Origin of the sequence: Labrenzia sp. 011 (assembly GCF_003075075.1) — a bacterium.
Classification (GTDB): Bacteria; Pseudomonadota; Alphaproteobacteria; order Rhizobiales; family Stappiaceae; genus Roseibium.
In genome coordinates this window covers 172,238-229,908 of record NZ_QCYM01000003.1, presented here as the reverse complement: position 1 = coordinate 229,908, position 57,671 = coordinate 172,238, and the positions used below count along the sequence as shown (strand labels likewise).

The following is a 57,671-nucleotide window of genomic DNA, read 5'->3' as shown; positions in this document are numbered from 1 at the left end:
GCCACTGCCATCTCGATTTTCCCGATTTCGACGGCGAGCGCGCCGAATTGATCGAACGTGCCGGACAGGCAGGTGTCGACCTGATGGTGACAATCTGCACGCATATCCGCAAATTCGATCAGGTTCGCGCCATCGCGGAGGAATATCCGCAGGTCTATTGTTCCGTGGGGACCCACCCCCACAACGCGGAAGCCGAACGCGGCATACCGGCAGAAGAGATCATCCGCCTGGCGGCCCATCCCAAGGTGGTGGCCATCGGCGAGGCCGGTCTCGACTATTTCTATGACAAGGCGCCGAGAGACGCCCAGGCCGAAGGGCTGCGCATCCACATCGACGCGGCCCGTCAGACCGGGCTGCCGCTCGTCATCCATTCCCGCGATGCCGACGAGGACATGGCAGCTATCCTGCGCGAGGAAATGGGGAAGGGGGCCTTTCCCGCCCTTCTGCACTGCTTTTCCTCCGGCCGTAACCTGGCCATGATCGGTATCGAACTGGGGCTGTATGTCTCCTTTTCCGGCATCCTGACCTTCAAAAGGTCCGAAGAGCTGCGTGACATAGCCCGTGATCTTCCCGCCGACAGGCTTCTGGTGGAAACCGACGCGCCCTATCTGGCGCCTCAGCCCAGGCGCGGCAAACGCAACGAGCCTGCCTATACGGCGATGACAGCAGCCGTTCTGGCGCAGACACGCGGCGTTCCGGAGGAGGAAATTGCCCGGCAGACGACGGAAAATTTCTTCCGCCTGTTCCGCAAGGTGCCGCAATCGGCCCGCCAGCCACAGGTCTCCGACCAATGAGCCTTGTTCTGACGATCCTGGGCTGCGGATCCTCCGGCGGGGTGCCGCGCATCGGCAACGACTGGGGCGATTGCGATCCCGCAGAGCCGAAGAACAGGCGCTCCCGCTGTGCGCTTCTTGTGGAAAAGCATGGGGAAAACGGGTGTACAACCGTGTTGATAGACTCCGGTCCGGACATTCGCGAGCAGCTGCTTGAAGCGCAGGTCGGGCATCTGGATGCAGTTCTCTATACGCATGAACATGCCGATCATCTGCACGGCATAGACGATCTGCGCGCCTTCATGGTTCGCAGTGGAAGGAAAATGCCTGTCTACATGGACGCGTCGACCTATGAGCGCGCCTATCAGGCTTTCACATATTGTTTCAGAACGCCGCAAGGGTCGAATTATCCGCCGACCCTCGACCATCATCTCATCGAACCCGGCACCCCCTTTGTCATTCATGGCGCAGGCGGTGCGCTGACCTTTCAGCCCGTTGCCGTCACCCATGGCGACATCGACGCCCTCGGCTTCCGGGTCGGCAGTGCCGCCTATATTCCCGATGCATCGGATATTCCGGTTGCGAGTGTCAAGGCATTGAAAAGACTTGATGTTCTGATCCTCGACTGCCTGCGCCGGCGGCCACATCCCAGCCATTTCTGCCTTGAGGACGCCCTTGAGTGGTCTTCAAGACTGGCCCCCCGAAAGGCCGTCCTGACCAATCTTCACAACGACCTTGACTACGGAACCCTTTGTCGGGAGTTGCCGGAAAACATCGAACCTGCCCATGACGGCATGCGCATCGTTGTCCCGGAATCCTCCGCAGCATCGGCATCTGAAGCCTGAGGCGAACAGGCTCTTGCCGGACAAACCCCGCTACAAGATCCCGACCGAAGACAGGCTGACAAGATCGGCCGTTCATTACCTGGAGCGCTATGCCTCGTCGGCGGCCAACCTGCGCAAGGTGTTGGAGCGCAAGGTCCTGAAGGCCTGCATGGCGCACGAGCGGGATCCGGGCGAATTTTCGGCTCTGATCGATGCCGTTGTGGAAAAATGCTGCCAAAGCGGTCTGGTGAACGATCTGGCTTACGCGGAAACGAAGACCGCCGGCCTGAGACGCCGCGGCGGATCGCGGCGCAAGATCGAGGCGAAACTGAGCGCCAAGGGAGTCGACCGGGACATCATCCGGACTGTCCTGAACAATGATGGCCAGGACGATCTGAGCGCCGCGTTCATTTTCGCAAGACGTCGTCGGCTCGGTCCGTTTCGCACCGACGACAAGGACCGCCGCGACAAGGACATGGCCGCGCTCTGCCGCGCCGGGTTTTCCTACGACGTCGCTCGGCGGGTCATCGAGGCCACGAAGGAAGACCTTAGGGCCCATGAAGCCAGAACCTGAAGATGCGAGCCGAAACGGACGCTGCACACATCCAGAGGATTGCCGGAGGGCGCGGCACCGGACAAACCACTGATCCCGCACCTCAATCGCCTACATAAAAATGTTCCATAATATTGATTATGCGAAATTGATATGCGCGAGGAGCACCAGCCTGTCACCATCGGTCGGCCTTCACGAAACCATCTCTCTTCCCTCAATGACAAGATGATTGTGAGGTCCGACCAGGACCGATGATGCTCAGCGAGCGTGACTTGACGCATGAAAAGCCGAACCTGCGACCCAGCGATGCACTTCAGACACAGGGTTTCATATCGGTGCGACGGCCTTCATGATCACGGACTGAACTGTCCGGATCCGTGCCGGCAAGACACGTTCCTTGCGCTGGACGATCCAGAGGTCGTGTTGCACCTGCCGGGCAAGCTGCGCCACCGCCAGTCGGTCGCGTTGCGCACAAGCCGCAATTCCGCTCCACGGCAGGATCGTATAGCCCAGCCCGCATGCGACCGGTTCGGCAATCTGTCCGATCTGATTGACGTAGCTTCTGAGCCGCAACAGCTCAGCCGCCCGGTATGCGTCCGGTAAATTCAATCCAAGCAGTTCATCCGCAAAGGCGAAGCCATCGGGATGCGCGATGAAGCCGCGATCCTGAAGGCCGGAAAAATCCGGCGACAGATCCGCGTCCGATGGAAGCACGAGACAAAGCCTTTGACGCCCGGCCAGCACATCCTCGAGCCTGGAATGAGCCGGTGCGTGATTGACGATCCCCAGATCAAAGGTCCCGCCGGCGACTCGGTATCGTTTCACACAGCTACGAACTGACCTATTCCGCCGGCGCCTATGGTGGCGGGAACGAGGACGCCTGAATCCTCCTCCCAAGGGCCGGAAGCTTCCGCAGCCCCCTGGTGCCTTCAGCTGCCATCTCGCGCAAGGGCGTAGCGGCCGCTGTCCGGCACCGGAGGGAGGAGAAGATTGTTCGCCCCTGCCCTCCAGACACCTATCACGCAAACTCACATGCCGCAGGCACGCGACATGATCGGCTCGTCGAGCTGATCCTCGTTTGCGCGGTTGGTTCCTCTACGTCGGCGACGCGAATGCGGTCAGCTGCCGCATCCTCTTGAAACACGGCATTCGAAATCCCATCTTATTTGCGTCACTGATATTATATCTGTGATTTCAATATCTTAACACCTTCGACAACCATCATCTGTTTGGGGAACCGGGCCGATGCTGAACACGACCTGCAGAACAAGGACTTCTTCTCGACTTCATTCATCTTTCCTCCCGCCTGAAGATGCATGGCCGCAGCCGTTTGACGGCAGGTCAGGCCGGAGGGGGCGGCAATGAGCAACCAGTCCCTTCCCCCTTCCGTGAACCATGTCGCCCTCATCGGGAATTTTCCTCCGCGCCAGTGCGGCATCGCGACCTTCACCGCCGACCTTCATGCAGCTTTGAAATCCGCAAAACCCTCTGCGCATCTCAGCGTGGTGGCGATGACCGATCCGGGCCAGTCGTATGCCTATCCCGGGGACGTGGGCTATGAAATTGCCCAGAACGACCCGGATGCCTATGTCGCCGCCGCCGGACACATCGATGCCCTGAATCCGGATGTCGTGTCGATTCAGCACGAATTCGGCATTTACGGCGGTGCCTCGGGTGAACTGCTCCTCAAGCTCGTCGAACGCCTGCGGGCGCCCATCGTAACGACGCTGCACACGGTTCTGACCGACCCGACCCCGGCCGAACGCCGGGTCATGAATGCCCTGGCCCGCCATTCAAGTCGACTTGTCGTCATGACGGACATGGCCCGTGCGATCCTTACCGATACCTGGAAAATTCCGACAGACAAGATCGCCGTCATCCCGCATGGCATTCCGGATCTGCCTTTCCTCGATCCGGCCTTCCAGAAACATCACTTTGGCCTGGACGGCAGCAAGGTCGCGTTGACGTTCGGGCTCCTGTCACCGAACAAGGGCATCGAGAACATGATCGCCGCCCTGCCCGCACTGGTGAAGGCCCATCCCGATCTGGTCTATGTGGTTCTCGGCGCAACCCATCCGCATCTGATCGCCCGGGAGGGGGAAGCCTACCGGCAGAGCCTGCAGGACAAGGCCCGCGCTCTGGGTGTCACGGACCACGTGCGCTTCATCAACGAATATGTCGATACGCTGACGCTGCAGGCCTGGCTTTCGGCAGCCGACATCTATGTGACACCCTATCTGAATGAAGCGCAGATCACCTCCGGCACACTGTCCTATGCGGTCGGACTGGGAAAAGCCGTCGTCTCGACCCCTTACTGGCATGCCCAGGAACTGCTGGCGAACGATACGGGGGCGCTGGTTCCCTTCGCGGATCCGGCGGCGCTGGCGGAAACGATCGCCGCCCTTCTGGACAATCACGCGCGCCGCGACCGGCTGCGCAGCCGGGCCTATGACGCCGGCCGGGCAATGATCTGGCCGGTCGTCGCAAAATCCTATTTCGACCTGTTCGCACAAGCCAGGGCGGACGCCAGCCCATCGGGCACAGTGCACGCATTTCCGCAGGGCAAACTGGCGCCCCCCTCATCGACACTGGCGGCTGTCGACCGCATGACCGATGGCTGCGGCATGCTCCAGCACAGCCGCTCGTCCATTGCCGACCGGCGCCATGGCTACTGTCTGGACGACAATGCACGGGCCCTGATGCTGGCCGTCGGTCTGAAGTCGGAGGACATCGAGGCCGAATGCGCCGCCAGGATCATCGACACCTGTGCCGCCTTCGTCGAATACGCTTGGGACGAAAAACGCTCCGTATTCCGGAACTTCATGGACTACCAGCGCAGCTGGCTGGAAAAGGAAGGCTCGCAGGACAGCCACGGCCGGGCGCTGTGGTCGCTGGGACGCGTTGCCGCCGATACGGACGATCACGGCGTCAGGGTCTGGGCAACCACCCTAGCCGATCAGGTCATTCCGGCCAGCGAAAGGCTTGACGCGCCCCGGGCCATGGCTTTTTCCGTGCTCGGGCTGACAAGCTATCTGACGGTCTATCCCGGGCACAGGCCCGCACAGCGCCTGCTGCAGAGCTTTGCCAACCGTCTGCACGACATGCTCATTCGGGAACGCCGTGGCGGATGGGACTGGTTCGAGCCGGATCTTTCCTACGACAATGCACGTCTGCCCGAAGCCCTGATCCGGGCCGGCAGCCAGCTTTCCCGCACGGAAATGGTTTCTGACGGTCTTGCCGCCCTGACCTGGCTGGCGGATGTGCAGACGAGCGAGAACCACGAGTTCCGGCCGGTGGGGACCGAAAGCTTCGGCATCGCCTACAAGCGCCCCCGCCCCTTCGACCAGCAGCCTCTCGAAGCCTGGGCCATGATCGACGCCTGTTCGGCCGCCTATGCGGTTTCCCCGGACCCTGCATGGCCGCTTCGCGCCGAGGCGGCTTTCAACTGGTACCTGGGACGCAACGATCTCGGTCTGCGCCTCGCGACGGCAACACAGGGCTGCTATGACGGACTGCAGGTCGATCGCGTCAATCTCAACCAGGGTGCCGAATCGATCCTGTCCTTCCAGCTTGCTGCCCTTTCCCTGCGCCAGCTGCAAGCTGCGGTGCGCGCACAGGCTGAACAGACAGGCATGACGAGGGCGGGCTAATGTCTCTGGTAAACACCCTGCCCCTGCAGTTGCATGCGAATGCCAACCGCGTCGTGGTCCGGCACTTTCAGAGCGCGCCCGGTCCCCGGGCGCTCAGTCCCGCCTCCGAGGCACGGGCCCGGCGGATCGTGGCAACCGTTCGGGAGATGGACAACCGTACGATCCAGGCCGAACTGGCGCTCGTGCTCGCCGACTTCGAGAGCCGGCACCGCGAAGTCCGTCGCTTTTTCGAGGACCGCTATGAAGGAATTGCGCGGGATCTGGACCTCGCTGAACCGTTGCGCGATGTCGAGCGCGCCCTGATCGGTGCCTATTTCTGCCACGAGTATTCCTTCGAAGCCGCCGCACTGATGAACCCCAGCGTGGTGCCCCACCCGGACCAGACGGGTCTGGCTGACGGCGAACTGCGCTTCCTCCTGTCCCTCAGGGCGGTGGGAGAAGGGCATATCTCCTCCATCACGTTCCGCGAAGGCGTCTTCACCGCGCAGGGCGACATGCGGCTCGATCCCCAGAGTCGTTTTGCCGTCGCCGCCGTACCGCGCAACTGCGATGACGGGCGCGTCGATCTGATCCGGGAAGGCGACAAATGCCTCAGCGAACTGGTGCTGTTTCCCGTCACCGCCGCCCAACGCAATGGTCTGGAGGATTTGCGCCTCGTCCAATTCAGGGAAGACGACGGCGATATGACCTATTACGGCACCTACACCGCCTATAGCGGCGACACGATCGCTTCGGAGATGCTGATCACCCGTGATTTCAGCCGCTTCGAACTGCGTCCGCTGTCCGGTCCGGCAGCCCGCAACAAGGGCATGGCCCTGTTCCCGAGACGGGTCGACGGTGCGTATGTCATGGTTGCCCGCCAGGACAACGAAAACCTCTTCCTGCTGCGCTCGAACGACCTTTTCCATTGGGAAGAAGGCGCGAAGCTCGCAGCCCCCCTCTTTCCCTGGGAACTTGTTCAGATCGGAAATTGCGGCTCGCCGATCGAAGTGGATGAAGGCTGGCTCGTGCTCACCCATGGCGTGGGGCCGATGCGCAAATACGCCATCGGCGCCATGCTCCTGGACAAGGAGGATCCCTCCCGCGTTCTGGGCCGTTCGCGCGTGCCGCTCCTGTCGCCTTCCGACGAGGAGCGGGAGGGCTATGTCCCCAATGTGGTCTATACCTGTGGCGGCCTGGTTCATGCCGGAAGACTGCTTTTGCCTTACGGCATCGCCGACAGTTCCGTGGCCTTCGCCACGGTGGACCTGAACGACCTGCTTGCCACGCTCGGCTGAATGCAATGAAAGATCTTGTCGCTCCGGGCGAAAGACCGCTGCCGGCCCGCCAATTCCGCGACGGCAGCGATGGCAACAGAAGACGCTGAGGGAGGTCCGATGCGCATTGCCATGCTCGCTCCCATCGCGTGGCGCACGCCGCCGCGCCATTATGGTCCGTGGGAGCTGGTCACCCATCTGCTGACTGAGGAACTGGTCCGGCTCGGCCTTGATGTCACCCTGTTCGCCACCCTCGACAGCCTGACATCGGCCAGACTCGACGGCGTCGTGCCTGCGCCCTACTCCGAGGATCCGGCCATAGACGCCAAGGTATGGGAATACCGTCATCTGGCCCATCTGTTTGAACAGGCGGAAAACTTCGACATCATCCATAACCAGGCGGACTTTCCGGCCCATGCCTTTTCCCGCCTGGTGGACACGCCGCTCGTCACAACGATCCACGGATTTTCTTCCCCCAAAATCCTGCCGATGTACAAGCCTTTCGAGGACCGGGTGCATTATGTGGCCATAAGTGACGCCGATCGCCATCCGGACCTGCGCTATGCGGCCACCATCCATCACGGCATCCGGATCGAGGACTTTCCCCATGATCCCGTCGGCAGTGAGGATCTGCTGTATTTCGGTCGTATCCATCCCGACAAGGGAACGAAGGAGGCCATCAGCGTTGCGCGGATGGCCGGCCGCGCGCTGCATGTCTACGGCATCGTTCAGGACCGGGAGTATTTCGAACGCCATATCGAACCGGAGATCGATGGCAGAGCGGTTGTCTGGCACGGTCCGGCGGGCGGCGCGGTGCGTCTTGCCGCGCTGGGCAGAGCCAGAGCGCTTCTGCACCTCATCAATTTCGAGGAACCCTTCGGACTGTCCGTGGTCGAGGCGATGGCCTGCGGCACGCCCGTGATCGCCACCCGGCGCGGCTCCATGCCCGAAGTCATCGACGATGGCCGCACCGGTTTTATCGTCGACGATCCGCACGAAGCCGTCGCGGCACTGGAAAGGATCGACGAGATAGACCGCAGGGTGCCGCGCGAATGGGTCAAGCGCAGGTTTTCCGCCCGCCGCATGGCACGGGACTATGCGGCGCTCTACCAACGAATTGTCCGCAACCGGCTTATCGCGCGTTGATGCAGCCATAGCCCTGGAAAATTTGCGTTTCGTTTGATGCCGATCAATCGTTTGCTGCGGCGCAGGTATAATATCCTTGAAGTGGATCACACGGCGCTGAGCCGTAGCGTCCGACTGCCCAACGGCCAACCTGTTCGAAGCCAAAGCAATCTTCGCGTTTGCTGCCGGAGTGAATCGTGACAAACACCGTTCCTGCCAAGACATCCACATCCGTTCCGTCCACCACCGGACGACATCTTCCGGCTATGCTTGCGGAGTTGGGCGACCCTGACGACCGGATTTTCGTGATTGCCGACCGCTTCCATCATGCCGCTGTGGCTTCCATGACGCTGGGTATTTCGCCGATCAGTCTGCTGCAGGCCTGGCAGGACTGGATGCTGCATCTGGCCATTTCTCCGGGCAAGCAGCAGCAGATCCTGCGACAACTGGGCCGCAAGCAGACCCGGCTCGCCAAATACCTCCTGGACTGCACCCTGACGGGCGACAAGACCGAGTGCTGCGTTCACCCGACGCCACAGGACCACCGTTTCAAGTCGCCTGCCTGGGAAAAATTCCCCTTCAATCTCTATGCGCAATCGTTCCTGATGACGGAACAATGGTGGCATGAGGCCACCACGGGCGTAAGCGGAGTCACCGCCCAGCATGAAAGGCTGGTCGAATTCTACGCCCGGCAGATGCTGGACATGTTTTCGCCCGGCAATTTCGCGCTCACCAATCCGGATGTCATCCAGGCGACGATCCGGGAAGGTGGCGCCAATTTCCTCCGCGGTTTCGGCTATATGGTCAGCGATATCATGAAAGCCGCTCAGGTCAGGGAGGAAGACACCGGTTTCTCTCCCGGCACCAACGTCGCGATCACGCCCGGTGAAGTGGTCTATCGCAACGACCTCATCGAGCTCATTCAATATGCGCCCACCACGGACAAGGTTCAGGCGGAACCGCTGCTGATCGTACCCGCCTGGATCATGAAATATTACATTCTCGACCTGTCGCCGGAAAATTCCCTCGTGCGTTATCTGGTCTCCCAGGGCTTCACGGTGTTCTGCATCTCCTGGATCAATCCGGACGAGCGTCACCGGGACTTCAGCCTGGAAGACTATTTGGAACGGGGCATCATGGATTCGCTCGACGCGGTCGAGACGATCACCGGAAGCAAAAAGATCCATGCCACCGGCTATTGTCTGGGCGGAACACTACTGGCCATGGCCGCCGCGGCGATGGCGCGCGATGGCGACGACCGGCTCCAGACCCAGACCATGCTCGCCGCCCAGGTCGATTTCGACGAACCTGGCGAACTTGGTCTGTTCATCGACGAGAGCCAGCTTTCCTTCATCGAGGACGTGATGTGGCTGAAAGGCTATCTCGACCAGTGGCAGATGGCCGGCGCCTTCCAGATGCTGCGGTCGCAGGATCTGATCTGGTCACGGATGGTCCTGGAATACATGCTCGGTCAGCGCCCCGGCACCAGTGACCTCATGGCCTGGAATGCGGATGCCACCCGCATGCCCTACCGCATGCATGCGGATTACCTGCGCCAGCTCTATCTCAACAACGATTTATCCCAGGGACGCTACAAGGTTCGCGGAAAGGATGTTCATCTTGAGGATATCCATGTTCCCGTCTTTGCCGTCGGCACCACGACCGACCATGTCGCGCCCTGGAAATCGGTATTCAAACTGGTGCATCTGTTCGATACGGACGTGGACTTCATCCTGACCTCCGGCGGTCATAATGCGGGCATCGTTTCCGAACCCGGTCATCCGCGCCGCAGCTATCGCAAGCTGTTCTACAAACACGGCGGCCCGCACCCGAACGCCCAGGACTGGTCGGAGCGGGCGAAGGTCGAAGAAGGCTCCTGGTGGCCGCAATGGTGCGACTGGCTGAAACGGCATTCGTCCGGAACCGTTCAGGCGCGCAGCGTCGGCAATCCGGAACTCGGTTATCCGCCACTGTGCAGCGCTCCAGGCACCTATGTGAAATTGAAATGAAGAGCCAAGCCAAGTCTTCTGCCGCCGGTTTCCCGGGCCGCATTCAGCCTTCCAGCTGCCGCTCGCGCAGAACGATGAACAGGCCGCTCAATATGATGACGGCGGCTCCGATATAGGTTGCCATGTCGGGTATCTCGTCCCAGATCAGCCAGCCGAACAATGACGCCCAGATAAGGGCGCTGTAGTCGAACGGTGCCACCACCGCCGCCGGTGCAAACCGGAAGGCCTGTGTCATCATGGTGATGCCCGCGGTGCCGAACAGGGCAATCGCGACAAACAGCCAGGCATCCTCAAGCCTGAGATCAACCCAGACAAACGGAACCAGCAGAGCGCTGAGCAGCCCCCCTGCCCCAACGAGATAGACCATCAGCGTCCACACGCTTTCGCGCGGATCAACCCAGCGTGCACTGATCATCAGGAAGGCATACAGGACCGCCGTCGCGACCGGAAACAGCGAGGCCGCCTGGAAGGTTCCGCTTCCCGGCCGCACGACGATCAGGACACCGAGAAACCCGACCAGAACGGCAAGCCAGCGTCGCCATCCGACCTGTTCGCGCAGCAGGAGAGCGGACAGCGCGGTCACGAAAATCGGCGCGGCGAAAATAAGCGCCGTCGCCTCGGCCAGTTCCAGAAGACTCAAACCGGTAAAGAAAAGTGTCGCCGCGCCAAGCCAGATACATCCGCGTAGAAGATGCGCTGCCGGCCGGTGGGACTGCAGCGCCGCCGCCCCGCCCATCTTCAGCGCGATCAGGATCGCGATGGGCAAGGCGATCGCATTGCGCACGAAAAGGATCTGCAGCGGATGATATCCCGCCGTCAATGTCTTGGCGATGGCGTCGTTGACACACAGACAGGCAACACCGACACACATCAGCAAGATACCGGTGGTCGTCTGGGTGCGCTCGCTTGCGGAGGCTGAAATCATGGGGCTCTTTCCGGGACATCCCGCCTTTCAAATCAGACGCCGGAAGAATGCGCTGACACTTCAAATTTGTTCAACCGTCCGCCAGTCGGGTGGGCCGAGCAGGCGGTTGAACAAGAATGTACATGCACCAAATCACCAGCCCGGGCGTGCTACAAGCCAACTCCACCGCTTTTCTGTTCGCAAACATTAGGTGATGGGCCGAGGTGTAGACCATGAGGCTCGCGGGGCCATCGACGGCGCTAACTCGCGGGCTTGGACCAACTCGCACACCAGTGGGTTCAGAGAAGTTTCTGAAGGTCTGGGCCTGGATCAGGGTTATGCGCGCGCTAGGCGCGTCAAGCTGACCGGCAAGACAAACAGGGAGCGGGTTACGCGGTCCCCACGTGAACGGGCTTCCGCCTGTCGCTTCAGTCCAGGGTGTGAACTCGGAAGCTTTACGCCGCCCTCAATCGGACATCTGTCCGGACCGGCCACGCATCTTCTTGATCTGCCCGCGCTGCTTCTTGGAGTCCAGCCGCCGCTTCTTGGATCCCAGGGTGGGTCTGGTGGCCTTGCGCGGCTTCGGTCGTTCCGAGGCCTTGCGCAGCAGGTCCAGCAGCCTCTCGAGGGCGTCCTCCCTGTTGCGCTCGCGTGTCCTATATCTGTCGGCCTGAAGAAGAATTTCCCCATTCAGCGTCAGACGGCTCCCGGCGAGCTTGGCCGCGCGAGACTTGAGGTCCGCCGGCAAGGTTTCGTTGCCTTCCAGATTGAACCGCAGCTGAACGGCGGTGGACACCTTGTTGACATTCTGGCCACCGGGCCCCGAAGCCCTGACAAATTCTTCCGAAAGATCGTCCCTTGAAATATACAGATGTCCCGTCACCGGAATGCGGGAAGAGGCCTTGAAGTCGGACGGATCATCCGTCATGCGCCCGCATCGCTTTCCGCAGGCCATTTGAGACCGGCGCCATTGAGGATCAGTGCCGTCACCGACGCTTCCGTTTCCCGCTGAAAATCCGGATCGCTCAGGTCCTTTCCGGTCAGCGCCCTGATCTGCACCGAAAAATCCGCATAATGCTGTGTCGTCGCCCAGATCGTGAAGATCAGATGCACCGGATCGACGGGACGCATCCTTCCCGCCTCGATCCAGTCCTCGATGACCCGGCATTTTTCCATGACAAGCCGCTTCAGGTCGGTTTCCAGAACCGGCAGGATCTGCGGCGCGCCCTGCATCACCTCATTGGCGAACAGGCGCGAGGCTTCCGGAAATTTCGCCGACAATTCGATCTTCTGGCGAATATAGGCTGCAAGCTCGTCCGCCGGATCGCCAAGGGGATCGAGTGTCTTGAGAGGCGCCAGCCAGACTTCCAGAATATGGGCCAGCGTTGCCTCATAGATCGCTTCCTTGGAGGAAAAATAATACAACAGATTCGATTTGGACATCCCTGCTTCGGCCGCTATGCGTTCGACCGTTGCTCCGGAAAATCCCTTTCTTGAAAATTCACCCAGTGCGGCTTCGAGAATCAGCGACCGGTTCTTTTCCTGTATTCTGCTCAGTCCGCCCTGCTTGAAAGATGCTGGCGTTTGCCTGCTGAGACCTGTCATGAATACGTCCACTTCCCCGGCCTCATGGCCGCCCTTACCTTGCCGGTTTCCTCGGACAAAACGTCCGGAACCCGGCGGTTTCCGGCCTGTTTCCGCCACCCATGAAGGACAGTGACCAGAAATTAGTCATGTCGTACGGATTTGCATCTTGACCATTTGGTCAAATCCCACCTAGGGTAATTTGACCAGATGATCGGAAGGCTAGACGATCCGAAAAGCCCCCGCAATGGGGATGTCTTGAAGGATGGTCACGATGCGATCATCATAAGAAAACCCGGAAAAACCGGGACCGGCCTGAAGGCCATCCAGAGATATTCGGCGACGACCGGACGGCAAGCGCCAGCGGACAATCGCCGGGAACAGCGTGGGGAGAGGACCTGAGCTGCTGTTCCGCCTTTTTCAGGGCGGAAGCTGAGCTGTGCCCTCCTTTTCCCGCAGAAACCGACAGTCGGCCGCACACGCAGGCCGCAAGGAGGACATATGTCAGCACCGGCATATCCGGCAGCAATGAGCCAGGCTGCAACCAACAATCTCGAAGCCTTCTGGATGCCGTTCACGGCCAATCGCCAGTTCAAGCAGGCGCCGCGGATGTTCGTGGGCGCCAAGGACATGCACTACACAACCTCGGACGGCCGTCAGGTACTCGATGGAACGGCCGGTTTGTGGTGCTGCAACGCCGGTCACTCCCGCCCGAAGGTGGTCGAGGCGGTCCAGCGGCAGATTGCCGAACTGGACTATGCCCCCGCCTTCCAGATGGGGCATCCGAAGGCCTTCGAGCTGGCCGCACGTCTGGCTGCCATGGCGCCCTCGCCGCTTGATCATGTGTTCTTCACGAATTCCGGTTCGGAAAGCGTCGACACCGCACTGAAAATCGCGCTCGCCTATCAGCGCGCCATCGGCCAGGGCACGCGCACGCGGCTGATCGGCCGAGAGCGCGGCTACCATGGCGTCGGATTCGGCGGCATTTCGGTCGGCGGCATCGTCTCCAACCGCAAGACCTTCGGCACCCTGCTGACCGGCGTCGATCACATGCGCCACACCCACGATCCGGAGCGCAACGCCTTCACGCGCGGCATACCGGAAAGCGGCGCCGAATACGCCGAGGACCTGATCCGCATCATTCAGCTGCATGATCCCTCCACGATCGCAGCGGTCATCGTGGAACCGGTCGCGGGATCGACCGGCGTTCTCATCCCGCCGAAGGGCTATCTGGAACGCCTGCGAGAGATCTGCACCCAGAACGGCATCCTGCTGATCTTCGATGAAGTCATTACCGGATTCGGCCGCCTCGGCACCCCTTTCGCGACGGATTTCTTCGGCGTGACCCCGGATCTCGTCACCACCGCCAAGGGACTGACCTCCGGCGTCATTCCCATGGGCGCCGTGTTCTGTTCCGCCGATATCTACAATGCCTTCATGACCGGCCCGGAACACATGATCGAACTGTTCCACGGCTATACCTACTCCGCCCACCCGATGGCCTGCGCTGCAGCACTCGCGACACTCGATACCTATGAAGAGGAAGGCCTGCTCACGCGCGCCTCGGATCTGGCGCAATACTGGGAAGACGGACTGCACGCACTGCGGGACTGCCCACATGTGATCGATATCCGCAATCTCGGCCTGATCGGTGCGGTGGAGCTGGAACCGATCGCGGGCGCGCCGACCAAGCGCGCGTTCTCCGCGTTCCTAAAGGCCTATGACGACGGCCTCCTGATCCGCACGACCGGCGACATCATCGCCCTCTCGCCGCCGCTGATCATCTCGAAGGAGCAGATTGACGAGCTGTTCGAAAAGCTCCGCGCCGTGCTTCACGCAATCGACTGACAGTTTCAACACATCCGACCGCGACCAGACAGAATGGAGACGAGCACATGGCAGCTCCCGGCGAAAACCTGAGGATCAACGCCGACCGGCTATGGGATAGCCTGATGGAAATGGCCAAAATCGGGCCGGGCGTTGCCGGCGGCAACAACCGTCAGACGCTGACGGATGAAGATTCCGAAGGACGCAAGCTGTTCCAGAAATGGTGCGAGGACGCAGGCCTCACCATGGCTGTCGACACGATGGGCAACATGTTCATGACCCGGCCGGGAACGGATCCCGACGCCCTGCCCGTCTATGTCGGCTCGCACCTCGACACCCAGCCCACCGGCGGCAAGTATGACGGCGTGCTCGGCGTTCTCGGCGGCCTCGAAGTCGTCAGGACGATGAACGATCTGGGTATCAGGACCAAACATCCGATTGTGATCACCAACTGGACCAACGAGGAAGGCACGCGCTTTGCGCCGGCCATGCTCGCCTCCGGGGTTTTTGCCGGTATCCACACCCAGGACTGGGCCTATGAGCGCGAAGATGCCGAAGGCAAGACATTCGGCAGCGAGCTGAAACGTATCGGCTGGGTCGGCGACGAGGAAGTGGGCGCCCGCAAGGACAAGATGCACGCCATGTTCGAACTGCACATCGAACAGGGGCCGATCCTGGAGGCAGAGGGCAAGGACATTGGCGTCGTCACCCATGGCCAGGGCCTTTCGTGGACGCAGGTCACGGTAACCGGCAAGGACAGCCACACCGGTTCCACGCCGATGCCCATGCGCAAGAATGCCGGCCTTGCCATGGCGCGCATTCTTGAACTGGTCGACGAGATCGCCTGGTCCCATGCCCCGCACGCCGTTGGTGCCGCAGGGCATATCGATGTCTATCCGAATTCGCGAAACGTCATCCCCGGCAAGGCCGTGTTCACCGTCGACTTCCGCTCACCGGACATTGCGGTGATCGAGGACATGGAAAACCGTCTGAAGACCGGCGCCCGGAAGATCTGCGACGACATGGGGCTGGACGTCGAACTGGAAAAGGTCGGCGGCTTCGACCCGGTGGAATTCGACAAGACCTGCGTTTCCGCGGTCCGCAACGCCGCCGAACGGCTCGGCTATTCCCACCGGGACCTGATTTCCGGTGCCGGCCACGATGCCTGCTGGGTCAACAAGGTCGCCCCCACCGCCATGATCATGTGCCCCTGCGTGGACGGCCTGTCGCACAACGAGGCCGAGGAAATTTCCAGGGACTGGGCCAAGGCCGGCGCCGACGTGCTGTTCCATGCGGTGGTCGAAACGGCGGAGATCGTGGCGTGACGAAACACGTATGATCGGTCCCGGCTCAAGGCCGGGACTGCTGAGAAATACCTGGTGACGTCCCGGACTTGATCCGGGACCAGAACCACAACGGTTCCGGAACGAGCAATTCGTGCGGCGCCGGAGCAAACAAACGAACAACGAGGGGAACATCAATGGCGAGCAAGGTAATCAAGGGCGGCACCGTTGTGACCGCGGACCTGTCCTACGAAGCCGATGTGAAGATCGAGGACGGCACGATCGTCGAAATCGGCCCGAACCTTTCCGGTGACGAGACGCTGGACGCGACCGGGTGCTATGTCATGCCGGGCGGCATTGATCCGCATACCCATCTGGAAATGCCCTTCATGGGGACCTTCTCGTCGGACAACTTCGATTCCGGGACGCGCGCTGCGCTCGCGGGCGGCACGACGATGGTGGTCGATTTTGCCCTGCCCTCCCCCGGTCAGTCCCTACTGGAAGCTCTGCAGATGTGGGACAACAAGTCCTCCATGGCCCATTGCGACTATTCCTTCCACATGGCGATCACCTGGTGGGGCGAGCAGGTCTTCAACGACATGCAGACCGTGGTGCAGGAACGGGGCATCAACACCTTCAAGCACTTCATGGCCTACAAGGGCGCGCTGATGGTGAATGACGACGAGATGTTCGCCTCCTTCTCACGCTGCGCGGAACTGGGCGCCCTGCCATTGGTTCACGCGGAAAACGGCGATGTGGTCGCGACCTTGCAGCAGAAGCTGATGGCGGAGGGCAACAACGGCCCGGAGGCGCATGCCTATTCCCGCCCGCCGGAAGTGGAAGGCGAAGCCACCAATCGCGCCATCATGATCGCCGACATGGCCGGCGTGCCAATCTATATCGTCCATACATCTTCGGAACAGGCGCATGAAGCCATCCGCCGGGCGCGTCAGAACGGCATCCGCGTCTATGGCGAACCGCTGATCCAGCATCTGACGCTGGACGACAGCGAGTATCGGCATGCCGACTGGGACCATGCCGCCCGCCGGGTGATGTCGCCGCCCTTCCGCGACAAGAAGCACCAGGACAGCCTCTGGGCCGGTCTTGCGTCCGGCTCGCTGCAGGTCGTCGCGACCGATCACTGCGCCTTTTCGACCGAGCAGAAGCGCACCGGCGTCGGCGATTTCACCAAAATCCCGAACGGCACCGGCGGTCTGGAAGATCGCATGCCGATGCTGTGGACCTACGGGGTCGGCACCGGCCGCCTGACGCCGAACGAGTTCGTTGCCGTCACATCGACCAATATTGCCAAGATCCTGAATGTCTATCCCAAAAAAGGTGCCATTCTGGTCGGGGCGGATGCGGATCTGGTCGTCTGGGATCCGGAAAAGGAAAAGACCATCTCTGCCTCGAACCAGCAATCGGCCATCGATTACAATGTCTTCGAGGGCAAGAAGGTCAAAGGCCTGCCGCGCTACACGCTCACCCGCGGCCGCGTTGCCGTGGAAGACGGCACGGTCAACCCCAGCCAGGGCCATGGGGAATTCGTTTCCCGCAAGCCTTTCCAGGCGGTCAACAAGGCGCTCAGCACCTGGAAGGAACTGACCGCCCCCCGCAAGGTGGAGCGTACCGGCATTCCCGCCAGCGGCGTTTAGAAAAGGCCGTCTTCCGGCCCCTGTCGGCCGGGTGATCGCCTGAGGCGATGCCCGGCCTTTTTGAGGGGGAACAGATGAAATACAAGAACGGTCTCGATGTTTCGGATCGATTGCGATAGCGCTGCTTCCGTGGCGCATGTTTCACAATCTCTGAAACAGTCGAAAAGGCCCCGACTCGTGTAGCGAGGAATGAATGACTTCACTTGCCGGCGCAAAGGACACCGAGATGGTGGAAAAACACACTGGCGCAAGCCCTGACCGGGTGATCGATATCGAGAAGCTGTCCCTCACCTTCGAGACGGGTGACGGTCCGGTGCATGCGCTTTCCGATATCGACCTGAAGATCGAACAGGGAGATTTCGTCTCCTTCATCGGTCCGTCCGGCTGCGGCAAGACCACACTTCTCAGGGTAATTGCCGATCTGGAAAAGCCGACTGCCGGCAAGATCACCGTCAACGGCGTCTCCCCGGAAGAGGCACGCCTCAATCGCGCCTATGGCTACGTCTTTCAGGCGGCCGCGCTCTATTCCTGGCGAACCATTGCCAGCAATGTCGCCCTGCCACTGGAAATCATGAGGCTCTCCAGATCAGAACGACAGGAGCGCGTTGCCAGGAACCTGGAACTGGTGAATCTGTCGGGATTCGAACAGAAATATCCCTGGCAGCTGTCCGGCGGCATGCAGCAGCGCGCCTCCATCGCCCGCGCTCTTGCGGTCGAACCGGATCTTCTGCTGATGGACGAACCCTTCGGCGCGCTCGATGAAATCGTCCGCGACCACCTGAACGAACAACTCCTTCAGCTGTGGGCGAAGACCAGCAAGACCGTCGCCTTTGTCACCCACTCCATTCCGGAAGCCGTGTTCCTGTCCACCAAGATCGTCGTATTGTGCCCGCGTCCGGGCCGGATCTACGACGTGATCGAAAGCGACCTTCCGCGCGAGCGCAGCCTCGACATCCGGGAGACACCGGAATTCCTGCGGATCGCCCATCGGGTGCGCGAAGGACTGAAGGCAGGGCATTCCTATGAGGATTGAATGTCTACACGCTGACCGGGGGACTAAAGTCGCATGACCACGATGCCTCTCGCTCCGACCCGCGGCCCGAACCCTTTTGCCGGCCTCATGTCCGGTATCGCCGGGCCGGTGATTGTCGTCGTCCTGGCCATCCTCGGTCTCTGGTATATTGCTGCGGTCACGCTCAACACGCCGTTTCAGCTCGACACCTACGAACGGGCCGACAGACTGGATGTCCCCTTCAGCGAACTCCTGACCGATACCCTCTCCCAGGATCGCCCCGTGCTGCCGGCGCCACATCAGATCGCCGTCGAAATCTGGCAGACGACGGTCGAGAAGAAGATCACCTCCAAGCGGTCGCTGGTCTATCATTCGGGCATTACACTCTCCTCGACCTTGCTGGGATTTGTCATCGGCACATTGCTAGGGATCTTTCTTGCCATCGGCATTGTCCATTCGCGCGTTCTGGAAAAGTCCCTGATGCCCTGGATCATCGCGTCCCAGACAATTCCGATCCTTGCGATCGCACCGATGATCATCGTGGTCCTCAACGCCGTTGGCGTATCCGGACTGCTGCCCAAGGCGATGATCTCGACCTATCTGTCCTTCTTCCCGGTCGCCGTGGGCATGGTGAAGGGCCTGCGCTCGCCTGAAATCATCGACATGGACCTGATGCATACCTATTCGGCAACACGCCTCCAGGCCTTCTGGAAATTGCGCCTGCCGTATGCGGTCCCCTTCCTCTTCACCTCGATGAAGATCGGCATGGCGGCGTCCCTGGTCGGAGCCATTGTCGGCGAATTGCCCACGGGAGCCATCGCGGGTCTCGGCGCACGGCTCCTCTCAGGTTCCTATTACGGCCAGACCCTTCAGATCTGGTCCGCCCTGATCATGGCGGCGGTTCTGGCGGGGTCCCTGGTGGCGTTGATCGGCGTGATTGAAAAACTGGCATTGAAACGCATGGGGATGACCCGATGAGCACGCAAACCGTGTCCCGCAGCCGGGTAGACATTCCTGCCTTGCTCGCATGGTTCATTGTCGCACTGGTGGTCGTCGGCCTGTTCTGTCCGATATTCAGGCCCGATTTCCGCGTGATGGACGTTCCCCGCCTGTCCCTCTGTCTGGTTATCCTGGCAATCGCTGCCGTGCGCTATGAACTGGGGTTCATGCGCAACCGGTTCGGCGACCTGATGCTGGGCGTCGTCACGGCCGTCGCAGCATGGCTGCTCATCGGCACCGTTTCGAACCATCCCGGAGATGCCGCGCTCGGTTTCTGGGCGCTGACGGTGGCTGCCTGGGCGTCGGCATGGCTCTTCGTGGAGCGCCTTGCCTCCTGGAAAAGCGCCTCCAAAACGACGGAACGGCTGATCAACCTGGTCATTCCCGCTCTCTTCGGCCTCACCCTGCTTGTACTGTGGCAGATTATCGTCACCGGAGCGGGCATCCCCAAGGTGTTGCTGCCCGCCCCCTCGGAAATCTGGCTGCGCCTGATCAACTCCGTGCCGACACTATGGGCCGATTTCCGCCAGACCTTCCTGAAGGCGGTTCTCGCCGGCTACGCCATCGGCTGCGGATCCGCGTTTCTGACGGCGATCCTGGTTGACCGGGTCCCCTTCCTGCGCCGTGGCCTGCTGCCCATCGGCAATCTCGTCTCCGCCCTGCCGATCATCGGCGTCGCGCCGATCATGGTCATGTGGTTCGGATTCGACTGGCCGTCCAAGGCCGCTGTCGTCATCATCATGACCTTCTTCCCGATGCTGGTGAACACCGTCGCCGGCCTGTCGGCCTCGGACTCCATGCAGCGTGACCTGATGCGCACCTACGCTTCCGGCTATTGGCAGACCCTTGTCAAACTGCGCCTGCCCATGGCCATGCCCTTCATTTTCAACGCCCTGAAGATCAACTCCACGCTTGCCCTGATCGGCGCCATCGTGGCGGAATTCTTCGGTACACCGACTGTCGGCATGGGCTTCCGCATATCCACGGAAGTCGGGCGCATGAATGTCGACATGGTCTGGGCGGAAATTGCCGTCGCGGCGGTGGCCGGATCGCTGTTTTACGGGCTTGTCGCGGTGATCGAACGCAAGGTCACCTTCTGGCATGCTTCGGTCAGGGGATAGGTCGTCGCGACCTTCCCCGGCCCTCCGTCGTCCCGTCCTCCGGCAACCTTCGCAAGCGGAGCCGGGAGGATGGTTCCGGAACGGCCGTGTATTTTAACCAGCCTCCCTGCCGGCCGCTTGCATTCTGCAGGAGCAATCGATTACCGGTGGTTTCGGCGGATATCCGTAACGCCTTTGACTGGTGACTGGTGACTGGTGCGTTGCATTGAATTCAGGAATTCACCCTGCCTCATGTTTCCGCTTGAACGCGACACATTCCAAAACCAAGGTTACTCCATGACCCCAAGCCGCGATATTTCCCGCCTGATCGAAATCATGGCTGCGCTCAGGACACCGGAGACCGGTTGCCCCTGGGATCTGGAGCAGACATTCGCGACCATTGCTCCCTATACGCTGGAAGAGGCCTATGAAGTCGCCGATGCGATCGCACGCAACGACCTCCTGAACCTTCGCGAGGAACTCGGCGACCTGCTTTTGCAGGTCGTCTATCACGCCCGCATGGCGCAGGAGGAGGAGCAATTCGATTTCGGCGATGTGGTTGAAGGCATCACGAGAAAGATGATCCGGCGGCATCCGCATGTCTTCGGCGATGAAAACGGCGACAAGCCGGAGCTGGTCAAGGGCATCTGGGAGCGGATCAAGGCAGAAGAACGGGCTGAAAAGCAGGCCGAAAGGGAAGCACTCGGGCTCGCCGAACCGCAGAAGGGGTTTCTGGATGACGTGCCCAGTGCATTCCCCGCACTTCAGGAAGCCGACAAACTGCAAAGACGCGCCTCAAGGGTCGGGTTCGACTGGAACGACGCCCGCCTGGTCCTCGACAAGATCCGTGAGGAAACCCATGAACTTGACGAGGAACTTGCCAGCAAGACTCCTGACCGAGACAGGATCTGCGACGAACTTGGCGACACGTTTTTCGCGCTCGCCAATCTGGCCCGGCATCTGGATATCGATCCGGAAGAGGCTCTGCGCCGGACGAACCGCAAGTTCCGAAAGCGCTTTGTCGCCATCGAGGAGCATGCGAAGGCAACCGGAACGACACTGGAAGCGATGACGCTGGACGAAATGGAGGCCGCCTGGCAGGCGGCCAAGGGCAAATAGGCGCCCCGGGGCCAGATTAGTCGACGATAAACGCGCCGAATGTTTCCCGGAACGGACCGCGCTGCTTGTCGGACACACGCACTTCGACAAGCACGAAATCTTCCGTATCCTCGCGCTCAAGCACTTCGGCCATCTGATACGCCTTGGCAAGCAAAGCGCCCTCCGCGACGGGAATCTTCAAGGAGAGAATGTCGTCATGCTGAGCCATGAAGGCATCAATGCGCGTCAGCAGGCTGTCGACCCCCTCGCCTGTCAGGGCCGACAGGGCAATCGGCCCTTCCTCGCCGGCGTCTTCCAGCAGCTTCTGCCGGTATCCGGGATCGAGACAGTCGATCTTGTTCCAGACTTCAACGACCGGAGCCCCGGTAATGGCATCGACACCGAGATCTCGCAGGGTCTTCCTGACGTCTTCCGCCTGGGCATCCGTATCCGCATGTGAAATGTCCCGCACATGCAGGATCAGATCGGCTTCCAGAACCTCTTCCAGAGTCGCCCGGAACGCTGCCACCAGATGGGTGGGCAGATCGGAAATGAAGCCGACGGTGTCGGAGACGATCACCTCCCTGCCATGCGGCAGGGTAACCTTGCGCAAGGTCGGATCGAGAGTGGCGAACAGCAGGTCCTTGGCGAAGACATCCGCTTCCGTCAACCGGTTGAAAAGAGTCGACTTTCCGGCGTTGGTATAGCCGACCAGCGCCACCACCGGCTGCGGAATCTTCTTGCGCTTCTTGCGGTGCAGATCCCGGGTACGGCGCACGCCTTCCAGCTGTTTCTGCAACGCAATGATACGGTCCTGGATCTGGCGGCGGTCGGCCTCGATCTGGGTTTCGCCCGGCCCGCCCATGAAACCGGCGCCACCACGCTGGCGCTCCAGGTGGGTCCAGGAGCGGACCAGACGGCTCTTCTGCCAGCTCAAATGGGCAAGATCGACCTGCAGACGACCTTCCTTGGTGCGGGCCCGGTCGCCGAAAATCTCGAGAATAAGGCCGGTCCTGTCGATCACCTTGGTCTTCAGGCGCCGTTCCAGGTTTCGTTGCTGAACCGGCGAAAGAGGATGATCGATAACCACGAGATCCAGATCTTCGCTCGCGACGATCCCGGCGAATTCGGCAACCTTGCCTTCGCCGAACAGCGTGGCGGGCTTCGGATTGCTGATGCGCACGATTCCGGACTGGACGATATCGAGATTGATGGCCGCGCTCAGGCCTATGGCTTCCTCAAGACGCGCTTCCGGACTCCGGTTGGAGCGCAGATCATGCTGACTGCCTTCGCCGCGCAATTGCAGCACAGGCTCCAGTATCATGGCGCGAAAAGGCTGAGGCAGCCGGTCAACCCCGGTTTCCTTCAGCCTCAGAGAGTCCTGACCTGGCTCTTCGGAGCCATTGGATTTGGAAAAATCGTCTGCGCGAGACTTGGGTTTCAATCAGCTTGCCTTTTCCGCGTTTTCCTCGGCCTGATCGAACAGTTGAACAGGTCCGTTGGGCATAATTGTGGAAATCGCGTGCTTGTAAACAAGCTGGGAATGCCCGTCACGCCGGAGCAGGACACAAAAGTTATCGAACCAGGTCACGACACCCTGCAATTTCACGCCATTGATCAGAAAAATCGTCAGGGGTGTTTTTTGTTTGCGAACGTGATTAAGGAAAGTGTCTTGAAGATTTTGTGCGCGCTCAGCCATCAGTCTTTTTATCCTGTTTGTCCCGGATGCGGCCGAGCATCCGGCGTTTACGCAGCTTTCCGTCGAAAACCTTTCAAATTCAAACACTAAGGTTTGACGTGCCGCTCGCTTTTTGCATTGCCCACCAGATAGAACTGTCTGCCTCAGCTCTATGTTGTATCCAATTTCAGCCCAACAAGCCCAGTCGAATCATACCATCTGAAAATCAGTAGCAGTATGGAACACTTCGCGCAATCGGGTAGAGACGCTGCCCGGGTGGCCATTTCCTATCGTTCTGTCGTCCACCTGAACGACCGGCATGACGATACTCGTGGCCGCCGTAACGAATGCTTCCTTGGCGTCATAGGCTTCTTCCAGACTGAACGGCCTTTCTTCAAAGGTCAGCCCCTCTTTTTGGATAAGATCAAGAATGACTGTACGCGTGATGCCCCGCAGGATCCCGCTCTCCGCCGGTCGTGTCACGAGTGTGCCGTCCCTGGTGACGATCCAGGCATTTGTCGATCCGCCCTCGGTGACGAAACCGTCGGTATCCACATACCAGGCTTCCTTGCCACCGTTCTCTTTTGCATTTTGCTTGGCCAGCACATTCGGCAGCAAGGCAATCGTCTTGATATCGACCCGGGGCCAGCGATTCTCCGGATAGCTGACCACCGAAATGCCCTTCGCGGCCTGTGCATTCGCAGCTTCGGTGCTGGTGGAGCGGGCGGTCACGACCACGGAAGGAGCGACCTCTTCCGGCGGGAAGAAGTGATCGCGCCTGGAAACGCCCCGGGTGACCTGGATATAGACCAGGCCGTTGCGCACCCTGTTCCGGCGCACAACCTGGCGCACCACGAATTCAAACGCGGCCCGCGCCATCGGCCAGTCGATGCGCAGTTCGCCCAAAGACCTGTCGAGACGATCAAAATGCCGGGGCATGTCGACGATCCGTCCCTGCCAGACCTCACAGACCTCATAAACGCCATCGGCAAACTGGTAACCGCGGTCTTCAACGTGCACCGCAGCATCCGCATGGCGGACATATTGGCCGTTGACATAGGCAATCCGGCTCATGTTTCCTCCAGAGAAGAGATGGTTCTCGGCGAACCGATTGGTTTCTTTTGAAATTTGACCACAAGGTCCGACAAACGCAAGGCCAGAAAGCGTCCAAAACGTCTTAAAAGAAGTCCAGGCTGACCCGGAACATCTGTTCGACCTGCCGTACACGGCTCGCAACCGCAAAAATCACGATCCTGTCCTGAGCCTGGATCTGGAGGTCGCCGTTCGGCGTGAGAACTTCCCCGGCCCGGAAAACCGCACCGACACGGATACCGGAGGGAAGATCGATGTCCCGCAAGGGCTTGCCGACAAGCGGCGACGTATCCAGAGCCTCGGCCTCGACGATTTCCGCCGCACCGTTCTGCAGGGAATGAACGCCCCGGATGCGGCCGCGGCGCACATGCTGGAGAATGCGCGAAATGGTCACCGCCCGGGGATTGATGAAGGCGTCGATGCCAAGGGCATTGGCAAAGGCCGGATAACTCGGATTGTTCAACAGCGACAGAGACCGCTTGCAGCCGAGCTTTTTCGCCATCACCGAGGAAAGGATATTCACCTCGTCGTCGTTGGTCAGCGCCACCATGGTGTCGGCATCGCCGGCATCCGCCTCGTTCAGGATGGTCTGGTCCAGTGCGCTGCCGTGCAGGATGACGGATCGCTTGAGCTCATCGGCGACCGACATGGCCCGTTCGCGCGAAGCCTCGATCAGCTTGATTTTTGTGCCGGACTGCCGCTGCTCCAGAGCCTTGGCGACATAAAGGCCGATATTGCCGCCACCGGCGATCACCACCTTGGCTGCTTCGGGCTCTTCATGCCCGAAAATGCTCAGCGTTCGGCGCACCTGGTCACGCCGCGCGACCACATAGGCCAGGTCTCCGGTCAGGATGGCGTCGCTGCTCTTGGGTACAAAAAGCCGGTTATTGCGATAGATCCCGACGACAACAGCCCCCAGATCCGGAAACAGTTCCGTCAGCTGACGCAGCGGTGTGTCGACGACAGGGCAATCTTCCTCGCAGATAATGCCGACAACCACCACGTGATCATCAGCAAACCGGACCGTTTCCACGGCGCCGGGCAGCGCCAGGCGGCGCAGCACCATCTCACCGACCTCGATTTCCGGTGAAATAATCACGTCGATGGGCATGTGATCGCGGGAAAAAAGGTTGCGCCAGCGGCCCTGCAGATAGGATTGCGCCCGGATCCGCGCGACCTTGGTCGGCACGTTGAACAGCGAATGCGCCACCTGGCAGGCCACCATGTTGACTTCATCATACAGGGTGACGGCGACGATCATGTCCGCTTCTTCGGCGCCGGCCTGGGCCAGGATATCCGGATGCGCCCCATGCCCGACGAAACCGCGCACGTCCAGCTGATCGCCGATGGCGTTGATCAGCTGTGGCGAGGAATCGATCACGGACACGTCGTTCTGCTCCGCGGCAAGGCGTTCAGCAATGCCGTAGCCGACCTGTCCGGCGCCGCAAATGACGATTTTCATGGGAGGAAACCTTTCCCGCTCTGCCGTTTGTCTTGAGCGTAAAGCGATAGATACCGGTGCTTCACAGCAGTCACGTCATGCCGAGGGTTTTCAGTTTGCGGTGAAGTGCAGACCGTTCCATACCCACAAATTCGGCCGTCCGCGAGATGTTCCCGTCAAATCGCTTGATCTGCGCCTGCAGATACTCGCGCTCGAAAATCTCGCGCGCCTCCCGCAAGGGCACGGACATGAGGTGTTCACCGGTGCCGGACGACGGCAAATGCGGCAGGGTCTCACCGATTTCCGCCGGCAGCAGGTCGGCCGTGATCGTGCTGTCCGGATCACCTCGGCTGAGGATCAGAAGCCGCTCCACATTGTTGCGGAGCTGACGGACATTTCCCGGCCAGTCATGGGTCTGCAGAACCGCCATGGCATCGTCGCCGATCGGCCGAAGCGGAATGCCGGAAGCCGCCGAGATCTGTTCCATGAAGTGATGAACCAGTACCGGAATATCCTCGCGCCGTTCAGACAGCCCCGGTACGCGCAGGGGAACCACGCTGAGCCGGTGATAGAGATCCTGCCGGAACAGTCCGGAGCCGATATGTTCCTCCAGGTTCTTTGAAGTGGACGACAGGATCCGGATATCGACCTGAACCTTCTGTGTGCCACCGACCCGGGAAAAACTCTGCTCGACCAGAACTCTCAGGATCTTGCCCTGGGTCTCGGCAGGCATGTCGGCAACTTCATCAAGATAGAGCGTGCCGCCATGGGCTTCCTCGAGCGCGCCGATTTTCCGCAGGCCCCCGCTCTCATCCTCGATGCCGAACAGCTCTTCTTCCATGCGCGCCGGCGTGATCGTGGCCGCATTCAAGACGACGAAGGGACTCTTCGCCCGTGCCGACAGATCGTGGATCATGCGGGCCGCCCGCTCCTTGCCCGCCCCGGACGGGCCGATGATCAGGATGCGGCTGTTGGTGGCGGCCACCTTCTGGATCGTCTGGCGCAGATTATGGGCGGCGGAGGAATTGCCGACGATGTCGCTGGTTTCGCCACTGCGCTGCTTCAGATCGCGGATTTCGCGTTTCAGGCTCGATGCCTCCAGCGCCCGTTCGACAATATGAACGAGGCGGTCCGCCTTGAAGGGCTTTTCGATATAATCGTAGGCGCCCCGCTTGATCGCCGAAACCGCCGTCTCGATATTGCCGTGACCGGAAATGATCACAACCGGCAGGTCCGGGTCGGTTTCCTTCAGCACATCCAGAAGCGCCAGCCCGTCGAGCCGGCTGCCCTGAAGCCAGATATCCAGAATGACGAGAGACGGCCTGCGTTCCTTGACCGCGGCCAGTGCGCGGTCGGAATCGGCAGCTGTCCGGGTTCCGTACCCGTCGTCATCCAGGATACCGGCAATCATTTCCCGGATATCGGTTTCATCGTCTACGACAAGAATATCATGCGCCATGGGCAGTCACTGCTTGATCTCTGTCCTCGGTCTCCGGTTCGCTGTCGGCATGGACTGCCAGTGTCAGACGGACAAGAGTTCCCGTATCTTCAGGGTTGGATTTGGGGGCGTCGAGCAATTCGATGCCGCCCCCGTGGTCTTCAAGAATCTTCCGCACAATGGCAAGGCCGAGGCCCGTGCCCTTTTCCCGCGTGGTCATGTAGGGCTCCAGCAGGCGGCTTCTGTTTTCTTCCGGCAGGCCGATGCCGTTGTCAGTGACGTCTATCACGATCCGGCCGCTTCCGTCTTCAGCAGCCCCGCGCAGGTGCACGGTGACCTTGCCTTGCGGCAGGTTCTCGCCCGTTCTCGAGCTTACCGCTTCAGTCGCGTTCTTGACCACATTCGTCAGTGCCTGCCCGACAAGGCGTGCGTCGAAGACAGCTTCCACCGGTTCACCGGGCACTTCGGCCTTAACACTGATCTCCGGATTTGCCACCGACTGCATGAAGGCGGCATCGCGCACCGCCTCGCGAAGATCGCCCTTCGACTTGGTGGGCTTGCGCATGCGGGCGAAGGAGGAGAATTCATCGACCATCTGGCCGATATCGCCGACCTGCCGGACGATCGTGTCGATACACTGGTCGAACACCTCGCGGTCTTCTTCAATGCGTTTTCCGTATCGTCTGCGGATGCGCTCGGCGGATAGCTGTATCGGCGTCAGGGGATTCTTGATTTCATGCGCGATCCTGCGCGCAACATCCGCCCAGGCCGAATTGCGCTGCGCGGAAACGAGATCGGTAATATCGTCCAGCGTCACCACGAAACCGTGTTCCCGGCGCGTCGACTGTTCGCTGGTGATCCGCACATTGATCGTGCGCAGCCGCCCGCCCCTGCTGATCTCGATCTGCGCTTCCGGACGCCTGTCGCCGGGGTTCTGCAGGGCTTCGCAAATGCAGTCCTTCAGCTCGGGCACCACTTCGACGAGGGACTTGTTGAGAATCTGAACTTCGTCGAGCTGCAGGAGCTCCAGGGCCGATCTGTTGATCAGCATGATGGAGCCTTCGTCGTCGACACCGATGACACCGGTCGAGACGCCGGACAGCACGGCCTCGTTGAAGCGGCGGCGCCGGTCGATCTGTTCGTTGGCAGCCAGCAACGCGTCCCTCTGCCCCAGGAGCTGACCGGTCATCTTGTTGAAGGTCGCCCCGAGATTGGCCAGGTCACCCGCGGATTTTTCCGTCCCGACCTTCACCGCCAGATTCCCCTTGGAAACCTCGTCGGCAGCTGAAATCAGCGCGCGGATCGGTGACACCAATCGATTTGCGAAACCGAATCCGATCCAGATGGCCGACAAAAGCAGCACGAGCGCGACACCGAGATAGACAAGGGCAAAGGCCACCTGCACACCGAACCGGCTGCTCTCCATCTGCTGGTATTCGGAGGCACCATCCTCGGCCAGGCGAAGATATTCAACCACACGCGGATCGATCGCCCGCACCGCATAAAGATAAAAATCGTCGTAGGCCGACAGTTTCATGACACCGCCGACGAGATTGGAACTCCCCGGTGCGATCAGGATCGGATCGCCGGACTTGGCCTTGAAGAAACTGTCGGCGGGGGGCAGCGGAATATCGACGTTGGGATCGATAATGATCCGCGTGACCACTTCGCCGTTTTCGTTGAGTATGAAAGCGGCGAGTATGCCCCGCAGCGACACCTGTGTCGCGAAGAACTGGTCGAAACGCGACGGCTCGAAATCATAGACCGCCTTGGCCCGGTCGATATCATTTGTCATGGCGATCAGGTCGCCACGCAATACCCTTGCGTGTTCCTGAAGATAGGCCTGCGCAACGGTCAGAGCATTGTCGATGATCTGGCGCGTGCGGTCCTCGAACCACCGGTCCAGCCCGCGGTCGAGCGTAATGGCGGCCAGTATCGCCATGAGCACGGCGGGAACGGCCGCCACCACGCTGAAAAGAGCAACCACCCGCACATGCAGCCTGGCGGCCGCCCGCCCCCGGCGCCGTGCCTGCCAGAGTTTGAGAATCTCGAAGGCGATGACGCCGAGCAGAATCGCAGCGAGGGCGCCGTTGATCGTCATCGCGGTCTTGATGACGTCGCGGGTGGGATCGATCGAGGTGAGTCCCATGAGAATGGCGAAGGTCACACCGATGGAGATCAGTGCGACAACCATGATCGCAAGACCGGCGCGTCGCCAGATCCTTCCCGCAGCGCTCGATTGTGCAACGGACTGCTGTGCCGCTTCTAGTATCATCGGACCCCGAACGCATGCCGTCGGAAAAACGCGGCACAGGTTTCATAGATTGTTTGCGGCAAACTTATCACACAATGTTGCCGAATTGCGACAGGGGAACCGGAAGCACGAAAAATTGCGGTGGACGACTCGCCGCAAGCGGGGTCTGCAGGACGCGCAGCGATTTTATCCCTGCGCTTTTCCGGCAGATCATGGTCCCGGCCCGCCAAGGCTGGGGCAACGGCGGCAGGCCCGGTCTTCCTATCGCGTCGAACGCATCACCTGAATGTCCAGGTCCCGGATCTTCTTGCGCAGGGTGTTGCGGTTCACACCGAGCAGTTCGGCAGCCTTGATCTGGTTGCCGCGCGTTGCCGCAAGAGCAGCGCTGATCAGGGGATATTCCACCTCGCGCAGAATGCGATGATAGAGACCCGGAGGCGGCAAGGCATCGCCAAAGGTATCAAAATACCCGGCAAGGTACCGTTCGACCGAACCGCCCAGATTCACGGTTTCCGCCGTCTCCTCCTCCATGGAGGAAACCGACGGCTGGCTCAATTCATGCTCCAGGAGGTTTTCGCTGATCACATCCTGCGGATAGAGCGCAGCGAGACGCCGAACGAGGTTTTCTAGCTCGCGCACGTTCCCCGGCCAGCGATACCGGCGCAGGAGATTGAGAGCGCTCTGGTCGACCTGTTTCGCAGGCAGGCCTTCCTTCTCCACAATGGCAAAAAAGTGCCGCACGAGGTCGGGAATGTCCTCCACCCGCTCACGCAGAGGCGGAAGGCGGATCGGAACCACGTTCAGACGGAAATACAGGTCCTCACGGAACAGGCCCTGATTGATGAGATGGCGCAGATCCTTGTTCGTCGCAGCAACAATCCGCACGTCGGTCTTGATCGGCGTGCGGCCGCCAACGGTCGTATATTCCCCCTGCTGGAGAACCCGCAGAAGCCGGGTCTGGGCTTCCATCGGCATGTCGCCGATTTCATCCAGGAACAGCGTTCCGCCATCAGCCTGCTCGAAGCGGCCGGAACTGCGGTTCTGAGCCCCGGTAAAGGCGCCTTTCTCATGGCCGAACAATTCCGCCTCGATAAGATCCCTCGGGATCGCGGCCATGTTGATGGCAACGAACGGCCCGTTGCGACGCTTCCCGTAGTCGTGCAGCGCGCGCGCGACCAGTTCCTTGCCGGTTCCCGACTCGCCATTGATCATCACCGTGAGATCGGTCTGCATCAGTCGGGCCAGGACGCGGTAGATCTCCTGCATGGCCGGGGAACGCCCCACCAGGGGCATACCCTCGCCGGCATCGTCCAGCTCGACGGCCGGTCGCCTTTTCGGCTCTTCAAGCGCCCTTTGAACAATGCTCGTCAACTCTTTCAGATCAAAGGGCTTTGGCAAATATTCATAGGCCCCCTTTTCCGAAGCCTTGATGGCTGTCATGAAGGTGTTCTGGGCGCTCATGACCAGGACCGGAAGGTCCGGACGCATCTTTTTCATGCGCGGCAGCACGTCGAAGATATTCTCGTCCGGCATGACGACGTCGGTGATGACAAGATCGCCGTCGCCCGAGGAGACCCACCGCCACAGTGTCGATGCGTTGGAGGTCAGCCGGACGGTATAGCCAGCCCGGGAAAGCGCCTGATTGAGAACGGTACGGATCGCCGCATCGTCGTCTGCAACTAGGATCGTGCCTGTTGGCATGGTCAATCAGTTCCTTTGTTCGGCTTGTCGGATACGGGGTTGCCCTCGCCCGAATAGGCAGGCAACAGAATCCGGAATACGGTCTTCTGACGCTGACTGTCGCACTCGATCACGCCGCCATGGTCGCCGATGATCTTTGCAACGAGCGCCAGCCCCAGGCCGGATCCGTTGGTCTTGGTGGTAATGAATGGCTCGAACAGATGCGGTAGCAGGTCTTCCGGCACGCCGGGACCATTGTCCTGAACACAGAATTCGAGCGGCAGGCCGACCTTTTCCGCGGTCCCTGGAACGGACAGCCGAACGCCGGGCCTGAAGGCGGTCGAGATGCGGATCTCTCCATCCGGATCGTCACCGATCGCCTCGCTGGCGTTCTTGATAAGGTTCAGGAACACCTGAATGAGCTGGTCCTTGTTGGCATAAACCGCCGGTAACGACGGGTCGTAGATTTCGACGATCCTTTTGCCGCGGGCAAACCCGCTGTCCGACAGGCGTTTCACATGGTCCAGCACCACATGAATATTCACCGGTTCGCGCTCGATCGGCCGCTCGTCGGAGAAGACCTCCATACGGTCGACCAGTTTCACGATCCGGTCGGTCTCGTCCATGATGAGGCGGGTGAGCGCCCGGTCCTCGCTGGGAACAGACTGTTCGATCAGCTGCGCCGCACCGCGGATCCCCGACAGCGGGTTCTTGATCTCGTGGGCCAGCATTGCCGCCAGCCCCGTCACGGTGCGCGCCGCCCCCCGGGACGTCAGCTGGCGGTCGATCTTTTCCGCCATGGTGCGTTCCTGGAACATCAGGACGACAGCCCCCGGACGGTCTGCGACCGGAGCCGCGTTTATGTCGACCACCCTGGGTGCTCCGATACGCGGCGTGCCGATGTCGACCTTGTATTCGTTCACGGCGGCACCGCGCTCGCGCACCTGCTCGATCAGGGTCAGAAGCGGACTGCCGAAGGGCACGAAATCGCTGATGGGATGGCGCCGCAACACGGCGACGCTCGACCGCATGAAAATTTCCGCGGCCATATTGGCAGATTCGATGACACCGTCAGGCGCAACGAGAAGCACGGGATGCGGCAAGGCATCCAGTATTGTCGGCCCGTCACTGGCAAGCGCGGCCGTCCGGCCTGTCGCAGACAAAATATCCGTCACGCAGCTGTCCGTTTGCTGGAGGAAGAAAACCAGTCCGCAGCCAGACGCAGGACCTGCGTTGGCTCACGGGATGTCATGAGAGTCTTGCGGAGCGCTTCCGGACAGCTTTCCCCGCCGCCGGCCGCATCCAGGTACCAGCCCAGATGCTTGCGCGCGATGCGCAATCCCTGTGCCTGACCGTAGTGCCCCAGGATGGCCTCGTAATGTTCTGTGACGAGGTCGGCCAGAGCGGTGCCTGCCGGTTCGGCCAGCTGCTCCCCGGTTTCCAGAAAGCGGCTGACATGACCGGGCAGCCACGGACGACCATAGGCGCCCCGGCCGATCATCACCCCGTCGGCCCGCGATTGGGCAAGCATCCGCCCGGCATCCTCGACGCTCCTGCAGTCTCCATTGGCGATCAACGGCACAGATACCGCGTTGCGGACCGCGGCAATGGCCTGCCAATCGGCGGTTCCCTTGTAAAACTGGCAGCGGGTACGGCCGTGAACGGTGATCAGTTGCACTCCCGCGGCCTCGGCGCGCCGGGCAAGCTCCGGTGCATTGATGGTCTGCTCGTCCCAGCCGAGCCGCATTTTCAGCGTCACGGGAATGTCGACGGCGTCGACTGTCGCTTCTATCAGCGACAGGGCATGATCAAGGTCGCGCATCAGGGCGGAGCCGGAATATCCGGAGGTCACCTTCTTGGCCGGACAGCCCATGTTGATGTCGATGACATCTGCCCCGAGATCGGCGATCACCCTGGCCGCCTCGCCCATCCAGCGGGCCTCTCTGCCTGCAAGTTGCACCACGTGCAGACCCTGCCCCTGGGCCTCGGCACGCATCTGGGTTTCCGCGTCCCCTTTCAGGAAGGACTCGCTCGCGACCATTTCACTGACGACCATGCCGGCGCCATATCGTGCAGCCAGCCTGCGAAACGGCAGGTCGGTAACACCGGACATCGGCGCAAGCACGGCCCTGCCGACGAGTGTATGACGGCCGATTGAAAGTGGTTTCATCGTTGGCGACACAAGGCTCTCTTCTTTTGCTCACTGCCTGTGCATTTTGTTAATTGCCTATATTGTAGACAATTTGCGCAGCGCAACAAGTCAAAATTTGCAGTCGGGACAAGTTCTTCGTTAAAGACGGTCCGATGGTTTCGGAATGGCCCCCTGCAAGGAGACCTCTAATGGCCAAAACGGTGGCAGCCCTCGTTGTTGCTGCTGGGCGTGGGTCGCGCCTGGCGGATGCCCATACCTCTGTCCCCAAACAATACCGGCTGCTTGCCGGCCGGCCGGTGCTGACCCATACACTGAACGTCCTTGGGAATCATCCCCGGATTTCACATATGGTGACTGTCATCCACCCGGACGATATCGGGCTGTATGACGATGCCGTAGCGGCATCGTCAGAACCCTGGCAGCCGAAACTCCTGCCCGCCGTTTTCGGCAGCAAGACCCGTCAGGGATCCGTGCGCGAGGGACTGAGAGCACTTTCGGCGGTGCCTTGCGACTATGTCCTTATCCACGACGCGGCGCGCCCCTTCCTGACCCACGAAGTTATCGACGGTCTGCTTGCCGAACTCGACACCGGAGCGGAGGGCGCGCTTGCCGCCACGCAGATCGTCGACACGCTCAAGAAACAGACGGCCCCCGGCCGGCCACTGGAAACGGTGGACCGGGAGCGCCTGTGGGCCGCTCAGACCCCGCAGGCGTTTCCGCTAGCGCGCATTTCCCGGGCCCACGAGAATGCGGCCCAATCCGGCCGCAGGGATTTTCCCGACGACACCAGCCTTGCCGAATGGGACGGCATGACGGTCGTTCTCAGCGCCGGAGACCCGGCCAACTTCAAGATCACGACCGCAGCCGACCTCCGGCGTGCGGAAAAACAGGCGAGCGCACTGACAATGCCCCAGGCCGTTTCCTCCCCCCCTCCGCTTTCGGACCTGCCAGATATCCGCATGGGCACAGGCTACGATGTCCATGCCTTCGAGGATGGCAATTCTGTCATTCTCGGCGGTGTCGCTATTCCGCATTCGCAAAAGCTCAAGGGACATTCCGATGCCGACGTCGTTCTGCACGCCATCACGGACGCGACCCTGGGCGCCATCGGTGACGGCGACATCGGTCAGCATTTCCCCCCGAGCGATTCCCTGTGGAAGGGAGCATCCTCCGACAGGTTCCAGCATGACGCCATGCGCCGTCTGACGGAGCGTGGTGGACGGATAGCCCATATCGATGTCACCGTCGTTTGCGAGGAGCCGAAGATCGGTCCGCACAGGGACAGGATCCGCGCGTCGATTGCCGACATCTGCCGTCTGCCGGTCTCCCGGGTGTCCGTCAAGGCCACGACCTCCGAGAAACTGGGCTTCACAGGCCGCAGGGAGGGAATCGCGGCCCTCGCCTGCGTCACCGTAAGACTGCCGTTCGAAGACGACGAAGGAGCCCGGACATGACCGACAGGACACCACGCGGTCTGGACGACCTCACCGCGCTTGCAACGACGGTTCTCGATGCGCTGAAAGACGGCGGCAAAATGGTGGCCACGGCGGAATCCTGTACCGGTGGCCTGATCTGCGGAACGCTCACGGAAATCGCCGGCTCTTCAGCCGTCGTTGACCGGGGCTTTGTCACTTATTCGAACGAGGCCAAGACCGACATGCTGGGCGTGCCGGCCGATCTCATCCGCACGGTCGGTGCCGTCAGCAAGGAAGTTGCCATCGCCATGGCCGAAGGCGCCCTCGCCCGGTCCAATGCGGATGTCGCCGTTTCGGTCACGGGAATTGCCGGCCCCGGTGGCGGCAGCCAGGACAAGCCGGTCGGCACGGTTCACATCGCGGTCGCCAGCAAGGGCCGGCCGACGGATCATGTTCACTGCTGGTTCGCAGACAAGGGCCGGAGGTCCATCCGGCTGGAGACGGTACAGACTGCCTTAACATCTATTTTAAATGCGATTTCATGAGTAAAATCTCATTAATGTTGGGCTGACTTCCTTCTGGATTTACCGCGTTGTCTCCGTATAGTCGCGTCACATTGACACTCAAGTGGCCCGGAATCTGCAGTCCATGAAGAAAATATCTGCGATACTAGTTGCCGTTGCATGTTTCGGCAGCGCAGCATACGCGGGAACAATTGCACAACCGGGCGACTTCTATCTGATATCCCGGGACCGGTACGGTTTCTTTGTCGGCAGCCACAAACTGTTTCTCGACCCGCACAGGGGTTTGAAAAAGGTATCCTACTGCGACCGGGACTATTTCGTGCGCAGCCACTCCGTTGCCTGGACGGAAGTGGAAAGCCGCCGCGGCCATGTCGTTCGCATCGAGTATAATTTCGGTCGCGGCTGGAGGCCTATCTGCGAAGGACCGGAAAATCAGGTCACCCTGGCCGATATCGGGATCAGCATGAGCGCCGACGCCGTGCTGGAAACCGAAGAGGAAAGCTCCTCCCGCAAGAGCCGCCTGTCCACCATCGGGTCCATGTTCCAGGCAGACGGACTGGAAGACAGCGGCAGCAGCTTTCATACGCGGTAGGACGAGACCGGCCGTCCGCTCCGGCCCGTTTCAGGAAACGGCGCATAAAGTTTTAATAAAAGCCGCTCCCCGCTCGAAACAGCTTTTGCAACATCTCCCTGTAAGGGTTTCCGCTTGGAAAGACCAACACGCGAAATGATTTCGCGATACAGGACAAGGTTATGTCAAACCAGTGTGCGATGTTTGTCGCAGGAGCTGTTCTCCTGGGCGTGACGAATGCATTTGCAGGAAGCGCTCCACCCTCCGTTGGGGATACCTACCTTATTTCCCGCGACCAGTATCACGGGTTCCGCGGCTCCCACCGCATCTACGACAGACAGTCGGAGGGCCTGGTGGAAGTGAAATATTGCGGGCGGTCCTACTGGGTCCGCTTCGCGACGGTTGCCTGGACCCAGCTCGAAGTCGAACGGCAAAACGCCGTGCGCGTCGAATTCAGCCGGGGCAAGGGCTGGCGGCCGATTTGCGAACATCCGGAACAGCAGGTCACCTTGCCGGATCTCGGTATCCAGGAAGATCCGAGGATCGTCGTCCAGAATGACGGTGTCCCCGTCCATCGCGTGAACCGTTTCGCGGCCATTCGCAATTCCTTCAAGACTTCTGTTGAGAAGGCTGCCAGATCCTATCACGACATCAAAATAAACGAGTAAGGCTCAAGCAAGCCTGACATCATACACTTGGGAAACAGCTGGGGTGACGTAAACACGCTGGATAAGGAATGACAAAATGAAACGCTGTCTGGCGTTCCTGGCTTTCCCGATCGCCACAAGCGGCTGTCTGGCCGGGGCGGCGCTTGGCCAAAGTGATTTCTACATCCGGTCCCATTACTCCAACGGCAGTTTCACAGGATCCCACGAAATCCTCAGAGAACCCAAGGAGGGCTATTACGAAGCCCGCTATTGCGATCTGACCTTCTGGGTATCGTCGAACACGGTCGCATGGACCGAGGAGAAGGCCGCCGCCGGCCAACGTCTCGTGGTGGAGGAAGATTCCGCTGCCGCCTCCAGGAATGGCCGGAAAATCGTCTGTGACGACTATGATTCCTTTGCCACACTGGACGATCTCGGCCTCAAGCCGGCCGAAGTGGAAAAAATACGCGGCACCGACGGGACCACCGAATTGAAATCCAGCCGCATCCGCATAATCCGCGACGCTTTCAAGCAATTCAAATAGGTTGACGGGACTGCTCCTCCAGGGCGCTCGCCCCGGTGCACATCGGCGTTTCAGGTCCCGTAGACCTCATCCGCGCGCGCCTCGAAGGCATTGGAGAATTTCCTGAACGCCCTGTCGAACATGACGCCCATCACGGAGCCGAGCGTCCGGCTGCGGAATTCGTAGGAGATGAAGAACCCGACATTGCTGGCGCCCTCCCCCAGATCCTCGAAAGTCCATTTGTTCTCAAGATGCTTGAACGGGCCGTCGAGATATTCCACCAGGATCGTGTGGTCCTCCGGCCGCAGTTCGACGCGGCTGGTGAAGGTTTCCTTGAAAAGCTTGTAGGCCACGGTCATGTCGGCAATCAGGACGGTCGCCCCGTTTTCAAGTTCCTTGCGGCCGCGAACATGCAGGTCCTGGCACAACGGCACGAACTGCGGATACTGCTCCACATCGGCGACAAGGCGGAACATGTCCGCTGCGGCGTGGTTGACCTTGTGAGTGGATGAAAAACTGGGCATTCAGTTCGTCTGACCGTGTTGCAATCCGTTGCGCCGTCCCGATCCGCATCCTCATTCATGAAGGCGCGAAGGCGGGCCTCTCCAGGGCTTGAACGCGAACCATCCGCCTCAAGCCATATCATCGTGTTCAGGACACAGTGACCTAACGACCGAGCCTGGACATGCGGGCCGCGCGCAGATCCGCGAAATCCTCGCCCGCGTGATGCGAAGACCTGGTCAACGGGCTCGCCGAGACCTTCAGGAAGCCCTTGGCATAGGCTATGCGCTCATATCCCTTGAACTCTTCCGGCGTCACGAAGGAAATGACCGGATGATGTTTCTTCGACGGCTGAAGATACTGGCCGATCGTCAGGAAATCCACATCCGCTGCGCGCAGATCGTCCATCAGCTGGAGCACTTCGTTGCGCTCCTCTCCGAGGCCGACCATGATGCCGGACTTGGTGAACATTTCCGGATCGAGTTCCTTCACTTTCTGAAGGATGCGGATCGAATGGAAATAACGGGCACCGGGCCGGACCTTCAGATATTTCGACGGAACTGTTTCCAGATTGTGATTGAACACATCGGGCTTGGCCTCCACCACGATCTCCAGAGCGCCATCCTTGCGCAGGAAATCCGGGGTCAGCACTTCGACGGTGGTCGAGGGGGAGGTCTTGCGGATGGCGCTGATCACATCGGCGAAATGCCGTGCGCCCCCATCGTCCAGATCATCCCGGTCCACGGAGGTGACAACAACATGCTCCAGTCCCATGGCCGCGACCGCATCTGCCACACCTTGCGCTTCCTTGGGATCGACAGGCCCGGGCATGCCCGTGCGCACATTGCAGAAGGCGCAGGCACGGGTGCAGGTATCACCCAGGATCATGAAACTGGCGTGCTTCTTTGACCAGCATTCGCCGATATTCGGGCAGCCGGCCTCCTCGCAGACGGTGACCAGATTGTTGTCGCGCACAACGGACTGGGTTTCGCGATAGACAGGCGACGTCGGCGCCTTGACGCGAATCCACTTCGGCTTGCGCTGCACCGGGTTGTCGGGGCGATGGGCCTTTTCCGGATGGCGCGGCCTTGCTTCGGAACTTTCCCGCGGGCGATTGAGCGTATCGACGATCGTAACCATGCAACTTACCTGTCGTTATTCCCCTGAAAGGTCAAGCCTTAAACCCAGTTGCCAGCTATGTTTCAGCTGCAGAACTGATCAGTGTCTGAAGCCGCTGCCGCGCCGTTTCGCTCAAGGGCCGGGACTTGCGGGTGGTCTCATTCATCTGAACGATCACCGTCTCGGCCCGGGCAACGGCAACACCATTCTGGAACACGCACTGCAAGAGCCGGAACGAGCTCCGCCCGACCTCACGCACGGCCGTGCCGATTTCGACATCTCCGGGCCAGGTGACCTCGGCCAGGAAATCCAGTTCCATACGGGCAATGACGAAGGCGGCGCCCTCTTCCGCAAGCCCTTCGCGATAAAGCAGTTCGACGCGGCCGGTTTCCAGAAAGGTGGCGAAGACCGCGTTGTTCACATGCCCCTGCCTGTCGGTATCCCGATAGCGGAGCTTGTCGCTTGTCCTGAGCGGAAAGGCTTCCAGCGCGGACTTGCTCTCCCCGGCCATCGTCACCTGAACATCTTCTTCCAGAGAAACAGGAACAGGATGGCGCCCAGAACGGCGATGACCAGCCGGTCAAGGATCCCGCCCGTGACATTCAGATCGAGGAGCGAGGCGAGTTCACCGCCGATCAGCGCTCCGACCAGCCCGACAACCAGACTGCCGAGAAAGCCGCCCCGGCTGTTGAGCACCCGGTGAGCGACAGCGCCTGCGATGAGGCCGATGATAACAGTTATGATCAATCCCAACGCAGTTTTCCTTTCGGTGGATCAGCGGGCCAGTAACCGCGCGATCAGCACGACGACGATCGCTCCGATGGCAGCCACGACGACTTCGGTCACATAGGGATTTCCGAGATTCATGTCTATCCCGGCGATCCTGAACAGGAAACCGCCGACGAAGGCACCGATCAGACCGGTGATCAGGTAACGCACCAGCCCGCCGCCGCCAACGACGACACTTGCAAGCCATCCGGCAACCACGCCGATAACGATCCAGATAAGAATTGCTGTTGCGTCCATGACCGCATCCTCCCAGTTGCACAACTTGGCCCGCTTGACGTTACCGAAAATCCAGGCCGGGAGCGGAAGCGCGACCTGCAGACATGGCTACATGTTCAGGACGCGGCCATAGGCGTCGAGAACGGATTCCTTCATCATTTCCGAAAGGGTCGGATGCGGGAAGACCGTATGCATCAGGTCCTCTTCCGTCGTCTCCAGGTTCATGGCGACCACATAGCCCTGAATGAGTTCGGTCACTTCGGCACCGACCATATGCGCGCCAAGAAGCTGTCCGGTCTTCGCATCGAAGATCGTCTTGATCAGGCCTTCCGGCTCGCCCAGGGCGATCGCCTTGCCGTTGCCCATGAAGGGGAAGCGCCCGACCTTGATGTCATATCCGGCTTCCTTGGCCTTCGGCTCGGTCAGCCCGACGGAGGCGACCTGCGGATTGCAGTAGGTGCAACCGGGAATCATGGACTTGTCCATGGCGTGGACATCCTTGCCGGCGATCTTCTCGACACAGACAACGCCCTCGTGCTCGGCCTTGTGGGCCAGCATGGGCGGTCCGGCCACATCGCCGATCGCGTAGACGCCCGGGACATTGGTGCGGCCGAAGCCGTCGATCACCACACAGCCCCGGTCGGTCTTGATGCCCAGGTCTTCCAGGCCGAGATTCTCGATATTCCCGACAACCCCGACAGCGGAAATCATCTTCTCGGACGTCAGATCCTGCTTCTTGCCGTCCTTGGTCTCGACTGTTGCGGTCACGCCGCCCGCGCCCTTCTTGACGGCGGACACCTTGGCCTCGAGCAGGAACTTGATGCCCTGCTTTTCCATCATCTTTTTGGCCATGCCGGAAATTTCAGGATCCTCGACCGGCATGATGTTTGACATCATCTCGATCACGGTGACATCCGCGCCCATGGTCTTGTAGAAGGACGCGAACTCGATGCCGATGGCACCCGAGCCCATGACGATCAGCGACTTCGGCATCGCCGGCGGCACCATGGCCTCGAAATAGGTCCAGATGTCCTTGCCGTCCGGCTCGATGCCGGGAATGACGCGCGGGCGCGCGCCGGTCGCCACGATGATGTGCTTGGCCTTGTAGACGCCTTCCCCCTTGGTGCCTTTCGGTGCCGGGTGCTGGGGTTCCATGGCCTTTTTGGAGGTCTTGGAAACGGTGACTTCACCAGCCTTCGAGATCCGGCCTTCTCCCCACAGGATATCGACCTTGTTCTTCTTCATCAGGAAGCCGATGCCACCGTTGAGCTGTCCGGAAACACCACGCGAGCGCTTGACCACGGCTGCCGGATCGAAGGAGATCTTTTCGGCGGACAGTCCGTAATCCTTGGCATGCTGCATATAGTGGTAGATTTCGGCGGAGCGCAGCAGCGCCTTGGTGGGAATGCAGCCCCAGTTGAGGCAGATGCCGCCCATGTGCTCGCGTTCGACAATGGCGGTCTTGAAGCCCAGCTGTGCGGAACGGATCGCGGTCACGTAACCGCCCGGTCCGGAGCCGATGATGATCACATCGTAGTTGGTATCAGCCATGGTGTGTTCCCCGGCGAAAATAAGTCATCGTTGACAACGGCGCGGCAGGGTGCCGCGCCGGAGAGCCTGTTCAGACAAGCAGGCTCATCGGATTTTCGATGTAACCCTTGAACGCGCCCAGAACGGCCGCCCCGAGCGCACCGTCCACGCAGCGGTGATCGGTGGACAGGGTTACGCTCATGACGGTGGCAACCGACAGTTCGCCGTCCTTCACCACGGCACGCTGTTCCCCAGCACCGACAGCCAGAATGGTGGCATGCGGCGGGTTCACGACGGCTGCGAAATTCTTCACGCCCATCATGCCCATGTTGGAAACGGCGGTGGTGCCCCCCTGATATTCCTCCGGCTTCAGCTTGCGTTCCTTCGCTCGCTTGCCGAGATCCTTCATCTGGTTGGAGATGAGGGAGAGCGGCTTTTCTTCCGCCCGGCGGATGATCGGGGTAATGAGGCCGCCCGGGATCGACACGGCCACACCGACATCGGCATGCTTGTGCATCACCATGTTGTCATCGGTCCAGGACACGTTGGCATCCGGCACATCGCGCAGCGACAGCGCCAGGGCCTTGATGATCATGTCATTGACCGAGAGCTTGTAGGCCGGTTTGCCGTCCTTGTCCTTGGACGCCGCATCGTTGAGTTGCGACCGCAGCGCCAGAAGCGCGTCCAGTTCGCAATCCACGGTCACGTAGAAATGCGGGATGGTCTGCTTGGATTCGGTCAGACGCTTGGCGATGGTCTTGCGCATGCCGTCATGCGGCACGAGCTCGTAAGAGTCTTCATCGAAAAGCTTCAGCACCTGATCGGCAGACTGTCCCACTGCCGGTGCGGCTGCTGCCGCCTTCGGAGCTTCGGCGGCCGCCGGCGCCGACTTGCCGGTTCCGGCTGCAAGAGCCGCCTCGATGTCGCGCTTGACGATCCGTCCGTGAGGACCCGAACCGCTTAGCGACTTCAGATCAAGACCGTTCAACTGCGCCAGACGGCGTGCCAGGGGTGAAGACAGGATCCGGGACCCGTCGCCGGCTTTCGGCGCCGGAACAGGATCGGTCACCGCCTTGGCGCCGACCTCGATGGCCGGTGCGCTCTCGGGAACCGCCGGGACCTTTTCAGCACTTGCAGCAGGCGCGGATGCACCGCTACCGGATGTATCGATGGCCCCGGCATCCTCACCGTCTTCCAGAAGAACGGCGATCAGCGCATTGACCTTTACCCCTTCGGAGCCTTCCGGCACGACGATCTTGCCGACCGTGCCTTCATCCACCGCTTCCACTTCCATCGTGGCCTTGTCGGTTTCGATCTCGGCGATCACATCGCCGGCGGAAACCTTGTCGCCTTCCTTGACCAGCCACTTGGCCAGATTGCCCTCTTCCATGGTCGGAGATAGCGCAGGCATGGTGATATTAATTGGCATATCCGTCTCCCTCGCCTCAGGCTGTGTAGGTTACGGCTTTGACCGCATCGATGACTTCGGGAACGCTCGGCAGGGCAAGCTTTTCCAGGTTGGCGGCGTAGGGCATCGGGACGTCCTTGCCCGTCACCCGGGTAACCGGCGCATCGAGATAATCGAAGGCCTTTTCCTGTACCTGATAAGCGATCTCCGAGGACACCGAACACATCGGGAATGCCTCTTCGACGGTGACGATCCGCCCCGTCTTGCGGACTGAGGCCAGAACCGTGTCGATGTCCAGCGGACGGATCGTGCGCAGGTTGATGACTTCCGCCGATATGCCCATGCCGGCCAGCTCATCGGCCGCCTTCATGGCGTATGTCATGCCGATTCCCCAGGAAACCAGGGTCACATCGGTTCCGCCGCGCTCGACCTTCGCCTTGCCGATCGGCAGGACGAAATCTTCCATGTCCGGAATCTCGAAGGACTGGCCGTAGAGGATTTCGTTTTCCAGGAAGATGACCGGATTGGGGTCGCGAATGGCGGCTTTCAGAAGCCCCTTGGCATCTGCTGCGGAATATGGCTGCACGACCTTCAGACCCGGAACGTGGGCATACCAGGCCGCATAGTCCTGGGAGTGCTGTGCCCCCACGCGGGCGGCTGCGCCGTTCGGACCGCGAAAGACGATCGGTGCCCCCATCTGGCCACCGGACATATACAGCGTCTTGGCGGCCGAATTGATGATCTGGTCCATCGCCTGCATGGCGAAGTTGAAGGTCATGAATTCGACGATCGGCCGAAGCCCCGCCATGGCCGCGCCCACCCCGAGACCGGCAAAGCCGTGTTCGGTGATCGGCGTATCGATCACGCGTTTGGCGCTGAATTCGTCCAGCAGGCCCTGGGTGATCTTGTAGGCGCCCTGATATTCGGCGACTTCCTCGCCCATGACGAAGACGTTCGGGTCGCGGCGCATTTCTTCCGCCATTGCGTCCCGAAGAGCCTCGCGCACAGTCGAAGGCTTCATTGCGGTACCCGCGGGAATTTCCGGATCGTCCGGGGTTTCCTGTGCCGGTGCCTGAGGCGACGGCGCAGCCGGAGCGCTGGGTGCCTCCGTCTTTGCAGGTGCGGCCGCGGCGGCCGGAGCGGCAGACGCAGTGTCAATTGCACTGGCATCCTCGCCCTCGCCCAGCAGGATCGCGATCTTCTCGTTCACCTTGACGTTGTCGGTTCCTTCCGGCACCAGGATCTTGCCGAGCGTGCCTTCATCGACAGCCTCGACTTCCATGGTCGCCTTGTCGGTCTCGATCTCGGCGAGAACATCGCCAGCAGTCACGGTATCGCCTTCTGACTTGAGCCACTTGGCGAGTTTACCTTCTTCCATTGTCGGCGAGAGCGCCGGCATCAAAATGTCGATCGGCATGATATTCCCCGGCGTTAAATCAAGATATCGGTGTAAAGCTCGGATGCATCCGGCTCGGGATCGGTCTGCGCAAATTCCGCCGCTTCCGCGACCCGCGCTCGGACATCCTTGTCGATGCCCTTCAGATCCTCTTCGGTCGCCCATTTCTTGTCGATGAGGCGCTTGCGCACCTGCTCGATGGGGTCATGCTCGGTCCGCATCTTCTGAACTTCGTCCTTGGAGCGGTATTTCGCCGGGTCGGACATGGAATGGCCGCGATAGCGGTAGGTGATCATTTCGAGAATATACGGCCCCTTGCCCGAACGGCACCATTCAAGCGCCTTGGCGGCAGCGGCGTTGACGGCGCGCACGTCCATTCCGTCGACCTGTTCGCCCGGTATGCCGAAGGAGTCGCCGCGCTGCGAGAGATCCGTCGTAGCCGAAGCGCGGGCGACACTGGTGCCCATGCCGTATTTGTTGTTCTCGATCACATAGACGACCGGCAGCTTCCACAGCTCGGCCATGTTGAAGCTTTCGTACACCTGGCCCTGGTTGGAGGCACCATCGCCGAAGAACGCCATCGCGACATTGCCGTTTTCACGATACTTGTTGGCAAACCCGAGACCTGTTCCCAGGGACACCTGCGCCCCGACGATGCCGTGACCGCCGAAGAAGTGTTTCTCCTTCGAGAACATGTGCATCGAGCCGCCCTTGCCCTTCGACAGGCCGCCCCGGCGTCCGGTCAATTCGGCCATGACGCCTTTCGGATCGAGATCCATTGCCAGCATGTGACCATGGTCGCGATAGCCGGTGATCATCTGGTCACCGTCCTGCTTGGCCATCTGCAATCCGACGACAACGGCTTCCTGCCCGATGTACAAATGACAAAATCCGCCGATGAGGCCCATGCCGTACAATTGTCCGGCCTTCTCCTCAAATCGGCGGATCAGAAGCATTTCGCGGTAAGCGTGAAGTTCCTGTTCCTTATCGAACTCGGCGATCGCAGGCTCGGCCTTCTTGGCGGAGCTGCGGGTCCGGCTGGTGCTCTTTGAGCTAGCGGAGGTGGTCTTTGATGTTGCGGCCATTACCCTCATCTCGACGTGGCGTTTCCCCTAAGACTTCTAGCAGCAACTTATCCTGTTGCCGCTGTCAATCCAATCCGTATATCTCCCAGTCGATTATCGGGGTAAATTATTGTATTCGCTACGTGTATTAATTTTTAACCAGATCCCGGTTAAGGAAAGACAATAAACTGGTTTTCAGTTTACATCGTAACGATGACCCGGACGCAGGACGACCAGCTCATTGCTGTGGACCAGGTTGAGATTGAGACGTGCCCGTTCGTCCAGCATATCCGGATCGAGACTTTCCGGTCGCAGCAGGCTGACGCGGGCCTGAAGCTCCTGCCGCTCGGCGGACAGCGCCGCAAGTTCGGTTTCAAGTTCCGTCACCTGCCGCTCGATCATGGCGCGACCGACGAGACCCAGCTCGCCATTCATGGCATGAAAGCCGAAATATCCAAGCGCTGCGATGGCGATTGCAGGCGTGATCAATCGGCGGAATACGGATTTTTTTCGCTGACGCGTTGCTGCTCGGGGCACTCTTGGACCTTAACGCTTAACTCATGGCCTCTTTGTCCGTTCACTATGCGGGCTTAGGTTTAATAGAGTCTTGCGAAAGCCGTTCAAATGCACGCAAATATTGTGACCACGTCCGGAGCACCGCCGTGAATCAGATGAAATACCAGCGCAAGGAAATGGTCCTGCGGCAGCTTGAAGGCCGCGGCATACGCGACCAGCGCGTCCTGTCCGCCATGCGCAAGGTTCCCCGCCACATTTTCGTTCCCGCCGCGCAGCAGGCCGCGTCCTACAATGACGGCCCCTTGCCGATCGGCTGCGGTCAGACCATCTCCCAGCCCTATATGGTGGCGCTCATGTGCGAGTTGCTCGATCTGTCCGGCAACAGCAAGGTACTGGAAATCGGCACAGGCTGCGGTTATGCGGCGGCCGTCCTGGCGGAACTTTCAGACGAGGTCATCACGATAGAACGCATGCCGGAACTGGTCGACATCGCCCGCGAAAACCTCCTGAAGGCCGGCTATCCGACCGTTCGCGTGATCTGCGCCGACGGCAGCCTGGGCTATCCCCGGGAAGCTCCTTTCGACGCAATCGCCGTTGCGGCCGGAGCACCATCGGTTCCCGAGGTGCTCAAACAGCAGCTCAAGACCGGCGGCCGGCTCGTCCTCCCGGTCGGCTCGAACAGCCGCTATCAGGAGTTGCTGAAAATAACGCGCCTGTCCGAATCGGAGTTCGAGACGGTCTCTCATGGCGAGGTTGCCTTCGTTCCCCTCGTCGGCGCCGGAGGCTGGCCGGACGATAGCCACTAGACGCGGCACATCGGCTCTGAACCGGACGCGCGCGCCAGCCGGGCGTTGCCATCCCGCAGCGGTCAGGCCGCTGCCAGCCGCGCCAGCTTGGTCAGGACGGTTGCCGTGCCCTTCAGACGGTCATCCGTCTTCTCCCAGTCACGGGTGAGCACCACTTTCTGGTCCGGCCGGATCTTGGCCAGAACGCCCTGCTCGGCGATATAGCCCACCAGTCCGGCCGGATTGGCGAATTCGCTGTTGCGGAAAGTAATGACAATGCCCTTCGGCCCGGCGTCCACCTTCTCCACATTCGCCTTGCGGCAAAGCCCCTTGATATAGACGATCTTGAGAAGATGCTGCACCTCGACCGGCAATGGGCCGAAACGGTCGATCAGTTCCGCACCGAAGGCATCGATTTCTTCCGCCTCCGTCACGTCGCCGAGGCGCCGGTAAAGCTGCAGCCGCAGTTGCAGATCCGCAACATAGGCTTCCGGAATCAGAACAGGTGTGCCGATATTGATCTGCGGCGACCACTGTTCCTCCCCGAGATCGGCGCCGCCGTCCTTCAGCTGGGCGACAGCTTCTTCCAGCATCTGCTGGTAAAGCTCGAACCCGACTTCCTTGACGTGGCCAGACTGTTCCTCCCCGAGCAGGTTCCCTGCCCCGCGGATATCCAGGTCGTGGCTGGCAAGCTGAAACCCCGCCCCCAGGGTCTCGAGGGATTGCAGCACCTTCAGCCTGCGTTCCGCCGTTGCCGTCAGCGTCTTGTTGGCCGGGACGGTAAACAGTGCATAGGCCCTGGTTTTCGACCGTCCCACCCGGCCGCGCAGCTGGTAGAGCTGCGACAGGCCGAACATGTCCGCCCGGTGGACGATCAGGGTGTTGGCGGTGGGAATATCCAGACCGGACTCCACGATCGTCGTCGAGAGCAGCACGTTGTATTTGCCTTCGTAGAAGGCGTTCATCACGTCTTCCAGTTCGCTTGGCGGCATCTGGCCATGCGCAACGGCAACCTTGAGTTCCGGCACGTTTTCCTCAAGGAAGGCCCGCCGTTCCGCCAGATCCGACAGGCGCGGACAGACATAGAAACTCTGACCGCCCCGGTAATGCTCGCGAAGCAAGGCCTCGCGCACCACCAGCGGGTCGAAGGGCGAGACGAAGGTGCGCACGGCCAGCCGGTCCACCGGCGGGGTCGCGATCAGGGACAGTTCGCGCACCCCTGTGAGCGCCAGTTGCAGCGTCCTGGGTATCGGCGTTGCCGACAGGGTCAGCACATGGACGTCCGACTTCAGTTCCTTCAGCCGTTCCTTGTGCTTCACACCGAAATGCTGTTCCTCGTCGATGATCAGCAGGCTGAGGTCGCGGAACTGGATCGATTTGCCGAGCAGCGCATGGGTCCCGATAACGATATCGACCGAACCGTCCGCAATGCCCTTCTTGGTCTGACTGAGCTGTTTTCCCGGCACCAGGCGCGAGGCATGGGCGACATTGATGGGCAGGCCGTGAAAGCGTTCGGAAAACGTCTTGAAATGCTGCCGCGCCAGAAGTGTCGTCGGCACAACCACGGCCACCTGCCGGCCGGACATGGCCGTGACGAAGGATGCACGAAGCGCGACTTCGGTCTTCCCGAAACCTACATCGCCGCAAACCAGCCGGTCCATCGGCCGGCCGGAGGCCAGGTCATCGAAGACAGCATCGATGGCGCCCAGCTGATCTTCCGTTTCCTCGTAGGGGAAACGGGTCGAGAATTCGTCGTAGACCCCTTCCGGCGTTTCCACCACAGGTGCGGTTTTCAGCGCGCGGGCGGCAGCCGTCTTGATCAGGCCATCGGCAATTTCAAGGATGCGCTTCTTGAGTTTCGCTTTGCGCGCCTGCCAGGCACCGCCACCCAGCTTGTCGAGCTGGGCCTCCTGGTCCTCCGACCCGTAGCGGGACAGAAGCTCGATATTCTCGACGGGCAGATAGAGCTTGTCACCGCCTGCATATTGCAGTTCCAGGCAGTCATGCGGCGCGCCGACCGCCTCGATGGTCTTCAGGCCGATGAAACGGCCGATACCATGCTCGAGATGGACAACCAGATCCCCTTCCGCAAGACCTGTCGCCTCGGTAATGACATTGGCGCCCTTGGCCTTGCGGCGCGACTTGCGCACCAGCCGGTCGCCCAGAATGTCCTGTTCGCCGATAAAGACGATATCCTTGAGCTCGAACCCGTGCTCGATGCCCAGGATACACAGGCCCGATGTATTCGCGGGAAGGCCCTTCGCCTGCGCGAGCGTATCTACGAGCCGCACCGATCCGAGACCGTGATCCTCAAGGATCTGTCCCAGACGGTCCCGGGAGCCCTCCGACCAGCAGGCAATGACGGTTTTCTTGCCGGCTTTCTGCAAGTCGCGCACATGGACGGCCAGGGCATCAAAGATGTTGATGTCGCCCGCCGCGCGCTCGGCGGCAAAACTGCGCCCCTGACGCCCGCCCAGTTCGACAACCGCCTTGCCGCTGCCCGGAGGTGGCGTGAAGGGATCCAGGGCGGCGCTGGCCCGGTCGGCAACCGCCGCGGTCCATTCCCGCTCGGTGAAGTAAAGACTGTCGGGGGCAACCGGCATGTAGGGAACGGTGCCGGCAGCGCCTCCCATCTCGCGAGCCTCCTGCCGGGCCTTGTAGTACTCGTCGATCTGATCGACCCGTTCACGCACCGCGTCCGAGGCGCTGGTGTCGAGCACGACGGGAGCGTCGCCGATATAATCGAACAGCGTTTCCAGCCGGTCGTGGAACAGCGGCAGCCAGTGTTCCATGCCCGCATAGCGGCGCCCGTCACTGATCGATTGATAGAGAACATCTTCCCGGCTTGCGGCTCCGAAGTTGGCCAGATAGGAGCGGCGGAAGCGGGATATTGCCTCTTCGGATAGGACCACTTCACTCATCGGCACCAGATCCAGCCGCTTGAGCTGCCGGGAGGTTCTCTGGGTTTCGGCATTGAAGGAGCGAATCGATTCCAGCGTGTCGCCGAAGAAATCGAGACGAACCGGTTCCTCGGCCCCCGGGGCGAACAGATCGACGATCCCGCCGCGCACGGCATATTCCCCGGTCTCGCGCACCGTTGGCGTGCGTGAAAATCCGTTCATTTCCAGCCAGGCGGAAATGGCGGTCATGTCGATCTGGTTGCCGGGCGCCATGGACAGGGTCTGCTCGGCCATGAAGGACCGCTCGGGCATGCGCTGCAACGCCGCGTTCAACGTGGTCAGCAGAATGGTCTTCCTGCCGTCTCCTACGCCGCGGGCAAGCTGCCCAAGGGCCAGGAGCCGCCGGGCACTGATGGCCGGATTGGGAGACACCCTGTCATAGGGAAGACAGTCCCAGGCCGGCAGTTGCAGGATTTCGGCATCGGGGTCGAAGAATGCCAGCGCCTCGCCGGCCATCGCCATGCGGGTGGCGTCACGGGCGACGAACACCAGCGCCAGCCCCTTCGACCCGCTTTCGGCCATAAGTCGCGCCAACGCATAGCTTTCGGCCCCATCGGGCACGCCGGCCAGCGTGACGTTGGCCTGATCTTTGAGCAGGCTGTCAAACACGGCAATTCGTCCTTGTTGGTGTTATCAGACGTTTCCGGCGGGGCCGGCAATCTTGTGATAGGCGATGATTCGGCGGTAAAGCGGCCCGTCCCACTCCTGCGGCAGAGGCTTGCGGCCGGTCATCCAGGCGTAAAGGTCCTGATCGTTGGCGGTCAGAAGATGCTCCAGTTCACGGAGTTCCTCTTCCGTCAGCCGGTCGATCTCCGCCTCCGCGAATCCGCCCAGCAGAAGATCCATTTCCTTCATGCCCCGGTGCCAGCACCGGAACAGGATCTTCTTGAGCCTCGGCTCTCTCTCCGTGGGAGACGTGTCATTGCTGCTGCCGGACATTTCGGACATGAAAAGCCTATCTGGAACTGGCGGGTGGCACTCGGGAAACTGTCTTCGTTTCGACAGGAGCGCGGACCCGGGACTGATCGTGCCGGATATATAACGTCAGTGTTCCGGCTTGTCAGCGTCCGAGTTCACAGAATGTTCCGATTGTTGCGCCCCATGGCGCCTTCATGGCAGAACAGGGCTCCAGGCCACGTTCGCCGATCCCGCCCGCCGCCATCCAGAGGCTTTGACACCGAATATGCGCCCCCCGGTCCTTGATCCCCTGTTTGCCCCTGTCTCGACGCTTCCCGGGATCGGTCCGAAAATCGCGAAACTCGTGTCCGCTCTGGTCGGCAGTCAGCCGGAACGGGACGCGACGGTCGCCGATCTGCTGTTTCACCTGCCCCATAGCCTGATCGACCGTCGCCATACGCCCGGAATCGCCTATTCGGAAAACGGCGACATCGTCACCCTGGATGTGACCATCGGCAGGCACATGGCCCCGCCGCGCAATTCCAGGGCGCCCTACCGGATTTCCGCCCACGACGACACCGGACAGATCACCTTCGTCTTTTTCCATCCGCGCCTGGACTGGCTGCAGAAAACCTTTCCCGAAGGAGAAAGGCGGATCGTTTCCGGCAAGGTCGAATGGTTCAACGAGCGTCCGCAGATGGTCCATCCGGATTATTCGCTCAAGCCTGAAGAAGCCGAGCAGATGCCGACCATCGAGCCGGTCTATCCGCTGACGGCCGGCCTAGCCGCCAAAACGCTGCAAAAGGCCGTCAAGGCCGCGCTCGACAAGCTGCCCCATCTGCCCGAGTGGATGAACGAGGCTTATCTGCACAAGACGGCCTGGCCGGATTTCGCGGAGGCTCTGCGGACGGTGCACATGCCGAAGGAACGCAGCGACATCGAGCCTGCGTCCCCCTATGTACAGCGTCTTGCCTATGACGAACTTCTGGCCAGCCAGCTTGCCCTGGCGATGGTACGCGCCCACATGCGCACGCTTGGCGGTATTGCCCGTGCGCCGAGCGGCGCCATGCAGCAGGCTGTGATCGATGCCCTGCCGTTTCAGCTCACGGGCAGCCAGAGCGTTGCGATCAGGGAGATCAACGAGGACCTTGCCAGACCCGTGCGCATGCTGCGGCTGCTTCAGGGGGATGTCGGCTCCGGCAAGACCGTCGTCGCCCTGGCCGCTCTTGCCCAGGTCATAGAGACCGGTGCCCAGGGCGCGCTGATGGCACCGACGGAAATTCTCGCCCGCCAGCATTACGCCTCCATGGCCCCGCTCTGCGAAAAAGCCGGCATCCGTCTAGCCCTGATGACCGGCAAGGACAGCCAGAAGGACCGGCGCCTGCGGCAGGAGCAGCTCGACGCCGGCGAGATCGACCTGGTGGTCGGCACTCACGCCCTGTTCCAGGGCACCGTGACCTTTCGCAACCTCGGCCTGGTCGTCGTCGACGAACAGCACCGGTTCGGCGTGCACCAGCGCCTCGCGCTTTCCGCCAAGGGCCAGGGCGTCGATGTCCTCGTCATGACTGCCACTCCGATCCCGCGCACCCTGGTGCTGACCTGCTTTGGCGACATGGATGTCTCCAAGCTCACCGACAAGCCCGCGGGCCGCAAACCCGTCACGACCGTTTCCGTCTCGCTCGACCGGCTTGACGAGATCATCACGCGGATCGGCGCGGCGGTGGCCGAGGGACAGAAGGTCTATTGGGTGTGTCCGCTCGTCGAGGAGTCGGAGAAGATCGACCTGGCCGCCGTCGAGGAACGTCACCGGGTTCTGGAGCATGTCCTGGGGCAGAGGGTGTCCCTGGTTCACGGCCGGATGAATGCCGAGGAAAAGGAGGCCGCCATGTCGGACTTCAAGTCCGGCGCCACCAGAATTCTTGTTGCAACCACGGTGATCGAAGTCGGGGTCGATGTCCCGGATGCCACCATCATCGTCATCGAACACGCAGAGCGTTTCGGCCTTGCCCAGCTGCACCAGCTGAGGGGCCGTGTCGGTCGCGGCGACAAGCCCTCCTCCTGCGTGCTGCTCTACAAGGGCCCGCTCGGCGAAACCGCGGGCGCGCGTCTCAACATCATGCGCCAGACCAACGATGGCTTCCTGATCGCCGAAGAGGACCTGAAACTGCGCGGCGGCGGGGAAATTCTCGGCACCCGGCAATCCGGCATGCCGGGTTTCAGGATCGCAAGGGCGGAAGAGCATGCCGACCTGATGGAAGTCGCCCGCGATGACGCCCGGCTGATCCTGGAGACCGATCCGGATCTCAACTCACCACGCGGCGAAGCGCTTCGCTGTCTGCTCTATCTGTTCGGACGGGATGCCGCCATTCGCCTGCTGCGCGCCGGTTGATCAGGCGTCCTCGGACGTCCTGACCTTCTTCATCTGCGCGGGATCGGCAATCGCATCTTCCAGGATATCCGGATATTTGGGACTGACGAGACCGGCCGAAATCACCAGTTTCGCCGCATCTTCGACGCTCATGTTGAGTTCGACGACATCTTCCCTGGGAACGAACAGCAGAAACCCGGACGTGGGGTTGGGGGTGGTCGGCAGGAAAACCGACACCGTATCCGCATCATCCTTGAGACGTCGGGCGACCTCGCCCTTGGTGTCGGTGGAAATGAACACGATCGCCCAGAGCCCCCGACGGGGATACTCGATCAGCGCAGCCTTGGTGAAACTGCTGCCCCGCTCATCAAGCACCGTCTCAAAAATCTGCTTCAAGCCACTGTAAATGTTGCGAACAAGCGGCATACGACCGACAATGCTCTCGCCCACGGAAATAAGGCTGCGGCCCAGGAAATTGGCTGCAAGAAACCCGACGATGGTCAGAACGAAGAATGCAACGATAAGTCCGAACCCCGGTATGGGAAACGGCAGATAGGTATCGGGATTGTAGATCTTCGGCACGAAGGGCTTAACCCAGCCGTCGACCCACTTGATGATCGTCCATGTCAGCCACAGGGTGATCCCGATGGGTCCGGTGATCACCAGACCGGTCAGAAAATAGTTGCGCAGACGCGTGGCCGCCCCCGGGCGATGACCTTTAATCTGCGGATCGTCTGATTTATGTTTGTTTCGGCTCATGGGTGAAACACGCTCGAAGTCCTTTTGACGTTTGTCTTTTCACCAGACCGCACTTAGATAAGCATCTTAATCTCGGTACGGTATCCTTCGCGTGAATTATTTTTCAGCGATTTACCCGAAATGTGCCGGAATCGGAGGCAGACTTGCGGCGAACCACATTCAAATTTCTCGGAACCGGTTTAACGGGACTGGGAATAGCCGGTGCGTTTTTGCCGATCCTGCCGAGTACCATCTTTTTCATCCTGGCGGCAGCCTGTTTTGCCCGCTCCTCGCCGGAACTCGAAAAAAGACTGTTGGGCCATCCCGTCTTCGGGCCGCCGGTTCTCGCCTGGAGAGACCACGGAGCAATCCCCGCAAAGGCCAAGATACTCGCCCTCTGCGGCATGATTTTCGGATATGCCATGTTCTATTTGACCGTCCGGCCTGGTCTTTGGCTGGCCCTGCTTGTCGCGGTCTTCATGACCGGCTCCGCCATCTATGTCCTAAGCCGCCCCTCCGGCCCGGACGACAACGGGCCTAACTGTCCGGAATGAGACGCTTTCCCAGAGGCACGGCCGCGTCCTCGGCGTAACCGAGCTTTTCGTAAAAACGCATCACGCCTTCGTTTCCCCGGCGGACGAACAGGTTCACCTTTGGACACCCGAGCCCCAGGAGAAAGTCCTCGCAATGGGCCATGAGCATTTGCCCGAGGCCTTCGCTCTGATGCGCCGGATCGACACTCAGATAATAGACCGATCCGCGATGACCATCATAGCTGACCATCACGGACCCGATGACTTTTCCGTTCAGCAACAGCACCGGAAAGGCGCCGTTGCGGTCCGTGAGCTTGCGGTCGATATCCTTGTCTGGATCATTCCATGGCCGGGTCAGGCCGCATTTCTCCCACAGGGCAATGACTTCGCTCCGAAACCGCTCCTCGAACGGAACGATCAGGGCCCCCGGCATATTCCCCATCGCCTATTCCACCGTCACCGACTTCGCCAGATTGCGTGGCTGATCGACGTCGGTCCCCATGAAGACGGCCGTGTGATAGGCGATCAGCTGAACGGGAAGCGCATAGATGATTGGCGCGACGATATCGGACATGTCGGGCATGATCACGACGTTCTCGGCCGAGTTACCGCTTTCCGAGGCTCCGCGCGCATCGGTGATAAGAACGATCCGGCCGCCGCGGGCCGCGACCTCCTGCATGTTGGAAACGGTTTTCTCGTAGATGGCGTCATGAGGCGCGATGACGAAGACCGGCATGTTCTCGTCGATCAGGGCGATGGGACCGTGTTTCAGTTCCCCGGCCGCATAGCCTTCCGCATGAATGTAGGACAGCTCTTTCAGCTTCAGGGCGCCTTCCAGCGCAAGCGGATAACTGGTCGCCCGCCCGAGATAAAGCGCGTCCTTGGCTTTGGACAAGGAAAGCGCCAGTTTTTCGATCTCGCTCTCTGCGGCAAGTGCCTTCAGGGCCAGACTTGGCGCTTCGGTCAGCTCCGCCACCAGCTTCCGTTCCCGCTCCGCGGACAGGACACCCCTTTCACGGCCCGCCTGCAGTGCAAGCGCAGCCAGAACCGCAAGCTGGCAGGTGAAGGCCTTGGTTGAGGCGACGCCGATTTCCGGTCCCGCGATCGTGGGGAAAACCATGTCGGATTCACGCGCGATCGTACTTTCCGGCACATTGACAATTGCGCCTATCGCCGCCCCGTTTTCCTTGCAGTAACGCAGCGAGGCAAGCGTGTCGGCGGTTTCGCCGGACTGGGAAATGACCAGCGCCGCGTCCTTGTCGCTCACCGGCGTTTCGCGGTAGCGGAACTCGCTGGCGATATCGATTTCGACCGGCAGGCGGGCATATTTTTCGAACCAGTATTTGGACACCAGGCCCGCAAGATAGGCCGTTCCGCAGGCCGTGATGATCAGGCGCGACAGGTCCTTGAATTTCAGGCTCTCCGCGCCGGCAACGCTGGCTTCCTGCGTGCCGTAATCGAAATAGCGCGACAGAGTATGCCCGAGAACTTCCGGCTGCTCATGGATTTCCTTGGCCATGAAGTGCTTGTAATTGCCCTTGTCCATCAGGCTGGAGGTCACGGCTGATTTTGCCTCCGGCCGCTCGACCGGCTGGTTGTCCCGATCGAATATCCGGACGCCGGACCGGGTCAGCACAGCCCAGTCCCCTTCCTCCAGATAGGTGATCCTGTCCGTGAAGGGCGACAGGGCGATGGCGTCCGATCCGAGGAACATTTCACCGTCGCCATGACCGATGGCCAGGGGGGACCCTTTGCGAGCGCCGATCAGAAGGTCGTCCTGCCCGGCAAACAGCATAGCCAGCGCAAAGGCTCCCTTCAGGCGCGGCAGTACCGCCGCAACCGCATCCGGAGCAGACAGACCTTTCGACAGCGCGAGATTGAGCAGATGGGCGACAACTTCCGTATCCGTGTCCGTTTCCAGCACCGCGCCGGCAGCCGCGATCTCCTCGCGCAGCTCGAGAAAGTTTTCGATGATGCCATTGTGCACGACCGCGACGGAACCGGCCTGATGGGGATGGGCATTGGAAACGGTTGGAGCGCCATGGGTTGCCCATCGCGTATGGCCGATGCCGGACGTTCCCTTCAAGGGCGTCTTTTCGAGCGCCGTCTCCAGGTTCCGCAACTTGCCTTCGGCACGGCGCCGGACGAGCGCCCCGTCGACAAGTGTCGCCACGCCGGCGGAATCATATCCCCGGTATTCCAGCCGTTTGAGCGAGTCCACGATCCGCGGAGCAGCATCGACCTTCCCCAGAACACCAACGATTCCACACATGCAGAAAACCTTTTCAAGAATAGCCTACAGACAGCAATGGCTTAGACGAAATCGCGGCCGGTGCTGAAATCAAACCCTGTTTCAGAACGTGACATATGGCGGAGCTGCCGCCTGAACTTCATGATTTGCGGTCTTTTTCCGCCTTGAGGCGCCTGCGCAGCGCCGCGGCCTGGCCCTCCTTGACACTCTGCCGCGACCTGCCGAAGGCGAGAGCATCCGGCAGGACATCATCGGTGATGACACTTCCGGCAGCCACGAAAACGCCGTCCCCCAGCTTGACGGGTGCGACCAGCGTCGAATTGGATCCGACGAAACTTCCCGCGCCGATTTCGGTCCTGTGTTTCAGGAAACCGTCGTAATTGCAGGTGATGGTACCGGCACCGATGTTGGACCCGGATCCGACACTGGCATCGCCCACATAGCTGAGATGGTTGGCCTTGGCCCCCGCCCCGAAGGTCGCGTTCTTGACCTCGACGAAATTTCCGATGCGTGTATCGGCTTCCAGAACCGCCCCCGGGCGCAGACGGGCATACGGACCAACGACGCTTCCCGGTCCGACAACCGCTCCTTCCAGATGACTGAAGGCACGGATCCGGGCGCCGCCGGCCACTTTCACTCCGGGACCGAAGACCACATTCTGTTCGATGAGTACGTCCGCTTCCAGATGCGTGTCGTGGGAAAAGAAGACGGTCTGCGGAGCCAGAAGGGTGCACCCCTTGTCCATCGCCCCCTGGCGCATCCGCTCCTGGAAATCCGCTTCGCAGGACGCCAACTGCGCCCGCGTGTTGATACCCTGGGTTTCGGTCTCCGTTCCGGAGACCGCCACGACCTTCAGTCCGCGCGCGTTCGCGATCTCGACGGCGTCCGTCAGATAGTATTCGCCCTTGGCATTGTCGTTGCCGACCGCCTCCAGCAGAGACAGGGCGTTTCGCCCGGCAAACCCCATGATGCCGGAGTTGCAGAAGGTGACCCGGCGCTCCTCCTCCGAGGCATCCTTTTCTTCGCGAATGGCGACCAGGCGACCGTCTTCCGTCAGCAACCGCCCGTATCCGAACGGCTTTCCGGTTTCAAACCCGAGCACCGCCAGATCCGCACCGTCCGCAAGAACCTGCCGGACCATCGCAATGGTTTCCGGCGTCACAAGCGGCGTATCGCCGAAAAGAACCAGCACGTCGTCCGCATCGATGTCCAGCGCAGGTCTCGCGGCGAGTGCGGCATGCGCGGTTCCCAGCCGATCCTGCTGCACATAACAGCGGGCATCCGGAGCCTGCTTGTAGACAAAGGCTTCCAGCGCGGAGGCCTCCGGTCCGGTGACCACGGCAATCCGTTCGGAACCGGCTGCCGCGAGCGCCTTGAGCACATGCCCGACCAGGGGCAGCCCGCCGATTTCATGCATGACCTTGGGGAGGCTGGACTTCATGCGTGTCCCCAGACCGGCGGCGAGAATGATCGAGAGGCAAGTACGTGCTGTCATGAAAGTTCCAGTGTCAGAAATGGGAGCACGGCAGAACC

The 57,671-nt window shown here is 60.8% G+C and carries 51 protein-coding genes (1 of these 51 cut by a window edge); 22 read left to right on the top strand and 29 right to left on the bottom strand.

Annotated features, from left to right (window positions below; genetic code table 11):
* The 3 genes in view from DCO57_RS05895 to DCO57_RS05885 are tightly spaced (at most 13 nt apart) and all read left to right on the top strand, a layout consistent with a single transcriptional unit that may run on beyond the window.
* On the top strand, positions 1–794 hold the 3' portion of the coding sequence (locus DCO57_RS05895) for a TatD family hydrolase (RefSeq protein ID WP_116697933.1). It extends 13 nt beyond the left edge of the window; the window shows 794 of its 807 coding nt (coding positions 14–807); its start codon lies beyond the left edge, outside the window; it ends in the stop codon at positions 792–794.
* Complete coding sequence (locus tag DCO57_RS05890) at positions 791–1,618, top strand: MBL fold metallo-hydrolase (RefSeq protein ID WP_116697932.1); 828 nt, start codon at positions 791–793, stop codon at positions 1,616–1,618. Before DCO57_RS05895 ends, DCO57_RS05890 begins: the two co-directional genes overlap by 4 nt.
* A 13-nt stretch (positions 1,619–1,631) precedes the next feature.
* Positions 1,632–2,171, top strand: coding sequence for a RecX family transcriptional regulator (locus tag DCO57_RS05885; protein WP_116697931.1), 540 nt, complete (start codon positions 1,632–1,634; stop codon positions 2,169–2,171).
* Between the two features lie 306 nt (positions 2,172–2,477).
* On the opposite strand, the gene DCO57_RS05880 is transcribed toward DCO57_RS05885, so the two are convergent.
* Entirely contained in the window at positions 2,478–2,975 is a 498-nt protein-coding gene (locus DCO57_RS05880; protein ID WP_165814651.1) for a LysR substrate-binding domain-containing protein, read from the bottom strand.
* 536 nt (positions 2,976–3,511) lie between these two features.
* On the opposite strand from DCO57_RS05880, the gene DCO57_RS05875 reads away from it, so the two are divergent.
* The 4 genes from DCO57_RS05875 to DCO57_RS05860 all read left to right on the top strand — a co-directional run bounded on the left by DCO57_RS05875 (position 3,512) and on the right by DCO57_RS05860 (position 10,190).
* Positions 3,512–5,800, top strand: coding sequence for a glycosyltransferase family 4 protein (locus tag DCO57_RS05875; protein ID WP_116697929.1), 2,289 nt, complete (start codon positions 3,512–3,514; stop codon positions 5,798–5,800).
* Entirely contained in the window at positions 5,800–7,077 is a 1,278-nt protein-coding gene (locus DCO57_RS05870; RefSeq protein ID WP_116697928.1) for a glycoside hydrolase family 130 protein, read from the top strand. The genes DCO57_RS05875 and DCO57_RS05870 overlap by 1 nt, the downstream gene beginning before the upstream one ends.
* Before the next feature lie 99 nt (positions 7,078–7,176).
* A complete protein-coding gene (locus DCO57_RS05865; protein WP_116697999.1) occupies positions 7,177–8,202 on the top strand; it encodes a glycosyltransferase family 4 protein in 1,026 nt (341 codons plus the stop codon).
* 176 nt (positions 8,203–8,378) lie between these two features.
* Positions 8,379–10,190: an alpha/beta fold hydrolase gene (locus DCO57_RS05860; RefSeq protein WP_205756088.1), complete on the top strand. Its 1,812-nt coding sequence runs from the start codon at positions 8,379–8,381 to the stop codon at positions 10,188–10,190.
* A gap of 43 nt (positions 10,191–10,233) precedes the next feature.
* On the opposite strand, the gene DCO57_RS05855 is transcribed toward DCO57_RS05860, so the two are convergent.
* The 3 genes from DCO57_RS05855 to DCO57_RS05845 form a co-directional block, all read right to left on the bottom strand.
* Entirely contained in the window at positions 10,234–11,115 is an 882-nt protein-coding gene (locus tag DCO57_RS05855) for a DMT family transporter (protein WP_116697926.1), read from the bottom strand.
* A 445-nt stretch (positions 11,116–11,560) separates the two neighbouring features.
* On the bottom strand, positions 11,561–12,022 hold the full coding sequence (gene arfB / locus DCO57_RS05850) for an alternative ribosome rescue aminoacyl-tRNA hydrolase ArfB (protein WP_116697925.1): 462 nt from the start codon (positions 12,020–12,022) through the stop codon (positions 11,561–11,563).
* The gene (locus DCO57_RS05845) at positions 12,019–12,699 is read right to left on the bottom strand and encodes a TetR family transcriptional regulator C-terminal domain-containing protein (protein ID WP_116697998.1); all 681 of its coding nucleotides are present in this window, start codon (positions 12,697–12,699) and stop codon (positions 12,019–12,021) included. Before DCO57_RS05845 ends, arfB begins: the two co-directional genes overlap by 4 nt.
* Before the next feature lie 480 nt (positions 12,700–13,179).
* Here DCO57_RS05845 and DCO57_RS05840 point away from each other — a divergent pair, with 480 nt between their 5' ends.
* The 7 genes from DCO57_RS05840 (at position 13,180) to mazG (ending at position 21,673) form a co-directional block, all read left to right on the top strand.
* Positions 13,180–14,526, top strand: coding sequence for an aspartate aminotransferase family protein (locus DCO57_RS05840; RefSeq protein WP_116697924.1), 1,347 nt, complete (start codon positions 13,180–13,182; stop codon positions 14,524–14,526).
* A gap of 47 nt (positions 14,527–14,573) precedes the next feature.
* Positions 14,574–15,830, top strand: coding sequence for a Zn-dependent hydrolase (locus tag DCO57_RS05835; protein ID WP_116697923.1), 1,257 nt, complete (start codon positions 14,574–14,576; stop codon positions 15,828–15,830).
* Positions 15,831–15,985: 155 nt separating this feature from the next.
* On the top strand, positions 15,986–17,443 hold the full coding sequence (gene hydA, locus DCO57_RS05830; protein WP_116697922.1) for a dihydropyrimidinase: 1,458 nt from the start codon (positions 15,986–15,988) through the stop codon (positions 17,441–17,443).
* Between the two features lie 226 nt (positions 17,444–17,669).
* Entirely contained in the window at positions 17,670–18,476 is an 807-nt protein-coding gene (locus DCO57_RS05825) for an ABC transporter ATP-binding protein (RefSeq protein ID WP_116697997.1), read from the top strand.
* Between the two features lie 87 nt (positions 18,477–18,563).
* Positions 18,564–19,433: an ABC transporter permease gene (locus DCO57_RS05820; protein ID WP_165814657.1), complete on the top strand. Its 870-nt coding sequence runs from the start codon at positions 18,564–18,566 to the stop codon at positions 19,431–19,433.
* Positions 19,430–20,575 (top strand): ABC transporter permease, encoded by a 1,146-nt coding sequence (locus DCO57_RS05815; RefSeq protein WP_116697920.1) that lies wholly within the window; start codon positions 19,430–19,432, stop codon positions 20,573–20,575. Before DCO57_RS05820 ends, DCO57_RS05815 begins: the two co-directional genes overlap by 4 nt.
* 276 nt (positions 20,576–20,851) lie before the next feature.
* Positions 20,852–21,673, top strand: coding sequence for a nucleoside triphosphate pyrophosphohydrolase (mazG, locus tag DCO57_RS05810; protein ID WP_116697996.1), 822 nt, complete (start codon positions 20,852–20,854; stop codon positions 21,671–21,673).
* A 16-nt stretch (positions 21,674–21,689) separates the two neighbouring features.
* Here the strand turns inward: mazG and hflX are convergent, their stop codons facing one another.
* From hflX to dusB, 9 genes are all read right to left on the bottom strand, one after another.
* Entirely contained in the window at positions 21,690–22,976 is a 1,287-nt protein-coding gene (gene hflX, locus DCO57_RS05805) for a GTPase HflX (RefSeq protein WP_116697995.1), read from the bottom strand.
* Positions 22,977–23,096: 120 nt separating this feature from the next.
* Entirely contained in the window at positions 23,097–23,354 is a 258-nt protein-coding gene (gene hfq, locus DCO57_RS05800) for an RNA chaperone Hfq (protein WP_173006241.1), read from the bottom strand.
* A gap of 186 nt (positions 23,355–23,540) precedes the next feature.
* Positions 23,541–24,404, bottom strand: a complete 864-nt coding sequence (locus DCO57_RS05795; RefSeq protein ID WP_116697919.1) for a D-amino-acid transaminase — start codon at positions 24,402–24,404, stop codon at positions 23,541–23,543.
* 103 nt (positions 24,405–24,507) lie between these two features.
* Positions 24,508–25,884: a Trk system potassium transporter TrkA gene (gene trkA / locus DCO57_RS05790; protein WP_116697918.1), complete on the bottom strand. Its 1,377-nt coding sequence runs from the start codon at positions 25,882–25,884 to the stop codon at positions 24,508–24,510.
* Positions 25,885–25,954: 70 nt separating this feature from the next.
* Complete coding sequence (locus DCO57_RS05785) at positions 25,955–27,322, bottom strand: sigma-54 dependent transcriptional regulator (RefSeq protein WP_116697917.1); 1,368 nt, start codon at positions 27,320–27,322, stop codon at positions 25,955–25,957.
* Positions 27,312–29,576 (bottom strand): PAS domain-containing sensor histidine kinase, encoded by a 2,265-nt coding sequence (locus tag DCO57_RS05780; RefSeq protein ID WP_116697916.1) that lies wholly within the window; start codon positions 29,574–29,576, stop codon positions 27,312–27,314. Before DCO57_RS05780 ends, DCO57_RS05785 begins: the two co-directional genes overlap by 11 nt.
* A 240-nt stretch (positions 29,577–29,816) precedes the next feature.
* Positions 29,817–31,256: a nitrogen regulation protein NR(I) gene (ntrC, locus tag DCO57_RS05775; protein ID WP_116697915.1), complete on the bottom strand. Its 1,440-nt coding sequence runs from the start codon at positions 31,254–31,256 to the stop codon at positions 29,817–29,819.
* A gap of 2 nt (positions 31,257–31,258) precedes the next feature.
* Complete coding sequence (locus DCO57_RS05770) at positions 31,259–32,410, bottom strand: nitrogen regulation protein NR(II) (RefSeq protein ID WP_116697914.1); 1,152 nt, start codon at positions 32,408–32,410, stop codon at positions 31,259–31,261.
* Entirely contained in the window at positions 32,407–33,405 is a 999-nt protein-coding gene (dusB, locus tag DCO57_RS05765; protein ID WP_116697913.1) for a tRNA dihydrouridine synthase DusB, read from the bottom strand. Before dusB ends, DCO57_RS05770 begins: the two co-directional genes overlap by 4 nt.
* Before the next feature lie 170 nt (positions 33,406–33,575).
* On the opposite strand from dusB, the gene DCO57_RS05760 reads away from it, so the two are divergent.
* The 5 genes from DCO57_RS05760 to DCO57_RS05740 all read left to right on the top strand — a co-directional run bounded on the left by DCO57_RS05760 (position 33,576) and on the right by DCO57_RS05740 (position 37,088).
* Positions 33,576–34,841, top strand: coding sequence for a bifunctional 2-C-methyl-D-erythritol 4-phosphate cytidylyltransferase/2-C-methyl-D-erythritol 2,4-cyclodiphosphate synthase (locus tag DCO57_RS05760; RefSeq protein ID WP_116697912.1), 1,266 nt, complete (start codon positions 33,576–33,578; stop codon positions 34,839–34,841).
* Positions 34,838–35,347 (top strand): CinA family protein, encoded by a 510-nt coding sequence (locus tag DCO57_RS05755; protein WP_116697911.1) that lies wholly within the window; start codon positions 34,838–34,840, stop codon positions 35,345–35,347. The genes DCO57_RS05760 and DCO57_RS05755 overlap by 4 nt, the downstream gene beginning before the upstream one ends.
* 103 nt (positions 35,348–35,450) lie before the next feature.
* Positions 35,451–35,918, top strand: a complete 468-nt coding sequence (locus DCO57_RS05750) for a hypothetical protein (protein WP_133192632.1) — start codon at positions 35,451–35,453, stop codon at positions 35,916–35,918.
* Between the two features lie 161 nt (positions 35,919–36,079).
* Complete coding sequence (locus DCO57_RS05745; RefSeq protein WP_116697909.1) at positions 36,080–36,565, top strand: hypothetical protein; 486 nt, start codon at positions 36,080–36,082, stop codon at positions 36,563–36,565.
* Positions 36,566–36,641: 76 nt separating this feature from the next.
* Positions 36,642–37,088 (top strand): hypothetical protein, encoded by a 447-nt coding sequence (locus DCO57_RS05740; protein WP_116697908.1) that lies wholly within the window; start codon positions 36,642–36,644, stop codon positions 37,086–37,088.
* Between the two features lie 50 nt (positions 37,089–37,138).
* Here DCO57_RS05740 and DCO57_RS05735 read toward each other — a convergent pair whose 3' ends face one another.
* The 10 genes from DCO57_RS05735 to DCO57_RS05690 all read right to left on the bottom strand — a co-directional run bounded on the left by DCO57_RS05735 (position 37,139) and on the right by DCO57_RS05690 (position 45,579).
* Positions 37,139–37,591, bottom strand: coding sequence for a type II toxin-antitoxin system RatA family toxin (locus DCO57_RS05735; RefSeq protein ID WP_116697907.1), 453 nt, complete (start codon positions 37,589–37,591; stop codon positions 37,139–37,141).
* A 142-nt stretch (positions 37,592–37,733) separates the two neighbouring features.
* A complete protein-coding gene (gene lipA, locus DCO57_RS05730; RefSeq protein ID WP_116697906.1) occupies positions 37,734–38,708 on the bottom strand; it encodes a lipoyl synthase in 975 nt (324 codons plus the stop codon).
* A 55-nt stretch (positions 38,709–38,763) separates the two neighbouring features.
* A complete protein-coding gene (locus DCO57_RS05725; RefSeq protein WP_116697905.1) occupies positions 38,764–39,198 on the bottom strand; it encodes a thioesterase family protein in 435 nt (144 codons plus the stop codon).
* A 2-nt stretch (positions 39,199–39,200) separates the two neighbouring features.
* Positions 39,201–39,434 carry a GlsB/YeaQ/YmgE family stress response membrane protein gene (locus DCO57_RS05720; protein ID WP_208977816.1) on the bottom strand — a complete coding sequence of 78 codons (234 nt, stop codon included), beginning with the start codon at positions 39,432–39,434 and terminating at the stop codon, positions 39,201–39,203.
* Positions 39,435–39,461: 27 nt separating this feature from the next.
* A complete protein-coding gene (locus tag DCO57_RS05715) occupies positions 39,462–39,713 on the bottom strand; it encodes a GlsB/YeaQ/YmgE family stress response membrane protein (RefSeq protein WP_116697903.1) in 252 nt (83 codons plus the stop codon).
* Positions 39,714–39,800: 87 nt separating this feature from the next.
* A complete protein-coding gene (gene lpdA / locus DCO57_RS05710) occupies positions 39,801–41,243 on the bottom strand; it encodes a dihydrolipoyl dehydrogenase (protein ID WP_116697902.1) in 1,443 nt (480 codons plus the stop codon).
* A gap of 70 nt (positions 41,244–41,313) precedes the next feature.
* Positions 41,314–42,651, bottom strand: a complete 1,338-nt coding sequence (locus DCO57_RS05705; RefSeq protein ID WP_116697901.1) for a pyruvate dehydrogenase complex dihydrolipoamide acetyltransferase — start codon at positions 42,649–42,651, stop codon at positions 41,314–41,316.
* Positions 42,652–42,667: 16 nt separating this feature from the next.
* Positions 42,668–44,047 carry a pyruvate dehydrogenase complex E1 component subunit beta gene (locus tag DCO57_RS05700; RefSeq protein ID WP_116697900.1) on the bottom strand — a complete coding sequence of 460 codons (1,380 nt, stop codon included), beginning with the start codon at positions 44,045–44,047 and terminating at the stop codon, positions 42,668–42,670.
* A 14-nt stretch (positions 44,048–44,061) separates the two neighbouring features.
* Complete coding sequence (gene pdhA / locus DCO57_RS05695) at positions 44,062–45,111, bottom strand: pyruvate dehydrogenase (acetyl-transferring) E1 component subunit alpha (protein WP_116697899.1); 1,050 nt, start codon at positions 45,109–45,111, stop codon at positions 44,062–44,064.
* A gap of 174 nt (positions 45,112–45,285) precedes the next feature.
* Positions 45,286–45,579 carry a septum formation initiator family protein gene (locus DCO57_RS05690; RefSeq protein WP_116697898.1) on the bottom strand — a complete coding sequence of 98 codons (294 nt, stop codon included), beginning with the start codon at positions 45,577–45,579 and terminating at the stop codon, positions 45,286–45,288.
* 182 nt (positions 45,580–45,761) lie between these two features.
* On the opposite strand from DCO57_RS05690, the gene DCO57_RS05685 reads away from it, so the two are divergent.
* Positions 45,762–46,412 (top strand): protein-L-isoaspartate(D-aspartate) O-methyltransferase, encoded by a 651-nt coding sequence (locus tag DCO57_RS05685; protein ID WP_116697994.1) that lies wholly within the window; start codon positions 45,762–45,764, stop codon positions 46,410–46,412.
* A 62-nt stretch (positions 46,413–46,474) separates the two neighbouring features.
* Here DCO57_RS05685 and mfd read toward each other — a convergent pair whose 3' ends face one another.
* Positions 46,475–49,960, bottom strand: a complete 3,486-nt coding sequence (mfd, locus tag DCO57_RS05680; RefSeq protein WP_116697897.1) for a transcription-repair coupling factor — start codon at positions 49,958–49,960, stop codon at positions 46,475–46,477.
* Between the two features lie 24 nt (positions 49,961–49,984).
* On the bottom strand, positions 49,985–50,299 hold the full coding sequence (locus tag DCO57_RS05675) for a succinate dehydrogenase assembly factor 2 (RefSeq protein WP_116697896.1): 315 nt from the start codon (positions 50,297–50,299) through the stop codon (positions 49,985–49,987).
* Positions 50,300–50,534: 235 nt separating this feature from the next.
* On the opposite strand from DCO57_RS05675, the gene recG reads away from it, so the two are divergent.
* Entirely contained in the window at positions 50,535–52,637 is a 2,103-nt protein-coding gene (recG, locus tag DCO57_RS05670) for an ATP-dependent DNA helicase RecG (protein ID WP_116697895.1), read from the top strand.
* On the opposite strand, the gene DCO57_RS05665 is transcribed toward recG, so the two are convergent.
* Positions 52,638–53,375, bottom strand: a complete 738-nt coding sequence (locus DCO57_RS05665) for a DUF502 domain-containing protein (protein ID WP_116697894.1) — start codon at positions 53,373–53,375, stop codon at positions 52,638–52,640.
* A 143-nt stretch (positions 53,376–53,518) separates the two neighbouring features.
* On the opposite strand from DCO57_RS05665, the gene DCO57_RS05660 reads away from it, so the two are divergent.
* Positions 53,519–53,908 carry a YbaN family protein gene (locus DCO57_RS05660; RefSeq protein ID WP_244287885.1) on the top strand — a complete coding sequence of 130 codons (390 nt, stop codon included), beginning with the start codon at positions 53,519–53,521 and terminating at the stop codon, positions 53,906–53,908.
* Here the strand turns inward: DCO57_RS05660 and DCO57_RS05655 are convergent.
* The 3 genes from DCO57_RS05655 to glmU form a co-directional block, all read right to left on the bottom strand.
* Positions 53,892–54,329 (bottom strand): GNAT family acetyltransferase, encoded by a 438-nt coding sequence (locus DCO57_RS05655; protein WP_244287884.1) that lies wholly within the window; start codon positions 54,327–54,329, stop codon positions 53,892–53,894. The genes DCO57_RS05660 and DCO57_RS05655 overlap by 17 nt on opposite strands.
* A 3-nt stretch (positions 54,330–54,332) precedes the next feature.
* The gene (gene glmS, locus DCO57_RS05650) at positions 54,333–56,159 is read right to left on the bottom strand and encodes a glutamine--fructose-6-phosphate transaminase (isomerizing) (protein WP_116697892.1); all 1,827 of its coding nucleotides are present in this window, start codon (positions 56,157–56,159) and stop codon (positions 54,333–54,335) included.
* A 118-nt stretch (positions 56,160–56,277) separates the two neighbouring features.
* Positions 56,278–57,633, bottom strand: coding sequence for a bifunctional UDP-N-acetylglucosamine diphosphorylase/glucosamine-1-phosphate N-acetyltransferase GlmU (glmU, locus tag DCO57_RS05645; RefSeq protein WP_116697891.1), 1,356 nt, complete (start codon positions 57,631–57,633; stop codon positions 56,278–56,280).
* Positions 57,634–57,671 lie beyond the last annotated feature (38 nt).

Excerpts from the sequence above, each read along its gene's own strand:
- hydA (WP_116697922.1), top strand. The coding sequence starts at position 15,986 with ATGGCGAGCAAGGTAATCAAGGGCGGCACCGTTGTGACCGCGGACCTG.
- recG (WP_116697895.1), top strand. The coding sequence starts at position 50,535 with ATGCGCCCCCCGGTCCTTGATCCCCTGTTTGCCCCTGTCTCGACGCTT.
- dusB (WP_116697913.1), bottom strand. The coding sequence starts at position 33,405 with ATGAAACCACTTTCAATCGGCCGTCATACACTCGTCGGCAGGGCCGTG.
- DCO57_RS05760 (WP_116697912.1), top strand. The coding sequence starts at position 33,576 with ATGGCCAAAACGGTGGCAGCCCTCGTTGTTGCTGCTGGGCGTGGGTCG.
- DCO57_RS05715 (WP_116697903.1), bottom strand. The coding sequence starts at position 39,713 with ATGGACGCAACAGCAATTCTTATCTGGATCGTTATCGGCGTGGTTGCC.
- DCO57_RS05845 (WP_116697998.1), bottom strand. The coding sequence starts at position 12,699 with ATGACAGGTCTCAGCAGGCAAACGCCAGCATCTTTCAAGCAGGGCGGA.
- DCO57_RS05705 (WP_116697901.1), bottom strand. The coding sequence starts at position 42,651 with ATGCCAATTAATATCACCATGCCTGCGCTATCTCCGACCATGGAAGAG.
- DCO57_RS05685 (WP_116697994.1), top strand. The coding sequence starts at position 45,762 with ATGAAATACCAGCGCAAGGAAATGGTCCTGCGGCAGCTTGAAGGCCGC.
- DCO57_RS05700 (WP_116697900.1), bottom strand. The coding sequence starts at position 44,047 with ATGCCGATCGACATTTTGATGCCGGCGCTCTCGCCGACAATGGAAGAA.
- DCO57_RS05750 (WP_133192632.1), top strand. The coding sequence starts at position 35,451 with ATGAAGAAAATATCTGCGATACTAGTTGCCGTTGCATGTTTCGGCAGC.
- DCO57_RS05870 (WP_116697928.1), top strand. The coding sequence starts at position 5,800 with ATGTCTCTGGTAAACACCCTGCCCCTGCAGTTGCATGCGAATGCCAAC.
- lpdA (WP_116697902.1), bottom strand. The coding sequence starts at position 41,243 with ATGGCTGATACCAACTACGATGTGATCATCATCGGCTCCGGACCGGGC.
- trkA (WP_116697918.1), bottom strand. The coding sequence starts at position 25,884 with ATGAAAATCGTCATTTGCGGCGCCGGACAGGTCGGCTACGGCATTGCT.
- DCO57_RS05835 (WP_116697923.1), top strand. The coding sequence starts at position 14,574 with ATGGCAGCTCCCGGCGAAAACCTGAGGATCAACGCCGACCGGCTATGG.
- lipA (WP_116697906.1), bottom strand. The coding sequence starts at position 38,708 with ATGGTTACGATCGTCGATACGCTCAATCGCCCGCGGGAAAGTTCCGAA.
- DCO57_RS05815 (WP_116697920.1), top strand. The coding sequence starts at position 19,430 with ATGAGCACGCAAACCGTGTCCCGCAGCCGGGTAGACATTCCTGCCTTG.
- DCO57_RS05755 (WP_116697911.1), top strand. The coding sequence starts at position 34,838 with ATGACCGACAGGACACCACGCGGTCTGGACGACCTCACCGCGCTTGCA.
- DCO57_RS05875 (WP_116697929.1), top strand. The coding sequence starts at position 3,512 with ATGAGCAACCAGTCCCTTCCCCCTTCCGTGAACCATGTCGCCCTCATC.
- DCO57_RS05675 (WP_116697896.1), bottom strand. The coding sequence starts at position 50,299 with ATGTCCGAAATGTCCGGCAGCAGCAATGACACGTCTCCCACGGAGAGA.
- DCO57_RS05785 (WP_116697917.1), bottom strand. The coding sequence starts at position 27,322 with ATGGCGCATGATATTCTTGTCGTAGACGATGAAACCGATATCCGGGAA.
- glmS (WP_116697892.1), bottom strand. The coding sequence starts at position 56,159 with ATGTGTGGAATCGTTGGTGTTCTGGGGAAGGTCGATGCTGCTCCGCGG.
- DCO57_RS05820 (WP_165814657.1), top strand. The coding sequence starts at position 18,564 with ATGTCCGGTATCGCCGGGCCGGTGATTGTCGTCGTCCTGGCCATCCTC.
- DCO57_RS05725 (WP_116697905.1), bottom strand. The coding sequence starts at position 39,198 with ATGGCCGGGGAGAGCAAGTCCGCGCTGGAAGCCTTTCCGCTCAGGACA.
- DCO57_RS05740 (WP_116697908.1), top strand. The coding sequence starts at position 36,642 with ATGAAACGCTGTCTGGCGTTCCTGGCTTTCCCGATCGCCACAAGCGGC.
- DCO57_RS05840 (WP_116697924.1), top strand. The coding sequence starts at position 13,180 with ATGTCAGCACCGGCATATCCGGCAGCAATGAGCCAGGCTGCAACCAAC.
- hflX (WP_116697995.1), bottom strand. The coding sequence starts at position 22,976 with ATGATACTGGAGCCTGTGCTGCAATTGCGCGGCGAAGGCAGTCAGCAT.
- DCO57_RS05890 (WP_116697932.1), top strand. The coding sequence starts at position 791 with ATGAGCCTTGTTCTGACGATCCTGGGCTGCGGATCCTCCGGCGGGGTG.
- DCO57_RS05795 (WP_116697919.1), bottom strand. The coding sequence starts at position 24,404 with ATGAGCCGGATTGCCTATGTCAACGGCCAATATGTCCGCCATGCGGAT.
- DCO57_RS05865 (WP_116697999.1), top strand. The coding sequence starts at position 7,177 with ATGCGCATTGCCATGCTCGCTCCCATCGCGTGGCGCACGCCGCCGCGC.
- DCO57_RS05825 (WP_116697997.1), top strand. The coding sequence starts at position 17,670 with ATGGTGGAAAAACACACTGGCGCAAGCCCTGACCGGGTGATCGATATC.
- DCO57_RS05655 (WP_244287884.1), bottom strand. The coding sequence starts at position 54,329 with ATGGGGAATATGCCGGGGGCCCTGATCGTTCCGTTCGAGGAGCGGTTT.
- pdhA (WP_116697899.1), bottom strand. The coding sequence starts at position 45,111 with ATGGCCGCAACATCAAAGACCACCTCCGCTAGCTCAAAGAGCACCAGC.
- DCO57_RS05745 (WP_116697909.1), top strand. The coding sequence starts at position 36,080 with ATGTCAAACCAGTGTGCGATGTTTGTCGCAGGAGCTGTTCTCCTGGGC.
- DCO57_RS05665 (WP_116697894.1), bottom strand. The coding sequence starts at position 53,375 with ATGAGCCGAAACAAACATAAATCAGACGATCCGCAGATTAAAGGTCAT.
- ntrC (WP_116697915.1), bottom strand. The coding sequence starts at position 31,256 with ATGCCAACAGGCACGATCCTAGTTGCAGACGACGATGCGGCGATCCGT.
- mazG (WP_116697996.1), top strand. The coding sequence starts at position 20,852 with ATGACCCCAAGCCGCGATATTTCCCGCCTGATCGAAATCATGGCTGCG.
- arfB (WP_116697925.1), bottom strand. The coding sequence starts at position 12,022 with ATGACGGATGATCCGTCCGACTTCAAGGCCTCTTCCCGCATTCCGGTG.
- DCO57_RS05735 (WP_116697907.1), bottom strand. The coding sequence starts at position 37,591 with ATGCCCAGTTTTTCATCCACTCACAAGGTCAACCACGCCGCAGCGGAC.
- glmU (WP_116697891.1), bottom strand. The coding sequence starts at position 57,633 with ATGACAGCACGTACTTGCCTCTCGATCATTCTCGCCGCCGGTCTGGGG.
- DCO57_RS05855 (WP_116697926.1), bottom strand. The coding sequence starts at position 11,115 with ATGATTTCAGCCTCCGCAAGCGAGCGCACCCAGACGACCACCGGTATC.
- DCO57_RS05780 (WP_116697916.1), bottom strand. The coding sequence starts at position 29,576 with ATGATACTAGAAGCGGCACAGCAGTCCGTTGCACAATCGAGCGCTGCG.